Source organism: Pseudomonas sp. LBUM1664 (genome assembly GCF_059695895.1).
In genome coordinates this window covers 1,428,894-1,484,924 of record NZ_CP166791.1, presented here as the reverse complement: position 1 = coordinate 1,484,924, position 56,031 = coordinate 1,428,894, and the positions used below count along the sequence as shown (strand labels likewise).

The 56,031-nt window shown below is 59.8% G+C and carries 53 protein-coding genes, 2 tRNA genes and 6 pseudogenes (2 of these 61 running past the window's edge); 43 read left to right on the top strand and 18 right to left on the bottom strand.

Annotated elements, in window-relative coordinates; all coding sequences use genetic code 11:
• Positions 1-24, bottom strand: the start of a protein-coding gene (locus ACA047_RS07035; protein ID WP_497357902.1) for a DUF2288 domain-containing protein. Its footprint begins 282 nt before the window's first position; the window shows 24 of its 306 coding nt (coding positions 1-24); the start codon lies at positions 22-24; the stop codon falls past the left edge of the window.
• A 340-nt stretch (positions 25-364) separates the two neighbouring features.
• On the opposite strand from ACA047_RS07035, the gene ACA047_RS07030 reads away from it, so the two are divergent.
• From ACA047_RS07030 to ACA047_RS07010, 5 genes are all read left to right on the top strand, one after another.
• Complete coding sequence (locus ACA047_RS07030; RefSeq protein ID WP_497357900.1) at positions 365-1,492, top strand: branched-chain amino acid ABC transporter substrate-binding protein; 1,128 nt, start codon at positions 365-367, stop codon at positions 1,490-1,492.
• A 230-nt stretch (positions 1,493-1,722) separates the two neighbouring features.
• The gene (livH, locus tag ACA047_RS07025; protein WP_497357898.1) at positions 1,723-2,646 is read left to right on the top strand and encodes a high-affinity branched-chain amino acid ABC transporter permease LivH; all 924 of its coding nucleotides are present in this window, start codon (positions 1,723-1,725) and stop codon (positions 2,644-2,646) included.
• Positions 2,643-3,911, top strand: a complete 1,269-nt coding sequence (locus ACA047_RS07020) for a high-affinity branched-chain amino acid ABC transporter permease LivM (protein ID WP_497357896.1) — start codon at positions 2,643-2,645, stop codon at positions 3,909-3,911. Before livH ends, ACA047_RS07020 begins: the two co-directional genes overlap by 4 nt.
• On the top strand, positions 3,908-4,675 hold the full coding sequence (gene livG / locus ACA047_RS07015) for a high-affinity branched-chain amino acid ABC transporter ATP-binding protein LivG (RefSeq protein WP_497357894.1): 768 nt from the start codon (positions 3,908-3,910) through the stop codon (positions 4,673-4,675). Before ACA047_RS07020 ends, livG begins: the two co-directional genes overlap by 4 nt.
• The gene (locus tag ACA047_RS07010; RefSeq protein ID WP_063322663.1) at positions 4,676-5,377 is read left to right on the top strand and encodes an ABC transporter ATP-binding protein; all 702 of its coding nucleotides are present in this window, start codon (positions 4,676-4,678) and stop codon (positions 5,375-5,377) included. It begins immediately after the preceding gene.
• Positions 5,378-5,556: 179 nt separating this feature from the next.
• Here ACA047_RS07010 and ACA047_RS07005 read toward each other — a convergent pair whose 3' ends face one another.
• The gene (locus ACA047_RS07005; protein ID WP_497357892.1) at positions 5,557-6,471 is read right to left on the bottom strand and encodes a LysR family transcriptional regulator; all 915 of its coding nucleotides are present in this window, start codon (positions 6,469-6,471) and stop codon (positions 5,557-5,559) included.
• A gap of 103 nt (positions 6,472-6,574) precedes the next feature.
• Between ACA047_RS07005 and ACA047_RS07000 the strand changes: the two genes are divergently transcribed.
• The 3 genes from ACA047_RS07000 to ACA047_RS06990 all read left to right on the top strand — a co-directional run bounded on the left by ACA047_RS07000 (position 6,575) and on the right by ACA047_RS06990 (position 9,723).
• On the top strand, positions 6,575-7,174 hold the full coding sequence (locus tag ACA047_RS07000; RefSeq protein WP_497357890.1) for a short chain dehydrogenase: 600 nt from the start codon (positions 6,575-6,577) through the stop codon (positions 7,172-7,174).
• Between the two features lie 186 nt (positions 7,175-7,360).
• On the top strand, positions 7,361-8,035 hold the full coding sequence (locus ACA047_RS06995) for a COG3650 family protein (protein ID WP_497360252.1): 675 nt from the start codon (positions 7,361-7,363) through the stop codon (positions 8,033-8,035).
• A 74-nt stretch (positions 8,036-8,109) separates the two neighbouring features.
• Positions 8,110-9,723, top strand: coding sequence for an NAD(P)/FAD-dependent oxidoreductase (locus tag ACA047_RS06990; protein WP_497357888.1), 1,614 nt, complete (start codon positions 8,110-8,112; stop codon positions 9,721-9,723).
• 58 nt (positions 9,724-9,781) lie between these two features.
• On the opposite strand, the gene ACA047_RS06985 is transcribed toward ACA047_RS06990, so the two are convergent.
• A complete protein-coding gene (locus tag ACA047_RS06985) occupies positions 9,782-10,876 on the bottom strand; it encodes a PLP-dependent cysteine synthase family protein (protein WP_497357886.1) in 1,095 nt (364 codons plus the stop codon).
• A gap of 269 nt (positions 10,877-11,145) precedes the next feature.
• Between ACA047_RS06985 and nhaA the strand changes: the two genes are divergently transcribed.
• From nhaA to ACA047_RS06970, 3 genes and pseudogenes are all read left to right on the top strand, one after another.
• Positions 11,146-12,333, top strand: coding sequence for a Na+/H+ antiporter NhaA (nhaA, locus tag ACA047_RS06980; protein WP_497357884.1), 1,188 nt, complete (start codon positions 11,146-11,148; stop codon positions 12,331-12,333).
• 194 nt (positions 12,334-12,527) lie between these two features.
• A pseudogene (locus ACA047_RS06975) lies at positions 12,528-13,716 on the top strand (colicin E3/pyocin S6 family cytotoxin).
• Positions 13,713-13,943 carry a DUF7683 domain-containing protein gene (locus ACA047_RS06970; RefSeq protein WP_497357882.1) on the top strand — a complete coding sequence of 77 codons (231 nt, stop codon included), beginning with the start codon at positions 13,713-13,715 and terminating at the stop codon, positions 13,941-13,943. Before ACA047_RS06975 ends, ACA047_RS06970 begins: the two are co-directional and overlap by 4 nt.
• Positions 13,944-14,065: 122 nt before the next feature.
• Here ACA047_RS06970 and ACA047_RS06965 read toward each other — a convergent pair whose 3' ends face one another.
• Positions 14,066-14,530 (bottom strand): outer membrane lipoprotein, encoded by a 465-nt coding sequence (locus ACA047_RS06965; protein WP_497357880.1) that lies wholly within the window; start codon positions 14,528-14,530, stop codon positions 14,066-14,068.
• A gap of 166 nt (positions 14,531-14,696) precedes the next feature.
• Between ACA047_RS06965 and ACA047_RS06960 the strand changes: the two genes are divergently transcribed.
• Positions 14,697-14,981 carry a hypothetical protein gene (locus tag ACA047_RS06960; protein ID WP_497357878.1) on the top strand — a complete coding sequence of 95 codons (285 nt, stop codon included), beginning with the start codon at positions 14,697-14,699 and terminating at the stop codon, positions 14,979-14,981.
• Here the strand turns inward: ACA047_RS06960 and pdxH are convergent.
• The 4 genes from pdxH to dinG form a co-directional block, all read right to left on the bottom strand.
• Complete coding sequence (gene pdxH, locus ACA047_RS06955; protein WP_497357876.1) at positions 14,929-15,576, bottom strand: pyridoxamine 5'-phosphate oxidase; 648 nt, start codon at positions 15,574-15,576, stop codon at positions 14,929-14,931. The two genes, ACA047_RS06960 and pdxH, sit on opposite strands and share 53 nt — an antisense overlap.
• A gap of 24 nt (positions 15,577-15,600) precedes the next feature.
• Positions 15,601-16,719, bottom strand: coding sequence for an OmpA family protein (locus ACA047_RS06950; RefSeq protein ID WP_497357874.1), 1,119 nt, complete (start codon positions 16,717-16,719; stop codon positions 15,601-15,603).
• A 118-nt stretch (positions 16,720-16,837) separates the two neighbouring features.
• Positions 16,838-17,983, bottom strand: coding sequence for a serine hydrolase domain-containing protein (locus tag ACA047_RS06945; RefSeq protein ID WP_497357872.1), 1,146 nt, complete (start codon positions 17,981-17,983; stop codon positions 16,838-16,840).
• 163 nt (positions 17,984-18,146) lie between these two features.
• Positions 18,147-20,291, bottom strand: a complete 2,145-nt coding sequence (gene dinG / locus ACA047_RS06940; protein WP_497357870.1) for an ATP-dependent DNA helicase DinG — start codon at positions 20,289-20,291, stop codon at positions 18,147-18,149.
• Positions 20,292-20,390: 99 nt separating this feature from the next.
• On the opposite strand from dinG, the gene ACA047_RS06935 reads away from it, so the two are divergent.
• On the top strand, positions 20,391-20,855 hold the full coding sequence (locus ACA047_RS06935; protein ID WP_497357868.1) for a CopD family protein: 465 nt from the start codon (positions 20,391-20,393) through the stop codon (positions 20,853-20,855).
• 40 nt (positions 20,856-20,895) lie between these two features.
• Here ACA047_RS06935 and ACA047_RS06930 read toward each other — a convergent pair whose 3' ends face one another.
• From ACA047_RS06930 to ACA047_RS06920, 3 genes are all read right to left on the bottom strand, one after another.
• Positions 20,896-21,654: a collagen-like protein gene (locus ACA047_RS06930; RefSeq protein ID WP_497357866.1), complete on the bottom strand. Its 759-nt coding sequence runs from the start codon at positions 21,652-21,654 to the stop codon at positions 20,896-20,898.
• Positions 21,647-21,919, bottom strand: coding sequence for a DUF1145 domain-containing protein (locus ACA047_RS06925; RefSeq protein ID WP_497357864.1), 273 nt, complete (start codon positions 21,917-21,919; stop codon positions 21,647-21,649). The genes ACA047_RS06930 and ACA047_RS06925 overlap by 8 nt, the downstream gene beginning before the upstream one ends.
• A gap of 203 nt (positions 21,920-22,122) precedes the next feature.
• Entirely contained in the window at positions 22,123-22,818 is a 696-nt protein-coding gene (locus ACA047_RS06920) for a PA1041 family peptidoglycan-binding anchor lipoprotein (RefSeq protein ID WP_497357862.1), read from the bottom strand.
• Between the two features lie 192 nt (positions 22,819-23,010).
• Here ACA047_RS06920 and ACA047_RS06915 point away from each other — a divergent pair, with 192 nt between their 5' ends.
• The 4 genes from ACA047_RS06915 to ACA047_RS06900 all read left to right on the top strand — a co-directional run bounded on the left by ACA047_RS06915 (position 23,011) and on the right by ACA047_RS06900 (position 24,755).
• Positions 23,011-23,508 (top strand): DUF6231 family protein, encoded by a 498-nt coding sequence (locus tag ACA047_RS06915; RefSeq protein WP_497357860.1) that lies wholly within the window; start codon positions 23,011-23,013, stop codon positions 23,506-23,508.
• A 2-nt stretch (positions 23,509-23,510) separates the two neighbouring features.
• Positions 23,511-23,987: a YchJ family protein gene (locus tag ACA047_RS06910; RefSeq protein ID WP_497357858.1), complete on the top strand. Its 477-nt coding sequence runs from the start codon at positions 23,511-23,513 to the stop codon at positions 23,985-23,987.
• A gap of 67 nt (positions 23,988-24,054) precedes the next feature.
• The gene (locus ACA047_RS06905; RefSeq protein WP_497357856.1) at positions 24,055-24,540 is read left to right on the top strand and encodes an LEA/WHy family protein; all 486 of its coding nucleotides are present in this window, start codon (positions 24,055-24,057) and stop codon (positions 24,538-24,540) included.
• 5 nt (positions 24,541-24,545) lie between these two features.
• Positions 24,546-24,755: an SEC-C metal-binding domain-containing protein gene (locus ACA047_RS06900; protein ID WP_008083915.1), complete on the top strand. Its 210-nt coding sequence runs from the start codon at positions 24,546-24,548 to the stop codon at positions 24,753-24,755.
• A gap of 181 nt (positions 24,756-24,936) precedes the next feature.
• Here ACA047_RS06900 and ACA047_RS06895 read toward each other — a convergent pair whose 3' ends face one another.
• Entirely contained in the window at positions 24,937-25,494 is a 558-nt protein-coding gene (locus ACA047_RS06895) for a cysteine hydrolase family protein (protein ID WP_497357854.1), read from the bottom strand.
• Between the two features lie 140 nt (positions 25,495-25,634).
• Here ACA047_RS06895 and ACA047_RS06890 point away from each other — a divergent pair, with 140 nt between their 5' ends.
• Both ACA047_RS06890 and ACA047_RS06885 read left to right on the top strand, forming a co-directional pair.
• Positions 25,635-26,279 carry a glutathione binding-like protein gene (locus ACA047_RS06890; RefSeq protein WP_497357852.1) on the top strand — a complete coding sequence of 215 codons (645 nt, stop codon included), beginning with the start codon at positions 25,635-25,637 and terminating at the stop codon, positions 26,277-26,279.
• Positions 26,280-26,599: 320 nt separating this feature from the next.
• The gene (locus ACA047_RS06885) at positions 26,600-29,050 is read left to right on the top strand and encodes a penicillin acylase family protein (protein WP_497357850.1); all 2,451 of its coding nucleotides are present in this window, start codon (positions 26,600-26,602) and stop codon (positions 29,048-29,050) included.
• A 463-nt stretch (positions 29,051-29,513) separates the two neighbouring features.
• Here the strand turns inward: ACA047_RS06885 and ltrA are convergent, their stop codons facing one another.
• Positions 29,514-30,842 (bottom strand): group II intron reverse transcriptase/maturase, encoded by a 1,329-nt coding sequence (gene ltrA / locus ACA047_RS06880; protein ID WP_497357848.1) that lies wholly within the window; start codon positions 30,840-30,842, stop codon positions 29,514-29,516.
• A gap of 185 nt (positions 30,843-31,027) precedes the next feature.
• On the opposite strand from ltrA, the gene tnpA reads away from it, so the two are divergent.
• The 4 genes and pseudogenes from tnpA to ACA047_RS06860 form a co-directional block, all read left to right on the top strand.
• Positions 31,028-31,351 carry an IS66-like element accessory protein TnpA gene (gene tnpA / locus ACA047_RS06875; protein WP_497357846.1) on the top strand — a complete coding sequence of 108 codons (324 nt, stop codon included), beginning with the start codon at positions 31,028-31,030 and terminating at the stop codon, positions 31,349-31,351.
• Positions 31,348-31,683: an IS66 family insertion sequence element accessory protein TnpB gene (gene tnpB / locus ACA047_RS06870; protein ID WP_497357845.1), complete on the top strand. Its 336-nt coding sequence runs from the start codon at positions 31,348-31,350 to the stop codon at positions 31,681-31,683. The genes tnpA and tnpB overlap by 4 nt, the downstream gene beginning before the upstream one ends.
• Before the next feature lie 61 nt (positions 31,684-31,744).
• Positions 31,745-32,098: pseudogene (locus ACA047_RS06865) on the top strand (transposase domain-containing protein); the annotation flags it as partial.
• Positions 32,097-32,231, top strand: a pseudogene (locus tag ACA047_RS06860) (transposase domain-containing protein); the annotation flags it as partial. The pseudogenes ACA047_RS06865 and ACA047_RS06860, both read left to right, overlap by 2 nt.
• A gap of 127 nt (positions 32,232-32,358) precedes the next feature.
• Here ACA047_RS06860 and ACA047_RS06855 read toward each other — a convergent pair.
• Positions 32,359-33,255, bottom strand: coding sequence for a LysR family transcriptional regulator (locus tag ACA047_RS06855; protein WP_497357843.1), 897 nt, complete (start codon positions 33,253-33,255; stop codon positions 32,359-32,361).
• 128 nt (positions 33,256-33,383) lie between these two features.
• Between ACA047_RS06855 and ACA047_RS06850 the strand changes: the two genes are divergently transcribed.
• The 11 genes and pseudogenes from ACA047_RS06850 to pdeM all read left to right on the top strand — a co-directional run bounded on the left by ACA047_RS06850 (position 33,384) and on the right by pdeM (position 43,070).
• Complete coding sequence (locus ACA047_RS06850; protein WP_497357841.1) at positions 33,384-34,559, top strand: thioester reductase domain-containing protein; 1,176 nt, start codon at positions 33,384-33,386, stop codon at positions 34,557-34,559.
• A gap of 115 nt (positions 34,560-34,674) precedes the next feature.
• Positions 34,675-35,832: an MFS transporter gene (locus ACA047_RS06845; protein WP_497357839.1), complete on the top strand. Its 1,158-nt coding sequence runs from the start codon at positions 34,675-34,677 to the stop codon at positions 35,830-35,832.
• A 184-nt stretch (positions 35,833-36,016) separates the two neighbouring features.
• A pseudogene (locus ACA047_RS06840) lies at positions 36,017-37,114 on the top strand (ATP-dependent DNA ligase); the annotation flags it as partial.
• A gap of 267 nt (positions 37,115-37,381) precedes the next feature.
• Positions 37,382-38,164 (top strand): transporter substrate-binding domain-containing protein, encoded by a 783-nt coding sequence (locus ACA047_RS06835; protein ID WP_497357837.1) that lies wholly within the window; start codon positions 37,382-37,384, stop codon positions 38,162-38,164.
• A gap of 57 nt (positions 38,165-38,221) precedes the next feature.
• Positions 38,222-38,950 carry an ABC transporter permease gene (locus tag ACA047_RS06830; protein WP_497357835.1) on the top strand — a complete coding sequence of 243 codons (729 nt, stop codon included), beginning with the start codon at positions 38,222-38,224 and terminating at the stop codon, positions 38,948-38,950.
• Complete coding sequence (locus tag ACA047_RS06825) at positions 38,947-39,657, top strand: ABC transporter permease (RefSeq protein WP_497357833.1); 711 nt, start codon at positions 38,947-38,949, stop codon at positions 39,655-39,657. Before ACA047_RS06830 ends, ACA047_RS06825 begins: the two co-directional genes overlap by 4 nt.
• A 26-nt stretch (positions 39,658-39,683) precedes the next feature.
• The gene (locus ACA047_RS06820) at positions 39,684-40,802 is read left to right on the top strand and encodes a succinylglutamate desuccinylase/aspartoacylase family protein (RefSeq protein WP_497357831.1); all 1,119 of its coding nucleotides are present in this window, start codon (positions 39,684-39,686) and stop codon (positions 40,800-40,802) included.
• A 13-nt stretch (positions 40,803-40,815) separates the two neighbouring features.
• Positions 40,816-41,580, top strand: a complete 765-nt coding sequence (locus ACA047_RS06815; RefSeq protein WP_497357829.1) for an ABC transporter ATP-binding protein — start codon at positions 40,816-40,818, stop codon at positions 41,578-41,580.
• A 57-nt stretch (positions 41,581-41,637) separates the two neighbouring features.
• A pseudogene (locus ACA047_RS06810) lies at positions 41,638-42,153 on the top strand (DEAD/DEAH box helicase); the annotation flags it as partial.
• Positions 42,154-42,157: 4 nt separating this feature from the next.
• Entirely contained in the window at positions 42,158-42,400 is a 243-nt protein-coding gene (locus ACA047_RS06805; protein ID WP_497357828.1) for a hypothetical protein, read from the top strand.
• A pseudogene (pdeM, locus tag ACA047_RS06800) lies at positions 42,400-43,070 on the top strand (ligase-associated DNA damage response endonuclease PdeM). Before ACA047_RS06805 ends, pdeM begins: the two are co-directional and overlap by 1 nt.
• A 28-nt stretch (positions 43,071-43,098) precedes the next feature.
• Here pdeM and ACA047_RS06795 read toward each other — a convergent pair.
• Entirely contained in the window at positions 43,099-43,314 is a 216-nt protein-coding gene (locus ACA047_RS06795) for a hypothetical protein (protein ID WP_497357826.1), read from the bottom strand.
• Between the two features lie 99 nt (positions 43,315-43,413).
• Complete coding sequence (gene dcd / locus ACA047_RS06790) at positions 43,414-43,980, bottom strand: dCTP deaminase (RefSeq protein ID WP_017129950.1); 567 nt, start codon at positions 43,978-43,980, stop codon at positions 43,414-43,416.
• A gap of 354 nt (positions 43,981-44,334) precedes the next feature.
• On the opposite strand from dcd, the gene ACA047_RS06785 reads away from it, so the two are divergent.
• Positions 44,335-44,544: a cold-shock protein gene (locus ACA047_RS06785; protein ID WP_002554837.1), complete on the top strand. Its 210-nt coding sequence runs from the start codon at positions 44,335-44,337 to the stop codon at positions 44,542-44,544.
• Positions 44,545-44,729: 185 nt separating this feature from the next.
• On the opposite strand, the gene ACA047_RS06780 is transcribed toward ACA047_RS06785, so the two are convergent.
• Positions 44,730-45,737, bottom strand: a complete 1,008-nt coding sequence (locus ACA047_RS06780) for a DUF481 domain-containing protein (protein WP_497357824.1) — start codon at positions 45,735-45,737, stop codon at positions 44,730-44,732.
• Positions 45,738-45,874: 137 nt separating this feature from the next.
• Here ACA047_RS06780 and ACA047_RS06775 point away from each other — a divergent pair, with 137 nt between their 5' ends.
• The 4 genes from ACA047_RS06775 (at position 45,875) to ACA047_RS06760 (ending at position 50,672) form a co-directional block, all read left to right on the top strand.
• Entirely contained in the window at positions 45,875-46,252 is a 378-nt protein-coding gene (locus ACA047_RS06775; protein WP_497360250.1) for an MGMT family protein, read from the top strand.
• 44 nt (positions 46,253-46,296) lie between these two features.
• Positions 46,297-47,856, top strand: coding sequence for an AmpG family muropeptide MFS transporter (locus ACA047_RS06770; protein ID WP_497357822.1), 1,560 nt, complete (start codon positions 46,297-46,299; stop codon positions 47,854-47,856).
• A gap of 129 nt (positions 47,857-47,985) precedes the next feature.
• Positions 47,986-49,701 carry a proline--tRNA ligase gene (locus ACA047_RS06765; RefSeq protein WP_497357820.1) on the top strand — a complete coding sequence of 572 codons (1,716 nt, stop codon included), beginning with the start codon at positions 47,986-47,988 and terminating at the stop codon, positions 49,699-49,701.
• Between the two features lie 17 nt (positions 49,702-49,718).
• The gene (locus ACA047_RS06760; protein ID WP_497357818.1) at positions 49,719-50,672 is read left to right on the top strand and encodes a hypothetical protein; all 954 of its coding nucleotides are present in this window, start codon (positions 49,719-49,721) and stop codon (positions 50,670-50,672) included.
• A gap of 57 nt (positions 50,673-50,729) precedes the next feature.
• On the opposite strand, the gene dinB is transcribed toward ACA047_RS06760, so the two are convergent.
• On the bottom strand, positions 50,730-51,791 hold the full coding sequence (dinB, locus tag ACA047_RS06755) for a DNA polymerase IV (RefSeq protein ID WP_497357816.1): 1,062 nt from the start codon (positions 51,789-51,791) through the stop codon (positions 50,730-50,732).
• Between the two features lie 282 nt (positions 51,792-52,073).
• Between dinB and ACA047_RS06750 the strand changes: the two genes are divergently transcribed.
• From ACA047_RS06750 to ACA047_RS06735, 4 genes are all read left to right on the top strand, one after another.
• Positions 52,074-52,150 (top strand) — tRNA-Met (locus ACA047_RS06750).
• 233 nt (positions 52,151-52,383) lie between these two features.
• Positions 52,384-52,460 (top strand) — tRNA-Met (locus tag ACA047_RS06745).
• A 151-nt stretch (positions 52,461-52,611) separates the two neighbouring features.
• Entirely contained in the window at positions 52,612-55,254 is a 2,643-nt protein-coding gene (mprF, locus tag ACA047_RS06740) for a bifunctional lysylphosphatidylglycerol flippase/synthetase MprF (RefSeq protein WP_497357814.1), read from the top strand.
• A protein-coding gene (locus ACA047_RS06735) for a virulence factor family protein (protein WP_497357812.1) crosses the window boundary here: on the top strand, positions 55,254-56,031 show its 5' portion. It continues 512 nt past the right edge of the window; 778 of the gene's 1,290 nt are visible here — the first part of the coding sequence; the start codon lies at positions 55,254-55,256; its stop codon lies off the right edge, out of view. The genes mprF and ACA047_RS06735 overlap by 1 nt, the downstream gene beginning before the upstream one ends.

Sequence of the window (56,031 nt, the reverse complement as noted above, 5' to 3'; positions counted from 1 at the left end):
GAGGGTGCTAGGTTCTTGATTCATGGGACCTGTCCGGAAAAGAAAATCGGCGCGAATAATAACGTCGGTGGTCTGGCAGAAAAACCCAGTAGCAATTGAAGTACCGATTGAAAAGCGCAGGAAAGCCAAGGATTGCCGATATCACCGGACAACCTCCGCCGCCATTCTGACTTTTTCTTTCAATAAAGCGACACCCTCAGGTTTTGCCCCCAAGCGCCAGCTTCCCTTGCCAACAATCGGCGCTCTACACTGTACCGGTACAGTTGCCGGGGGCATTTTCCGCGAGGATATCCAAGATATCTGACCCGGTTCTGCTGCTACGGCGCCAGGACTATAAAAATTACAACAGCATGAGTGGAGCACTATGACTAAGGCTACTAAGCAGATTTCCAAACTGTTTGCCGCTATGGTTCTGGCTGGGGTTGCCAGCCATTCGTTCGCCGCCGACACCATCAAGATCGGCATCGCCGGCCCCAAGACCGGCCCTGTAGCCCAATACGGCGACATGCAGTTCAGCGGCGCCAAAATGGCCATTGAGCAAATCAACGCCAAGGGCGGCGTCGACGGCAAAAAGCTTGAAGCCGTTGAATACGATGACGCCTGTGATCCAAAACAAGCGGTCGCGGTCGCGAACAAGGTCGTCAACGACGGCGTCAAGTTCGTGGTCGGCCACCTGTGCTCCAGCTCCACCCAACCGGCTTCGGACATCTATGAAGACGAAGGCGTGGTCATGATCACTCCGGCTGCTACCAGCCCGGACATCACCGCTCGCGGCTACAAAATGATCTTCCGCACCATCGGCCTGGACAGCGCCCAAGGCCCTGCGGCCGGCAACTACATCGCCGACCACGTCAAGCCGAAAACCGTTGCGGTCCTGCACGACAAGCAGCAATACGGTGAAGGCATCGCCAGCGCCGTGAAGAAAACCCTCGAAGCCAAAGGCGTGAAAGTGGCCGTGTTCGAAGGCGTGAATGCCGGCGACAAGGACTTCTCCTCGATCATCGCCAAGCTCAAGCAGGCCAACGTCGACTTCGTCTACTACGGCGGCTACCACCCGGAACTGGGTCTGATCCTGCGTCAATCCCAGGAAAAAGGCCTGAAAGCCAAGTTCATGGGTCCGGAAGGCGTGGGTAACGACTCGATCTCCCAGATTGCCAAGGATGCTTCCGAAGGCCTGCTGGTGACCCTGCCGAAATCCTTCGACCAGGATCCGGCCAACATCGCCCTGGCTGACGCGTTCAAAGCCAAGAAAGAAGACCCGAGCGGTCCGTTCGTGTTCCCGTCCTACTCCGCTGTGGAAGTGATCGCCGAAGGCATCAAGGCCGCCAAGAGCGAAGACGCGGCCAAAGTGGCCGAAGCCATTCACGCCGGCACCTTCAAGACGCCGACCGGTGACCTGAGCTTCGACAAGAATGGCGACCTGAAAGACTTCAAGTTCGTGGTTTACGAATGGCATTTCGGCAAACCTAAAACCGAAGCTTCGCCTCAGTAAGGCCTGGCCTGACTGACTGCCAATAAAGCCCACGGCGTGCCGTGGGCTTTGTTTTAAATGTATTGGGCCGCGCTGGCGTGATCCGCCAGTCTCCCCACCTGAAAATCTCAAAACCGTCATCAGCGGTTCGCTGGCAAACCTGGTGTTCGAAGTGGATGCAGATCCACGGGGCCCAGGCGGGAAAATGACTCCACCAGTGAAATGCGTATCAGGTTTTTAGGAGCGCTGTAATGCCTGACCTCTATCACTTCTTCCAGCAGCTGGTTAACGGCCTGACCGTTGGCAGCACGTATGCCCTGATCGCCATCGGCTATACGATGGTTTACGGCATCATTGGAATGATCAACTTCGCCCACGGCGAGGTGTACATGATCGGCTCCTACGTGGCGTTCATCGCCATCGCCGGGCTGAGCATGATGGGACTCGACAGTGTCCCGCTATTGATGACCGCAGCGTTCATCGCGAGCATCGTGGTCACCAGTTCGTATGGCTACAGCATCGAACGGATCGCCTACCGCCCCCTGCGCGGCAGCAACCGTCTGATCCCGCTGATTTCGGCCATCGGTATGTCGATTTTCCTGCAAAACACGGTACTGCTTTCGCAAGACTCCAAGGACAAATCCATTCCCAACCTGATCCCGGGCAACTTTTCCATCGGGCCAGGCGGGGCACATGAAGTGATGATTTCCTACATGCAAATCGTGGTGTTCGTGGTGACCCTGGTCGCCATGCTCGGCCTCACACTGTTCATCTCTCGTTCCCGCCTGGGTCGCGCCTGCCGTGCCTGCGCCGAAGACATCAAGATGGCCAACCTGCTGGGCATCAACACCAACAACATCATCGCCCTGACCTTCGTCATCGGTGCGGCCCTGGCGGCCATCGCCGCGGTGCTGTTGAGCATGCAATACGGCGTGATCAACCCCAACGCCGGTTTCCTCGTGGGCCTCAAAGCCTTCACCGCCGCGGTATTGGGCGGCATCGGCAGCATCCCCGGAGCCATGCTCGGCGGGCTGGTGCTGGGCGTAGCGGAAGCCTTTGGCGCCGACATCTTCGGCGACCAGTACAAGGACGTCGTGGCATTCGGCTTGTTGGTTCTGGTTCTGTTATTCCGGCCGACCGGCATCCTGGGCCGCCCGGAGGTTGAGAAAGTATGACTAGGCATCTCAAATCGGCGCTCTTCAGCGCCCTGCTGGTCTGGGCCGTGGCCTATCCGGTACTCGGTCTTAAACTGACCATCGTCGGCATCAACCTCGAAGTGCACGGCACCAGCCCCGCCACCCTGGCGGCCATCGCCGTGTGTTCGGTACTGATGTTCCTGCGCGTGCTGTTCAGCACGCAGATCAGCGCAGTCTGGAAAGCTTCGCCCGGCCTGCCAGTGATCCCGGCCAAGGCCAGCAACTTCCTGACCCTGCCGACCACCCAGCGCTGGATCGTGCTGGCCCTGATCGTCGTGGCACTGGTGTGGCCGTTCTTCGGTTCTCGCGGTGCGGTGGACATCGCCACGCTGATCCTGATCTACGTGATGCTGGGCCTTGGCCTGAACATCGTGGTGGGCCTGGCCGGTCTGCTGGACCTGGGTTACGTCGGCTTCTACGCCGTCGGTGCCTACAGCTACGCGCTGCTGTCCCATTACTTCGGCCTGAGCTTCTGGATCTGCCTGCCGATCGCCGGGATGATGGCTGCAACCTTCGGCTTCCTGCTGGGCTTCCCGGTGCTGCGTTTGCGCGGCGACTACCTGGCAATCGTGACCCTGGGCTTTGGCGAAATCATCCGTTTGTTCCTGCGCAACCTGACCGACATCACCGGCGGCCCGAACGGCATCAGCAACATCGAGAAACCGACGTTCTTCGGCCTGACCTTCGAACGTAAAGCCGCTGAAGGCCTGCAGACCTTCCACGAGTACTTCGGCCTGGAATACAACTCGATCAACAAGGTGATTTTCCTCTACCTGGTTGCGCTGTTGCTGGCCCTGGCTGCGCTGTTCGTCATCAACCGCCTGCTGCGCATGCCTATTGGCCGCGCGTGGGAAGCACTGCGTGAGGACGAAATCGCCTGCCGTGCGCTGGGTCTCAATCCAACCATCATCAAGCTGTCGGCCTTCACCCTCGGTGCCGCGTTCGCTGGTTTTGCCGGCAGTTTCTTCGCTGCCCGTCAGGGTCTGGTAACGCCGGAATCGTTCACCTTCATCGAGTCGGCGATCATCCTTGCCATCGTGGTGCTGGGCGGGATGGGCTCGCAACTGGGTGTGATCCTGGCGGCGATCGTGATGATCCTGCTGCCGGAAATGATGCGTGAGTTCAGTGAATACCGCATGTTGATGTTCGGCGCCCTGATGGTGCTGATGATGATCTGGCGTCCTCAAGGTCTGCTGCCGATGCAACGCCCCGAACTTAAACTAAGAGCGGAGCTGCGCAAATGAGCCGCGAGATTCTCAAGGTTGAAAATTTAAGCATGCGCTTCGGCGGCTTGCTGGCGGTCAACGGCGTGGCCCTGACCGTAAAAGAGAAACAGGTGGTTGCATTGATCGGGCCGAACGGCGCGGGCAAGACCACCGTGTTCAACTGCCTGACCGGTTTCTATCAGCCCACTGGCGGCACCATCCTGCTGGACGGCGAGCCGATCCAGGGGCTGGCCGGCCATCACATCGCCCGCAAGGGTGTGGTGCGTACCTTCCAGAACGTGCGGCTGTTCAAGGACATGACGGCGGTCGAGAACCTGTTGATCGCCCAGCATCGTCACCTGAACACCAACTTCTTTGCCGGCCTGTTCAAGACCCCGGCGTTTCGCAAGAGCGAACGCGAGGCCATGGAGTACGCCGAGTACTGGCTGGAAAAGGTCAACCTCAAGGAGTTTGCCAACCGTACCGCCGGGACCCTGGCCTATGGTCAGCAGCGACGCCTGGAAATCGCCCGCTGCATGATGACCCGTCCACGGATCCTCATGCTCGACGAACCGGCCGCCGGCTTGAACCCGAAGGAAACCGAAGACCTGAAAGCCCTGATTGGCATGCTGCGTGAGGAGCACAACGTGACCGTGCTGCTGATCGAGCACGACATGAAACTGGTCATGAGCATTTCCGACCACATCGTCGTGATCAACCAGGGCACTCCCCTGGCCGACGGCTCGCCGGAACAGATCCGCGACAATCCTGAAGTGATCAAAGCCTACCTGGGGGAAGCGTAAATGCTGCAGTTCGAAAACGTTTCCACCTTCTACGGCAAGATCCAGGCCCTGCACAGCGTCAACGTCGAAGTCCGCCAGGGCGAAATCGTGACGCTGATCGGTGCCAACGGCGCCGGCAAATCCACCCTGCTGATGACCCTCTGCGGTTCGCCCCAGGCCCACAGCGGCAGCATCCGCTACATGGGTGAGGAACTGGTGGGGCAGGACTCGTCGCACATCATGCGCAAGAGCATCGCGGTGGTGCCGGAAGGCCGTCGGGTATTTGCCCGGCTGACCGTGGAGGAAAACCTCGCCATGGGCGGATTTTTCACCGACAAGGGCGACTATCAGGAACAGATGGATAAGGTGCTGCACCTTTTCCCACGCCTGAAGGAACGCTTTACCCAGCGCGGCGGCACCATGTCCGGCGGCGAACAGCAAATGCTTGCCATCGGCCGCGCGCTGATGAGCAAGCCCAAGCTGCTGCTGCTCGACGAGCCTTCCCTGGGCCTGGCGCCGATCATCATCCAGCAGATCTTCGACATCATCGAACAGCTGCGCAAGGATGGCGTGACGGTGTTCCTGGTGGAGCAGAACGCCAACCAGGCGCTGAAAATCGCTGACCGGGCGTACGTGCTGGAGAACGGTCGCGTGGTGATGCAAGGCACCGGTGAAGCGCTGCTGACCGATCCGAAAGTGCGCGAGGCGTATCTGGGCGGTTGAGTCTGTTGCAGTGAAAAAGAAACGGCCTTTGGGCCGTTTTTTTTGCCCTGATTTCAAGCGAACACATTTTGTGGCGAGGGAGCTTGCTCCCGCTCGGTTGCGCAGCGACCGTAAAGAAGTCGAGGGCCGCTACGCAGCCCAGCGGGAGCAAGCTCCCTCGCCACGGGTTTCGGTGTTGGTTATTGCTGGAGGCGATCCAGCGCCTCGCCGCTGCGCTTGAACCACGCGATCAAATAGTCAGCCAGCACCTGGGTGCGCTTGGGCAGGCCGCCCTGATACGGATGCACCAGGTACATCGGCATGCGACGGGTCTGGTAATCGCGCAGCAACCAGCGCAGGCGTCCGTCGGCCAATTCCTCGTTCAGCAAGTAAGACGGCAGTCGGGCGATTCCGGCGCCGGCCAATGCCGCTTTTTTCAACAGGCTGTAGTGGTTGCTGGCGAACGGCCCTGACACCCGGACCCGCAGCAGTTCATGTTGCTGGTGATAAAGCCATTCTTCCCGGCCGCTGTAATGGCTGTTGAGCAGGCAACGGTGCTCGGCCAGGGCCTGAGGGGTTTCAGGTGCGCCATAGCGTTCAAGGTAGGCCGGGCTGGCGCAGGTCATTTCGTGCCAGGCCAGCAGCGGCCGGGCCACCAATCGCTCATCGATGGCGGCGTCGGAGCGGATCGCCAGGTCGAAGCCATCGCGGGTCAGATCGCGGTAGCCGTTGTTGAGCTCCAGTTCGATCTGCACGTCGGGGTAAGTGCGCGCGAACTCCGTCAGCAGACCTTCAAAGAAGGTTTCACCCAACGATACCGGCACCGTCATACGCACCGGCCCGCAAATGTCGTCCTTCAACCGAGCCAACGCCTGACGCGCCCTTTCCACCTGCACCAGCAACGCCTGGGCCTGGGGCAACAACGCCGCCCCGGCCGTCGTAAGGCTCAGGCGCCGCGTGGTGCGTTGCAGCAACACCACGCCAAACCGGCTCTCCAACAGGCTGATGCGCTTGGACAACTGGCCCTTGCTGCACCCCAACTGCTGGGCCGCCAGGGTAAAACTGCCGGCCTCCATCAATACGGCAAACGCCGCCAGATCATCCATCTCACTCACTGGATTGTTTCCAAATGAAAACCAAAGGTTTCCTATTAGCACAATTATCAATGCAAAGAACCTCTCTAGACTGAAAACTCATTCACCCATTGAGGAACAGCCAATGAAAATCCTGTTGATCGGCGCCAACGGCACCGTCGGTTCGGCTATTGATAACGAACTGTCGCCCCGCCACGAAATCGTTCGGATCGGCCGCCACAGCGGTGAGTTGCAGGTGGATATCAGCGACAGCGCCTCGATCCGCGCCCTGTTCGAAAAGACCGGACGCTTCGATGCCCTGATCTGCGCGGCAGGCAATGTCACCTTTGCACCCCTGGGTGACATGACAGAAGAAAGCTTCGCCCTGGGCCTGAAAGACAAGCTGATGGGCCAGGTCAACCTGCTGCTGATCGGTCGTGAATTCGCCAACGACGGGGCGTCCTTCACCTTCACCACCGGCGTGCTCAGCCACGACCCGATCAAGAGTGGCGCGTCGGCAGCCCTGGTCAACGGGGCGCTGGACAGTTTCGTGCGCGCGGCGGCAATCGAGTTGCCACGGGGCCTGCGGGTCAACTCGGTGAGCCCGAACGTACTGCTGGAGGCCATGGACAAGTACGCCCCGTACTTCCGTGGTTTCAAACCGGTGCCGGCTGCCGATGTTGCATTGGCCTACGCCAAGAGCGTCGAAGGCCTGCAAACCGGTCAGACCTTTCACGTCGGTTAAACACCGTTTCGCTGCGTACTCTCCCTGTAGGAGCTGCCGAAGGCTGCGATCTTTTGATTTTGATCTTTCGCTCGCGACTCAATTGTCCGGGGCAAGATCGCAGCCTCGTTGCACTCGACAGCTCCTACGGGTTGTGGTGTGGGATCAGTCTGAGTAACGTGGCGGCACCTGTCTGGAGACTCAATGATGCGTGCCGCCCGCTCCCTGCTATTTATCGCCCTCCTGCCGCTCTTCGCCGGCTGCCAATTGCTCGACGCCCCGCGTCAGAGCGCTTCCCACGTCGGCCAGACGCGCATGCAGGGCGAGCTCACGGCGGCCGATGGCAAGCTGGTGTTCCAGCCGTGCCAGGAACAGCGCCGTTACATCGTCAACGACACCGGTGGTACCAGCGTGTTGCAGCAAGCCGCCACCCTGGCCGATGACCAGGGCAAGCTGTTTGCCGATGTCCGGGGCCGTATCGTCTCCAGCACAACGGCCGGTACCGATAGCCAATTGGACCTGGAACAGCTGTATCGCATGGAGCGCTCCGGCGCCGCGTGTAATGACAGTAATTTCAAACTGCTGGTTTTGCGCGCCGCCGGTCATGGCCCCGAGTGGAACCTCAAGGCCAGCGGCAAGGGCCTGGCGCTCGAACGCGAGGGCCAGCCGCCGCTGGCGGTGCCTTACGTTGAAGAGCAACTGGGCGACGGCCGCTTCAACCTCAGCACCGAAGCCAACGGCCAGGAGGTCGAGCTCTGGCTCGCCCCCCAGCGCTGCGTCGACACCGTTACCGGCAGCGTGCAGCACATGAGCGCCGAGCTGCGGGTCAATGGCCAGGTCCAGCGTGGCTGCGCTTACTTCGGTGGCGGGCGCAACGACTGATTCGACGTTTTTTGGCTTATAATCGCCGGTTCACGCCCTGGCGCAGTTGTGCGCCCCGCGAACCGGATCCCGTCATGTTACGAATCACCGAACTCAAGCTGCCGATCGACCATCCCGAAGAAGATCTGCGCCCTGCCATCGTGCAGCGCCTGGGCATCGCCAGCGATGACCTGCTCGACTTCACCTTGTTCAAGCGCAGCTACGACGCACGCAAAAAAACCTTTGAACTGTGTTTCATCTACACCGTCGACCTGACGGTGCGCGATGAAGCCAGCCTGCTGCGCAAGTTCGCCGATGACCGTAACGTCAACCAAGCACCGGATGTCAGCTACAAAGTGGTTGGCCAGGCGCCGGCTGACCTGGGCGAGCGGCCGATCGTGGTCGGCTTCGGCCCGTGCGGGATCTTCGCCGCGATGTTGCTGGCGCAGATGGGCTTCAAGCCAATCGTCCTTGAGCGCGGCCCGGAAGTGCGCCAGCGCACCAAGGACACCTGGGGCCTGTGGCGCAAAAGCGTGCTCAACCCCGAATCCAACGTGCAATTCGGCGAAGGCGGTGCAGGGACGTTTTCCGATGGCAAGCTCTACAGCCAGATCAAGGACCCGAAATTCCTTGGCCGCAAGGTGCTGCACGAGTTCGTCAAGGCCGGCGCGCCGGAAGAAATCCTCTACGTCAGCAAGCCACACATCGGTACGTTCCGTCTGACAGGCGTAGTGGAAAACATGCGTGAGCAGATTCGCGCGCTGGGCGGGGAAGTACGCTTCCAGCAGCGGGTCACGGATGTCCTGATAGAGGACGGCCAGCTGGTCGGCGTCGAGCTGGCCGGCGGCGAACGCATTCATTCGAAACATGTGATCCTGGCCCTGGGCCACAGCGCCCGGGACACATTCCGCATGCTCCACAGCCGCGGCGTGTACATGGAGGCCAAACCGTTCTCGGTGGGGTTTCGCATTGAACACCCGCAGTCACTGATCGACAGCGCACGGCTGGGCAAGTACGCCGGTCACCCGAAACTCGGCGCAGCCGACTACAAACTGGTGCACCACGCCAAGAATGGTCGCTCGGTGTACAGCTTCTGCATGTGCCCGGGCGGTACCGTAGTGGCGGCCACCTCCGAACCGAACCGCGTCGTGACCAACGGCATGAGCCAGTACTCGCGCAACGAGCGCAACGCTAACTCCGGCATCGTCGTCGGCATTACCCCGGAAGTGGATTACCCGGGCGGCCCACTGGCGGGGATCGAGCTGCAGGAGCGTCTGGAATCCCACGCCTTCGTGCTTGGCGGCAGTAACTACGAAGCCCCGGCGCAACTGGTCGGCGATTTCATCGCCGGCAAGCCGTCTACGGCATTGGGCAGCGTCGAACCGTCCTACAAGCCAGGGGTTTCGCTGGGCGACCTGGCCCTGGCCCTGCCGGACTTTGCCATCGAAGCCATCCGCGAAGCCCTGCCGGCGTTCGAGAAACAGATTCGTGGCTATTCGCTGCACGACGCCGTGCTCACCGGCATCGAAACCCGCACCTCGTCGCCGCTGCGCATTACCCGCAACGAATCGCTGCAGAGCCTGAACGTGAAGGGCCTCTTCCCGGCAGGCGAAGGTGCCGGTTACGCGGGCGGGATTCTGTCGGCGGGCGTGGACGGGATCCGGATTGCCGAGGCAGTGGCACGGGATATCCTCGGCCTCGAAGCCTGACACGCCCTCCAATGTGGGAGCAGGCTTGCTCCCACATTGGCCCCGGTGCTTCAAGTTTTCAGATATTGGCCCGCAGAACACTTTCCGGCAGCGCCTCACCGCGCTCGACACTCGCCGCTACGGCGTCCATCAGCCCACTCAACTCATACCCTTGGCCCTTGAGCCACGCCGGATCGTAATAGGTCGTGGCATAGCGCTCTCCGCCATCACACAAAATCGCCACGATCGACCCCGACTCCCCCGCTTCTACCATCTGCCGGGCCGCCATGAGTGCGCCGATCAGGTTGGTACCGCTGGAGCCGCCGACCCGTCGCCCCAAGCGCTGAGCCAGGTAGTGCATGGCCGCCAGCGACAAGGCGTCCGGCACCTTGACCATCGCGTCGATGACCTTGGGTAAAAACGATGCCTCGACCCGGGGCCGGCCGATGCCTTCGATTCGCGAACCGCAATCCAGGCGCAGGCTCGCATCGCCGCTGCGGTAGTAGTCGAAGAACACCGAACGCTCGGCATCGGCGCACAACACGCGGGTGCCGTGCTGGCGATAGCGTACGTAACGCCCCAGGGTGGCGGTGGTGCCGCCAGTGCCGGGGCTGGAAATCAACCAGCTTGGCTCCGGATGCCGCTCGAAGCGCATCTGCTGGAAGATCGACTCGGCAATGTTGTTATTGGCCCGCCAGTCCGTGGCGCGCTCGGCGTAGGTGAACTGGTCGATGAAATGCCCGTCATGCTCACGGGCCAGGCGTTCGGATTCGGCGTAGATCTGCGTAGGATCGTCCACCAGATGGCTCTGGCCACCGTAGAAGGCGATCTGTGCGATTTTTTCCCTGGAAGTGGTCGCCGGCATCACTGCAATAAATGGCAGGCCCAACAACCTTGCAAAGTAAGCCTCGGAAATCGCCGTCGAGCCGCTGGAGGCCTCGATCACCGGTGCACCGGGCTTGAGCCAGCCGTTACACAATGCGTAAAGGAACAGCGAGCGAGCCAGTCGATGCTTGAGGCTGCCGGTGGGGTGGCTGGACTCATCCTTGAAGTACAGCTCAATCCCCGACAAGCCCGGCAGTGGCAACGGAATCAGGTGGGTATCGGCGCTGCGCTGGAAGTCAGCCTCGATGATGCGGATCGCTTCACGCGCCCACTGGCGGTGGTCGTTCATGGTGTTTTCTCACTGGATCGGTTCGACGCGGGGGAAACCTGGCGGTCATGCAGGCACGACCTGGTATCGGAAAAGCCAGGCACAAGCTTAGGAAAAAACCGACATCGCGCACAGGTACAGCTAAGGTCCAATATGCCTGGTAACTGCCTGACCGCGCAGCGAAGGCGTTGTAACGTCATATAACAAAAAAGAATATAACTTTTGTTTTAACAACTAACAGTACGGGTTAGGGTGTGCCATCTTTTTGATTCGATGAATGGAGAGCGATCTTGCCTCTACGTAATTCTTTGACATGTTTTTTTCAGCTGGAAGCGGCCAGTGGCCTACTGCTGATCGCCGCCGCTGTGCTGGCGCTGGTCATCAATAACTCGTCGCTCTCCTGGCTGTACAACGGTTTGCTGGACACACCGGTGGTGGCCCAGGTCGGGGCGCTGAAAATCGCCAAGCCCTTGCTGTTGTGGATCAACGACGGCCTGATGGCGATGTTCTTTCTACTCATCGGCCTCGAAGTCAAACGTGAGGTGCTCGACGGGCAGTTGTCGAAACCCTCGCAAATCGTCTTGCCGGGTGCGGCAGCGATTGGCGGCATGGTGGTGCCGGCACTGGTCTACTGGTTCCTCAACCGCGACAATCCACCGGCCCTCGCCGGCTGGGCGATTCCGACGGCCACCGACATCGCGTTCGCCCTCGGCGTACTGGCCTTGCTGGGCAAGCGGGTGCCGGTGTCGCTCAAGCTGTTCCTGATGACCCTGGCAATCATCGACGACCTGGGCGCCATTATCATCATTGCCATCTTCTACTCTGGCGCCCTGTCCACCTTGTCATTGATGCTCGCAGCGGCCTGCATCGCCGTGCTGGTGGCCATGAACCGGATGGGTGTGGTCAAGCTCGGGCCCTACATGGTGGTCGGCCTGATTCTCTGGGTCTGTGTGCTCAAGAGCGGCGTCCATGCCACCCTGGCCGGGGTGACCCTGGCGTTCTGCATTCCACTGCGTACGAAAAACGCCGAAAGCTCGCCGCTGCTGACCCTGGAACATGCCCTGCATCCCTGGGTGGCCTACGGCATCCTGCCGCTGTTCGCGTTCGCCAATGCCGGCCTGTCCCTGAGCGGTGTCACCGTCGAGAGCTTCACCCATCCCGTACCGATGGGGATCGCGATCGGCCTGTTGCTGGGCAAGACCGTCGGCGTATTCGGCCTGACCTGGCTGGCCGTGAAAATCGGCATCGCCAGCCTGCCCGCTGGCGCCAATTGGGGTCAGGTACTGGGGGTGGCGATCCTGTGTGGCATCGGTTTCACCATGAGCCTGTTCGTCGGCTCCCTGGCCTTCGAGCCCGGCGTCAGCGACTACGCCGGCATGGACCGGATGGGAATTCTCACGGGTTCGATACTCGCAGCGCTGTTGGGCTACGCAGTGACAGCGGCAGCCAGTCGCAAGCGTGCTGCTTTGCCTTCCTGATTGCTGCCTGCAAGAAAGATCGCTACATCCCCGGGGTGCAGCGATCTTTCTTTAAATCGCTCTGCGCCCTCAATATCCGACCCTACAGGTATTGAGGAAAACGGAACGACCACATCAAGAAACCTCCTACACCCTAGCCATCTGTCCCTGCGTTAGCGTCTGTCCTGAATTTACTGGACGAGAATCGCTACTTCGTGACACGCACAAAAGACATTCCCAAGCTCCGAAACCCGCCTGGCGGTGACGGGCATCACGTCACCTATCGGGACATGACGCCCAGCGAACTGGCCGAGCGCGAAGCCCGGCAGCAGGCTCATGAAGCCACGCTCGCCCGGCAGGCAGCCTATGAAAAGGAGCGCTGGGCCACGGTCGATAAAAAGCCGCTGTCCGTGACCGGGAGTGTGTTCGCCAAAAGCTGCAAACTGCCCAACGCCATCATCGATTACAACAACCCCAACGGCTACGTACCGGCAGAGTTGGTCAAGCAGTACGGCGACCTGGTATGGCTTGGCGGCAGAAGCCTAGATGAGTCGGGGACGGTTCCCCTCAAGCGGATAGGCGCCAGTGCGATACCCGTCGCAGTGGGCGGACTCGCCCTAGGCGGTGCCGCGCTTGAGACGACCGGGGCCGCCGTCGGCAGCACGGTCGCTGCTGGCCTGTTGACCGGCCTGGTGGCACTGTTCTGGCCCTCCAGCCTGGGCGACAGTGCCCTCTACTCCGAAGAGCAATTGCGCAACCTGAAACAGGCCCGCAGCCGCATGCGCCTGAGCGTCGAGCAACAGGCCGACGGCAGCCTCAAGGGTTATGGTTTCTACACCGGCCAGAACCGCGACTGGGAAATGGTCGACGTCGTCCACCTCACCCCTCGCGCCGACCACTACATCGCCGACCTGGGCGACGGCATCGAACTGATCTGGACCCCGGCTACCAACCCATCCGACACCCTCGGCATCCCCGCCCTGGAAGCCGCGCCCCAGGCACCGCACATCTGGATCTACCCGCCGACGACTGTGGCCGACAGCATCATTGTCGACCCGATTTATCCGCCGCAGTACAAGGATTTCATTCTGGTGTTTCCGGCGGATTCAGGGGTTCGGCCGGTTTATGTGGTTCTGAGTTCCGGGGGATCATAAGTACCACAAGCCTCCGTCGCTGCTTCCAGCCTTTCCAGAGGCTAAGACTGCTCCATCCAAAACGTTCGTACGTGGCGGTGGCATTAAACGTCGACGATGGAAGGATCCCGCTGGGAGAATCTATGAATGGGACTCACAACACGGTGCTATCGAGCTATATACAAAACAAGGGAAACATCTTGGCGAATACAACCCAATAACTGGCGAACAAACTAAACCCGCCGACCCGACAAGGAAGGTAGAAAAATGAAGCCCATCGTTGAAATTTTTGACATGACGACCGAAGAATTATTACAGACTGTAGAAGTCCCCAGCGCTTATATGGACCAGTTGACCGCGCTTATGGGCTGGACAACACCTGAAGACTTTTGCTTTGTCTACGACCTGTTACCACAGCAGATAAAAACAATAGAAGAGTGGACCCATACGACCTTGAATGGTGATAACCGCATCATTCAAATCGTCTGCCTCGACTAAATAGGGATAGTCTCGTCATTTAGCCGACGGCCCCTCATCTGATCTACTATTAAACTCAGATAAACGACCAAAAAAAACCCCAACCAGTCACCTGATCGGGGTTCTCTTCTACCCATTCCCGCTTAGTGGGCTACGCGGCTCGTACCATCCACGGTGGCGATGCGAACCCGCTCGCCCACACGGAACACTTCGTTTTCCTGAACCTCTTGCACGTAGGCGCGCATGCTGCCGTCGTCTTCGCGCACGGTGATTTCCACGCCCTGGGTGCGGGTCAGGCCTTCTTCGGTGGCGGAGCCGATCAGGCCGCCGGCCACGGCGCCGATCACAGCGGCGACGACGCTGCCACGGCCACCACCGATGGCGCTGCCGCCTACACCACCCACCACCGCACCGGCCACACCGCCGATTGGGGTCTTGGTGCCTTCGATCTTGACCGGACGCAGGGCTTCGATGGTCCCCATGCGAATCGTCTGCACGCGACGCGCTTCGTCACGGGAGTAGGAATCACCGGTCAGGCTCGACTGACAGCCGGTTAGCAACATCGCCATCGTGGAAAAGGAAGCAACCAGCAAAACAGACTTACGCATAGCATCAACTCCAAAAGACAGGTATTCATTAAACTCCCCAGCTTGACGCCTGTCACGGCCTCGCCGGGATTAAATTGGTTTCATGTGGGATACAGTCGCGCTCGAAAAATTCATCTCAACAGTAGCGCCAATTTCCGATATCCGCGTCACGACCCAAGGATTTTCCATGGATTATTTCATCATAGCCGCGACCACCGTGGCCGGTTTGTACTTCCACTGGTGGCTGTACGCGCGCATCAAACGTTGGGTGGACCGCGACTTGGCGCTGTCATTGGCGGGGCAGGACGAGCAGAAAAAAAGCTACATGCTGCAACAATTGATCTGCGCCCGGGAGCAAGGCATCAAGCGCCGAGACCTGCCGCAATGGCTCCAGGCCGCTGCGGCAGGTTATCCCGACGCTAAGGCGCCAGACGTTCGCGAGTCCAGTCCGCCCCTTGCAGACGGTAATTGAGGCGATCATGCAGACGGCTCGGGCGACCCTGCCAGAATTCAATTCGCTCGGGCAGCAGACGATAGCCGCCCCAGTGCTCAGGACAATGAGGTTGGCTGTCGCTGAAGCGTTGCTCGGTAGCCTTGAGCAAGTCTTCCAGCTCACCGCGACCCGCAATAACCCGGCTCTGGGGTGAAGCCCAGGCGCCAAGGCGGCTGCCCAGCGGCCGCACTTGGTAATAGGCGTCCGACTCCTGCGCCGTCACCTTCACCACTTTGCCCTCGATGCGCACTTGGCGCTCCAGGGTCGGCCAGAAAAACGTCATGGCGGCGAACGGATTCGCTACCAGTTGCTGACCCTTGGCGCTGTCGTAGTTGGTGAAGAACGTGAAGCCCTGGGCATCCAGTCCCTTGAGCAACAGGATCCGGCAATGAGGGCGCCCGTCTGCATCTACCGTCGCCAGGGTCATGGCGTTGGCCTCCACCGGGGCCTGTTCGGTTTTCACCGCATCGGCGAACCATTGGTGGAATAGCGCGAACGGCTCGGCCGGGGCTTGCGCCTCGGTCAGGCCATCGCGGGTGTAGTCGCGGCGCATATCTGCCAGCGCTTGGGTCATGGCGCGTTCCTTGTGGTTAGCCCATCACTGCTTGGAGGTATCGGTAGCCGCGACTTTCTTGTCATCGGTAACGGCATTGGCCGGCTTGGATTTCGCCGCCGCAGTGGCTTTCTTGGCCGGGGCTTTCTTCGCAGGAGCCTTCGCAGGCGCCTTCGCTGCAGCTTTTTTGGCCGGGGCTTTTTTGACAGCAGGGGTCGTTGCTTTTTTAGCCGCAGGCGCTGAAGCCGGGGTCACAGGCTTCACGTCCTGGGCCGCCACCAGTGTCACCGGTGCCGGGGCCGGCATGTTGTATTTGCTCAGCAGCGCAACCATGGTGTTTTGCGGCGTGACCAGCAATTCCACACGACGGTTCAAGGCGCGACCTTCAACGCTGTCGTTGGCTGCACGAGGTGCCACCGCGCCCATACCGCGCAGCATCAGGCGATCACGTTGCAAGCCGCTGAGACGGAAAATCGCCGCCACGGACTGGGCACGTTCCTGGCTGAGTTTCAGGTTGGCCGGTGCAGCGCCCGAGGTGTCGGCGTGGCCGAGAATCAGAACGGCGGTTTTCGGGTCGGCTTCAAGCACTTTCGCCACGCGAGTGAACGGGCCGAGGGTCACTGGCAGCAGCATCGCAGGACGGTCCGGGTTGAAGGAACTGTCTACCGGCGCGGTGACCACCAGTACGTTGTCGCGGCGTTCCAGTTCGAGTTTGCTGTCCTTGATGGCCGTGCGCAATTTCGGCTCGTAGTCGTCAAGCCACGCCTGGGTGACTTTCGGGTCAGGCATCGGCACTACCTTGGCGGTTTCCTGTTCCTTGCCGCCGAACGGCCACCACCATTTGCCGTTGCTTTCGGCTTCGGCCTTGGCAACGGTAGCCGGTGTCTTGGCTTCAGGCTTAGCCTCAGCTTTTTTGGCGACGTCCGAAGCGGCATCGTCCGAAGAGAACGGCCACCACCAGTGAGTGGCGCTTTCGGCCTTGGCTTGCGGCGCGACGGCAGCCGGTTTCAGGGGAGCCGCTGGCGCCGCTTCTTTGGCCGCCACGTTGTTGGAAGAGCCGAACGGCCACCAGCCACTGCCGCCCTCGGCATCATTTTGTGGAGTTTGAGCGCAACCGGTGATAGCGAAGCACAGCGCCAGAGCGAGGGTTTTATTCGATGACATTGGATATCCACAAAATGATGTAAATGAAAAAACAAAGGCCAGGTTCAGGCCGCATAAACAGACGCTTGGAAACTGAAGAGGGCGCTAGGTTCCTGTGCCTGGCGCCTTCGATGACGTTTTATAGACAAGTGGCAAGCACCTTCACGAGGTTCTGCGCGCGCGGGTCCATCAAAACGTAAGGCCCGAGTGTGTTGGTCACGAAGCCAAACGCCACGTCATGCTCCGGGTCAGCAAAACCGATGGAGCCCCCTGCCCCCGGATGGCCGAATGCCCGTGGGCCGAGGCCGTAGGTCGCGTTCGGTACATCCGGCTGGTCGAGCATGCAACCCAGGCCGAAACGGGTCTGGGTCAATAAAGTCTTGTCCTCGCCGATGCTGTGCTGGCGAGTCAGCTCGTCGAGCATTTCGCTTTCCAGCAGGCTGCCGTCCAGCAGACCGGCGTAGAACCCGGCGAGGCTGCGCGCATTGCCGTGGCCGTTGGCCGCCGGCTGTTGCATGCGCCGCCACTCTGGTTTGTTGGTGCTGGTCATGATCGACGGCGGGTTGGTGAAGGCCCGGGTGGTCATGGCCGTAGGTTCGCGCATCGTCACTTGCAGCAGACGCTGGGCCGCTGCGTCGCCCACATTGCCTTTGCCGCGGGCGATGTGGGCCACGCGATAAAATTCCTCATCGTCCAGGCCGACATGGAAATCCAGGCCCAACGGCTTGGCAACCCGCGCCACGATGGACTCTCCTGGCCCACGACCGTCGGCCCTGCGCAGCAGCTCGCCAATCAGCCAGCCGTAGGTCATCGCGGCGTAACCATGGCCCTCGCCTGGCGTCCACCAAGGTGTTTCTGCGGCCAGGGCATCGACCATGGTTTGCCAGTTGTACAGCGCTTCGGGCGGAAGCAGTTCACGCAACGCCGGCAGACCGGCCTGATGGCAGAGCAATTGACGCAGGGTAATGGATTGCTTGTCGGCTGCGGCAAACTCAGGCCAGTAGCGGGCTACCGGAGCGTCCAATTGCAGTTTGCCTTCGGCCACCAGTTGCAGGGCAGTGACGGCGGCGAACGTCTTGGTGCAGGAGAACAGATTGGCGATGGTGTCGCTGTGCCAGGCTTCACTGCCATCCTTGTCGGCAGTGCCGGCCCACACATCGATCACGGTCCGGCCACCGACTTGGATGCACAACGCTGCGCCGCGCTCCTGAGGATCATCGAACAGCGCCGCGAACGCTTCACGCACCGCCTCGAATTGAAGCTCGTAATGGCCTTGAACTTGCACCCGCAACTCCTTTGAAACAAAGACTTTTTGAAGTGGCTTGTATTGTTTCAGCCATTAGGGCTTTTGGGAACCGCCACAAGACGGCTGGCTAGACTCGGCCCTTGTGGCGAGGGGATTTATCCCCTCGCCACAGAAAAGCTCCTCAATCACAAATCACGAGAGCCTAGGAAATCTCCCGCCGAAACGGTGGCAACGCGTTGAGAATCGCCTTGCCATAGCGCTGGGTCACCAGCCGGCGGTCGAGCAAGGTGATGGTGCCGCGGTCTTCTTCGGTACGCAGCAACCGACCGCAGGCCTGGACCAGTTTCAGCGAGGCATCCGGCACGGAGATTTCCATGAAGGGGTTGCCGCCGCGGGCTTCGATCCACTCGGCCAGCGCGGCTTCCACCGGGTCGTCCGGGACCGAGAACGGGATCTTGGCGATCACCACATGCTCACAATAGGCACCGGGCAAGTCGACGCCTTCGGCAAAACTCGCCAGGCCGAACAGCACGCTGGAATCGCCGCCATCGACCCGGGCCTTGTGCTTGTTCAGGGTTTCCTGTTTCGACAGGTTGCCCTGGATGAACACCTGCTTGCGCCAGTCGCGGTCCAGGCCATCGAACACGTCCTGCATCTGTTTGCGCGAGGAAAACAGCACCAGGGTGCCCCGCGATCCTTCTACCAGTTCGGGCAGGTCGCGGATGATCGCCGCAGTGTGGGCGGCGGCGTCCCGTGGATCGGCCTTGAGGTCCGGCACCCGCAGCACGCCGGCGTCGGCGTGATGGAATGGGCTCGGGACCACGGCGGTCACGGCTTTTTTCGGCAGGCCGGCGCGCATGCGGAAGCGGTCGAACGTGCCCAGGGCGGTCAGCGTGGCGGACGTCACCAGCGCGCCGTAGGCCACGTTCCACAAGTTGCGACGCAGCATTTCCGCCGCCAGGATCGGGCTGGCATTGACCTCGATGTCAAACAGCGAACCGCTTTCGGCCAGGGTCAGCCACCGCGCCATCGGCGGGTTGTCTTCCGGGTCTTCGGCGGTAAATGCCGTCCACAGTTCCCAGTTGCCCTGGGAGCGCGACAACAAGCTGCCAAACAGCGGGTACCACTCCTCGGCCTGGTTGCTGGCGATACCGATATTGACCTCACCATCCATGCCTTCCTTGAGCAGGTCGGTCAGGCGGGTAAACAGGTCGGTCAGGCGCGCGAAACCTTTCTTGAGCTCGACACCCATTTCACGCATGTGCTCAGGGATCATCCCGCCGACAAAACGATGGCGTGGCCGCTCGCGGCCTTCAACGTCTTCGCTGGGCTTGAAGTCGGCCACCTGTTCACAAGCGGTGAACATGAACTGCTGGTTCGTCTTGATCTCCCGCGCCAGCTCAGGCACCTGCTCGATGAACTTGCCCAGATCACCCGGCAACGGATGTTGGGCCAACAGTTTGGTGAGGTTCTTGGCGGTGGTTTCCAACCAGTCGGCGGTGGAGCGCAGACGGGTGTAATGGGCGAAATGGCCGATGGCCTTGTCCGGCAAGTGATGGCCTTCGTCGAACACGTAGATCGTGTCTCGCGGGTCCGGCAGCACCGCACCACCGCCCAGGGCCAGGTCGGCCAGGACCATGTCGTGGTTGGTGACGATCACGTCGACCTTACCCATGCCTTCGCGGGCCTTGTAGAAGGCGCACTGGCCGAAGTTCGGGCAATGGCGGTTGGTGCACTGGCTGTGATCGGTGGTCAGGCGGGACCAGTCGGCGTCTTCCAGGGCCGTGGACCAGCTGTCGCGGTCGCCGTCCCACTTATTGCCGGCCAGCTTCTCGATCATGCTGGTGAACAGCTTCTGGCTGGCCTCATCGACTTCGATCTTGAAGCCTTCTTCTTCGAACAGCTGGGCCGTGGCGGTCTGCGCCTGGCCTTCCTGGAGCAACATGTCGAGCTTGGACAGGCACATGTAGCGCCCACGGCCCTTGGCCAGGGCGAAGGTAAAACTCAGCCCGCTGTTACGCATCAGGTCGGGCAGGTCCTTGTAGACGATCTGCTCCTGCAGGGCGACCGTGGCCGTGGCAATCACCAGGCGTTTGCCGGCAGCCTTGGCGGTGGGGATCGCCGCCAGGCTGTAGGCCACGGTCTTGCCCGTACCGGTGCCGGCCTCCACCGCCACGATGGCGGGCTCGCCACTGCGCCGGCCTTCGTCGTCGGTGTCGATGTCACCCAGGACTTTTGCCACTTCGGCAATCATCAGGCGCTGGCCATATCGCGGCTTGAGGCTCTTGGCTTCGAGAAAACGCGAATAGGCGCCCTGGATCGTGGTTTTGAGTTCGGTGCTGATCATGAATGGTCGGGCGCTAAAAACGCTGGATAAATTTTCAGTGGTTCGGATCGGCGGCTATCATACCCCGCTAATGAATCCTGCGCAGAACGGAGTAACTCAATGACACCCTTTGCCCTCGTCTACACCCTGCATTTACTGGCGGCCCTGGTCTGGGTCGGCGGCATGTTCTTCGCCTGGATGATCCTGAGACCCGCCGCAATGACGGCCCTTGAGGGCCCTGCCAGGCTGACGTTGTGGGTAGAAGTGTTTCAACGTTTTTTCGTTTGGGTCTGGGTGGCGGTGGTGCTTTTGCCGATCAGCGGCGTAGGCCTGATCCACGTGCGCTTCGCCGGTTTCGAAACCGCGCCGCGTTATGTGCAGATCATGATGGGGTTGTATGTGGTGATGACCGCACTATTTATCCGCATTCAGGGATTGCAGTTACCGTCGTTGCGCAGTGCCGTAGCGGCGAAAAACTGGCCGCAGGGTGCGGCGGTGCTGGGGAAGATCCGGCGGTTGGTGGGGATCAACCTGTTGATCGGGTTGCTGGTGGTGGCGATTGGTGCCGCCCGGCCGATGTTCTAAAGATCGGCAGTTGTACCCATCCCCACAGTTCGTCACATACTTAAAACCGCTGCACCGTCACCGCCCCCGCCGCTCCGGCAGGTCCTGGCTGACCCTCGGCACCGGGGCGGCCGCTTTTGCCACCGTCGGTGGTATAGACGAAGCAGCCCTTGGCCTTGCCGCCAGCGCCGGGTTTGCCACCAGGCCCCGCTGCACCACCGGCTCCGCCGTCGACCGTCACGTTGATCTGCTGCGCTGGGTAGTCGCGGGGCAGCTCAAGGCGCACCAGCGCACCGGCCGCACCCGGCTGGCCATCGCTGCCATTGCTGCCATCGGCACCGCGACCGGCCGAACCCCACGTGCAACCCGGCGCCTGGCCGTTGGCGCCGTCGAGGCCCACGTAACCTGGCGCACCGGCGCCACCACGGGCATCCACCGACAACAACGGCGCGTTCAGTGTGTTGAAGCGCAGGTTGAGATTGCGCCCCGGCCGGGCCGCCTTCGTATAGGTGCCCGGCGCGCCACGGGAAGTGATCTGGCTGCCGTCGGCCAACTCAGCCCGGGCGACCTTCATCTCCAGCGCCTGTTGCGCAGGCACAATGGCGATCCGCGCTTCGCGACCCAGGTGCAGTTGGCCGATGGACAATTCAGTGACGTTGGAAGGCACCAGCAACGTGCCGTAATCGGCCACGTCCAGCCGTTCCAGGGTCAGGGTACTGGTGGTATTGGGCAGGCGCATCAACGAGTGGCTTTCTACCTGGACCACTTGGGCACAAGCCCATGGGCATACGAATGCGGCGAGCAGACACAATTTACGCATGGGAAGCCTCTGACGCAGTCGGGATGGTTTGCAGGTGGAAGATGCCGAACAGCAGCACTCTGAGGCGGTCGCGCCCAGGAGAGGGACGGCCACGAAAGCTGGCTCTGAACAGCAAAAGCTCCACCCCATGGAGCGCCAGCAACAGGCCCCCGGCGAGGTTGACCAGCAGATGCAGCGGATGGACGAACGGCATGATCAGGTTGACCAGCACCACCAGCCAGAACAGCAGGGTCAGCAAGCGCCCCAGCCCCCAAAACACCTTCATACGCCCCCCGATCAGAATTATTCTTTGGGCGCACAGTAACGGCTTGCGCGCAGGATAAGCCAGAGGGCGGGGCAAATTTAATTTAGCGCCGGCCTGTTATCGCTGGAGCGTTCTTGGTGAGTGCTCCTGTGTCACCGGCCATACCGGTCACACAGGAGCAAAGCCCCCATCCGCAACGCTACAAGCCACGGACGGCAAGGGGTTCAGCGGTTTATCTTGATTTCCGTGCGGCGGTTCATGGCACGTCCGTCGGCGGTTTTGTTGTCGGCCACCGGCTGACTTTCACCGGCACCGGCGACCGAGACGAAACTGGCGCGAGGTACGCCGCTTTCGACCAGGTATTGCACCACCGAATTAGCCCGTTTATCGGACAGTTTCTGGTTATAGGCATCACTGCCGACGCTGTCGGTGTGGCCGGTGACCCGCAGTTGCGCGGTGGACGCTTCCTGTTTGAGTCGGGTCGCAACGGTACTCAGCACCTCTTTATCGGCCGGGGTCAGCGTGGCTTTGTTGAATTCGAAATGCACATCACGGACCACAATGGTTTCTTCCCTGACGACCACCACCTCTTCAACCACCGGCACCGGGGCGGGTGGCGAGCAGCCGTCGGCATCAACCTGCACGCCTTTCGGCGTACCCGGGCACTTGTCGCGGCTGTCCGGTACACCGTCGCCATCTTCGTCGCCGTCGCCATGCACCCAGCAATAAGCCGCCGCCATGGAGCCGACCAGCAGCGCACCGCCGCCGGCCCAGGAGGTGCTTTCAGTGGCGCCCAATCCCGCGCCAACCACGCCGCCGACGGCCGCACAGGTCGGCCAGTCGGTTTTTTGCAAACCTGCGCAACCAGTCAACACACTGGTTAGCAGAACCAGGGGTAACGCTGTCCGAACTATGCTCATCGAGTTTTCTCCTTGAGGGATCGGCTAGGCGCCGATTCAGGGGAGTAAAGACCCGAGTTCGGATCTGCGCCAGCATCACGCTATCGCGGGTTTCGCCCCGTGATTGCGGCAGTTCGACACGTTTAAGCACAAACCCCTCTAGGCCATGATGTCCGCGCAGGCTATCGTGGTGGTTCTGACTGAGGAACTTCGATGACCGTTGCCATTTCTTCGCGTACGCCCCAGCAAGCCCTGGCCGCTGTGCTTGACCGTTATGCCCCGCAAAAACTGCTGTTGATCGGTGCCAGCAGTTTTCCCGCACTCGAGGCGTTCCAGCAGGCGCATCCCGATACCGAGGTGGTCCAGGCCGCCCCCGGCCCGCTGCCCGTGGATGTGGCGAAACAACGCTTTGATCTGGCCCTGGCGCTCGACTGCCTGGAGCACTTGCCCAAGCGCGACGGTCTGAACCTGTTAGGCGGCATCCGTAACCTCAACGCCAGCCGTATCGCTGTACTGGCGGACCTCAACGTCTGCGGCTGGCAAGAGACGGACTTCTTTTCCCTGGCCCTGCAAGCCAGCGAGCGATTCCAGCGCGACGAGCAGGTGCTGACCCTGTTTACCTACGATCTGCTTGAATACAAACAAGTCCCCGACTGGCTCAACTCGCGCTTTTGGGCCAACCCGGAAAATTTTGGAAAATATTGGTGGTAACCATGCACACAACCATTTGCCCCTGCGGCAGTGGCAACCCTCTGGACGCCTGCTGCGGCCATTACCACGACGGTCACCCGGCGCCTTGCGCCGAAGCCTTGATGCGCTCGCGTTATAGCGCCTATGTGCTGGGGCTGGTGGATTACCTGGTGAGCACCACCCTTCCCGCCCAACAGGCCGGCCTCGATCGCCAATCCATCAGCGAGTGGAGCGCCAAAAGCACCTGGCTGGGGCTGGAGGTGGAAAGCAGCGAAGTGTTCGGTGGCCAACCGGAACACGCCTTTGTCACCTTCACGGCACGCTGGCACGACGGCCAAGGGGAACATAGCCACCGTGAACAGTCATCGTTCGTACAGAATGGCGGACGCTGGTACTTCATCGACCCGACCGTACCGGTCAAGACCGGGCGCAACGACAGTTGCCCGTGCGGCAGCGGGCACAAATTCAAAAAGTGCTGTGCAGGCTACTTCACTCGCTGATATCCGAATCGTCCGACGCTCGTCCGCGCACCAGCAGGCTAGACTGGGATAAACCAGAGGCACGGACATGACTCACTTATCACGCTTGCTACGCATCATTTGCCTGCTGCTATTCGTTGGGCTCGGCAGCTGTGCGTCCTGGCGAGGTGATGAGGCCCCTGAGCCGCAGGTGCACTTGGTCAAGATCGAGGTGGTGCGGGCCCGGCTGCTGGAACAAAGGTTCATGTTGCACTTTCGCGTCGATAACCCCGGCAACAGCGACCTGACTGTGCGCGGCCTGACCTATCGCATCCATCTGGGTGACCTGCTGCTGACCGAAGGTGAGCATGAACACTGGTTCACGGTACGCCCCAAGCACAGCGCCTACTTCAAGGTACCGATTCGCACCAACCTATGGCCGCAAGTGCGGGAGGTGGTGAAATTGCTCGAGAAACCCCGGGAACAGATCCCCTATCGTCTGGAAGGTGAGCTGGAAACCGGATTATTCATCGCCCACTACGTGCACCTGGAACGCAATGGCGTGATAATCGCCGCCGATTTTATTGCGGAGTAACCCTGATGACCCAGCAACCCCACGTTCATGGCCCTGATTGCAACCACGATCATGATCATGACCATCACCACGATCATGATCACGGCCATGTCCACGGCCCGAACTGCGGCCACGCCCACCAGGAACCGGTGCGCAACGCCCTCAAGGACGTCGGCCGCAACGACCCTTGCCCATGCGGCAATGGCAAGAAATTCAAGAAGTGCCACGGGGCTTGATGGGCCAGGCGAAGATTCTCTTCGCCTGTTAGGCCGTCATCGCGAGCAGGCTCGCTCCCACAAGGGGTCGGCGGCGATCACTCAATATCGCCTCACCGCAAAATCCACTGTGGGAGCAACTGTCTTGGATGGTTTATTTAGCCATCCCTCTTCGCGAACAAACCCGCTCCCACAGCGGTAATCAGCCCGCCTCAAGAATCTGCCCCGCACTGACCACCGTCGCATACTCGCCATGCAAGTTGCCCAGCGACATGGCATGCACCTCTTCAGCCGAATGGGCATTGCCGAAATAATCGGCCTTGTCGAAGGTAAAGCAGGCGTCCTCGGCCACCCAGGTATCGAATCCAAGATTACCGGCCGTACGCGCCGTGGACTCCACCGAGTTGTTCGTCGCCACGCCGACGATCAGCAACTGCCCGATCCCGGCCCTGCGCAGGTCCTCCTCCAGGCGGGTGCCACTGAACGCATCCGGCACTTGCTTTTGAATCAGCCTTTCCCCGGCCACCGGTTCGAACCGCTGTTGAACCTCCACACCCGACTGCCCCGGCCAGAACACCGAGTCCGGCGAGCGGGACAGGTGGTGAACATGGATCACCGGCCGCGCCGAATGCCGCCAAAAGGCGAGCAGTTCCAACATGCGCAGCTCCGCCTCGGGGTTATTGCGAGGGCCGAGCCTGGGGTGAAGAATGCCTTTTTGTTGATCGATGAGGATCAGCGCTGCATTTTCTTGTAACTCCATGCCGGTTTCCTCTCGCTCAGTCATTGAATTTTCCACACTTGAGCATCACCTCCTCCTACAGGCAAGCCTTCGGGCAAAACAGGAAGACCTCCTGTCGTCGCTTGTTGTCCATCATCACGCTGTCTTATCTGGAGCCTTCCATGATCGACCTGTATTACTGGACCACCCCCAACGGCCACAAAATCTCATTGTTCTTTGAAGAAGCCGGGCTGCCTTATAAGGTGCACCCGATCAATATCGGCCAGGGCGAGCAGTTCAAACCCGACTTCCTGAAGATTGCCCCCAACAACCGCATCCCGGCCATCGTTGACCATACACCTGCCGACGGCGGCGAACCGATCTCGCTGTTCGAGTCGGGCGCGATCCTGCTGTACCTGGCGGAAAAAACCGGCCAGTTCATTCCCAAGGACTTGCGCGGTCGACAGGAAGTTTTGCAATGGCTGTTCTGGCAAATGGGCGGCCTGGGGCCCATGGCCGGGCAAAACCATCACTTCAGTCGGTTCGCGCCGGAAAAAATCCCCTACGCGATCAAGCGCTATGTCGATGAAACCGCTCGCCTGTATGGCGTGCTGGACCGACGCCTGGCGGACCGCGATTTTGTGGCGGGCAGCGAATACAGCATTGCCGACATGGCGATCTACCCCTGGACGGTGTCCCACCAATGGCAAAGCCAGCGGCTGGAAGACTTCCCCAACCTGCAGCGCTGGTTCAATCGCATCAAGGAACGCTCGGCGACGGTGAAGGCCTATGCACTGGTGGACAAGATCAACCCGCCCAAGACCTGATTCCCGCGAATAGCTAAATGCCCCACAAAACCCTGTGTGGGAGTTGATCCATGCTGTGTGGGAGCAAAGCTTGCTCGCGAAACAGGCACCTCGATCTCTGAAAGACCGCATCGCCTTCATCGCGGGCAAGCCTTGCTCCCACAGCGAGGCGGTGTGACGTTTCGCTAAATCCCCTCGCCACAAAAAGCACAATGCCTCGCCGGGGCCAGGGGTTTTATCGCCAAATCAACAAATAACCCTCGCCCCCGCTTGCGCGCCCCCCTCCTGCTCACTAACGTAGCGCCTTTATTGGTGCCACCCCCTCCCGCAGGAGCTTTGCCATGGCCTCGCCAGCCTCTATGTTTTCCCTCCCCCGGCTCGGTGTCGCCGCCGCAGCGGCCAGTGTGCTTGGTTTGAGCGGTTGCCAGACCTGGAATACCCAGGACACTGTCACACCCACGTCCGGTGTGCAGCCACTCAAGGGGCTGGCGCAGAGCGTATCGGTTCGGCGCAATGCCATGGGCATGCCGCTGATCGAGAGCAATAGCTTCCATGACGCCCTGTTCACCCTCGGCTACGTCCACGCCAGTGACCGCATCACCCAGATGGTGACCATGCGCCTGCTGGCCCAGGGCCGGTTGGCGGAAATGTCCGGCGCCGAGCGGTTGGATGTCGACCGCTATATGCGCGCGATCAATCTGAAGAAAAGCGCCGACGAGCTGTACAAGGCGTCTTCGCCGCGGCTTAAGCGCTTCTTCGAAGTCTATGCCCGCGGCGTCAACGCGTACCTGTTCCGCTACCGCGACAAGTTGCCGTCAGACCTGGCCGCCACCGGTTACAAACCCGAATACTGGAAACCGGAAGATTCAGCACTGATGTTCTGCCTGCTGAACTTCAGCCAGTCGGCCAACCTGCCGGAAGAAATCGCTGCGCTGGTGCTGGCCCAGACGGTCACCAATGACAAACTTGCCTGGCTGAACCCGTCCTATCCGGATGAACAACTGCCCATGGCCGAGGCCGACAAACTCCAAGGCGTCCGGCTCAATGGCCAGGTCCCGGGCCTGAACGAAATCAGTAAGGCCACCGCCCAAGTGGCCGAACTGGACCTGTTGAAGGTTGCCTCCTCGAACAACTGGGCCATCGCCCCACAACGCAGCCGCAGCGGCAAGAGCCTGCTGGCCAGCGACAGCCATGGGCCGCTGAGCGTACCGTCGCTGTGGCTCCCTGTGCAGATCCGTGCGCCCAAGTACCAGGCGGCTGGGGTTTCCGTGGCGGGCATTCCCATGATTCTGGCGGGCTTCAACGGCAAAGTAGCCTGGAGCATGACCAGCGTGCTGGGTGACAACCAGGACCTGTTCCTGGAAAAAATCCGACGCCAGGGCAATGGTTTGTCCTACGAGGTCAACGGCAAATGGCAGCCGGCGATGGTGCGTAACGAAACCTACTTCATCAAAGGTCAGCGGCCGCTTCGCGAAGCGGTGTACGAAACACGCCACGGCCCGTTGCTCAACAGCGCCCAGGGGCCGGCGATGGCCAACGGCTTTGGCCTGGCCTTGCAGACACCGAGCTTCACCGACGACAAAACCCTGGACGCGTTCTTCGACCTGTCTCGGGCGCAGAACGTCGAGAAAGCCTCCGACGCCAGCCGGGAAATCCGCGCCATGGCCGTGAACATGGTCTTCGCCGACGCCAGTAATATTGGCTGGCAAGTCACCGGTCGCTATCCGAACCGCCGCGAAGGCGAAGGCCTGTTGCCATCGCCGGGTTGGGAAGGTCGCTACGATTGGGACGGTTACGCTGACCCGATGCTGCATCCCTACGACCAGGACCCGGGCCAGGGCTGGCTCGGCACCGCCAACCAGCGAGTCATTCCCCACGGCTACGGCATGCAACTGTCTAACTCCTGGGCCGCCCCGGAGCGTGGCGAGCGCATGGCCGAGTTGGCCGGTGCAGGCAAGCACGACACCCGCAGCCTGACCGCCATGCAATATGACCAGACCACAACGTTCGCGGCCAAGCTCAAGAAAGTCTTCGAAGCCCCGGGCATGTCCCAGCCGCTCAAGCAGGCGATTGAAGCCCTGCCAGTGGCTGACCGGGCCAAGGCTCGCGAGGCCTATACCCGCCTGATGGCCTTCGATGGTCGGCTCAGTCCGACCTCCGCCGACGCGGCGATTTATGAGCTGTTTCTGCAGGAAAGCATGAAGCAGATTTTCCTCGACGAACTGGGCCCGGAAGGCAGCCCGGCGTGGAAAGCGCTGATCGCCAACGGTCAACTGTCCTACTCGGCCCAGGCCGATCACCTGCTCGGTCGCGAAGACAGCCCGTTCTGGGACGACGTGCGCACGCCGCAGAAGGAAGACAAGGCCGTTATCCTGGCCCGCAGCCTGGCAGCCACCATCAGTGCCGGTGACAGCCAGTTGGGCGGCGACCACAAGGCTTGGCAGTGGGGCAACTTGCATCGCTACGCATGGAAGAACAGCAGCGGTCAAACCGTACGCGGGCCGCTACCGGCCGGCGGCGACGCCACCACGCTCAACACCTCGGCGTTCGCCTGGGGCCAGGACTTCAACACCACCCTGGCGCCAGACATGCGTTTTATCGTCGACTTCAGCCAGCCTGAGCCATTGATGGTCCAGGGCGGCGCCGGTCAGTCCGGCAACCCGGCCAGCCCGAACTACCTCAACGGCATCGATCCGTGGATCAAGGGGCAGTATCAGAACCTGCCGCTGCAGCCGCAGAACTTTGATCGGGCGTATGGCAAGGCACGGTTGACGTTGGTGCCCGGCAAGTAGGAGCTGGCAAAGCCTGCGATCTTTTGATCTTTCACTTGGGACTCAAGTGTCAGGGGAAAGATCGCAGTCTCGCTTCGCTCGACAGCTCCTACGGGAGTGTGCAGGTCGGTCGCGGTAGGGACGGCAGTTACCTGCCGCCCCCCGCACAGATCCGTACGTGCGGAACTACCGCATACGGCTCCTGCCTCGGGTATGTGACGCGAAGCGATCCTCAGGGTAAGGATGTGCATTTCTGGGTCTAGATATGTAGAAGTCAGCAAGGCGTCCATAGCGTGACCATTGAAGCCGATTACGCTGGCTACGACGTTTGAGGGCTTGCCGCCATAGACGGCAGACCGCCGAACGAAAACCACCCAGACGTATCAGGTTTCCCGGCACCGCGTGGTAATTGAAGTAACCCCTCACCACCCGAGTGAGCCATTGCCCTTGAACCCGGATGGGTTCATGACGTCGACGTTTCAGCTCAATCCCGAATGGCCAGCAGCGTCGCACGCATTCGCTTCTTGACCGTCAGTCGCAGTATTTGAAAGCCACCGCTTCTGTTGGTACTACAACAGTGTGTGAAGCCCAGGAAGTCAAAGGCCTGCGGTTTACTTAAACCTCGCTTCCTACGATTTCTCGCAGCAAAACGACCGAACTCAATCAGTCGTGTTTTCGAGGCGTTGAGCGATAAACCGAACTTGGCCAACCGTTCCTGCAACTGCACCAGAAACTGCTGAGCCTGCACTTTCGTCCTGAAACCCACCACGCTGTCGTCCGCGTAACGCACAATAATTACATCACCACGGGCATGCCGCTGGCGCCACTGCCTTGCCCACAGATCCAACACGTAGTGAAGATAGATATTCGCCAGCAATGGCGATATCACTGCGCCTTGGGGCGTCCCCTTGGTCGCAGCCACCCTACGGCCATCTTCCATAACACCCGTCTGAAGCCATTTGCAGATAAGCCTGAGCAGGCGCCGGTCTGCAATCCGGTGTCCCAGAAACATCAGCATCCATTCATGGTCGATCTCATCAAAGAACGACGTGATATCCGCATCCAATATCCAGTTCACCTTCTGACCCTTCAACGCGACCGTCAACGCATCCAGCGCATCGTGCTGGCTACGTCCCGGCCGAAACCCGTACGAGAATCCCAGAAAGTCCTCTTCATAGATCGCATTCAGAACGGTAACGACTGCCTGCTGTACGATCTTGTCCTCCAGAGAGGCAATGCCCAACGGGCGTTGCCTGCCATCGGCTTTGGGAATGTAGACCCGCCGCGATGGCGTTGCTCGATAGGCTCCACCGTGGAGCCTTGCGTGCAAATCGGTTACCCGCTGGAGAAGACCTTCCTCGTATTCCCGCCACGACATGCCGTCCACCCCTACCGCTGCATCGCGGCGCAGGGCATAGAAACTCTGCGCCAATAACTGCGGTGTGATGTGGTGCAGCAAAACCGTGAACTGCATGCCCTTGTTCCTTCGGGCTGCTTCACGTACACCTTCAAGTCCCATCGACGCGCAACTGATCCGGCTCAGTGTCCGGGGCGCGGGAGGCTTGTTGGTGTTTCCCTTGGCTACGTCCCTTTCCTCCACTATCTCCGTAGGGCCAAACCCTTTGTTCGATGGCTTCTCAGGTACTACGGACGTATCCGACTTCTCGGCGGCGTAGACAGCAGGGTTACGGCTTTTGGCCTTTCCTGCTCCGCTTAACAGCATCGGCATCCCGAATTCCTGATTACGCGGCTCAATGGCTGGCCCATCGGTCTCCCCTGTCAACGCTTCACCCTGCACCTCACGGTGCAACATGCATGACTCGGGGCCTGGTTGATTCGCCATTTCTTACCAGTATCGAACTTTCATCGACTATCCTCCGCCAGCTTTAACTGGCGCACTAAGCGGCCGGTGAAGTCACTTACCTGATCCCAGCCATAAGGGCGATGTTCTCCACTTAAAAATACGTGGACACCATCGTCCTTATCGTTAGGATTGCCATGCGCCAACGAAGCTCTTATTCCAAATCTTTTAAAACCCAGGTCGTTCAGGAATGCCTGCAACCTGGCATCTCGATCGCCAGCATAGCCTTGCGGCACGGCATCAACGCCAACCTGGTTCGCAAATGGATACCTGTTTATCGGGATCATCCGGTACCGGCTTTACCCGCTTTCGTTCCGTTGAAGCTGGAGCCCGGCATCCAACCCAATCAGCAAATGCCTGTCAGCATTGAAGTCCCTTTTGGCCAGCAGACGCTCACAGTAAAGTGGCCATCCTCAAATCCCGAAGGGTGCGCCCGATTCATCCGTGGGCTCACTCGATGATCCGCATCGACTCCATCTGGCTCGCCACCGAACCCATGGACATGCGTGCCGGCACCGAGACTGCGCTGGCCCGGGTGATCGCGGTGTTCGGTGCGGCGAAGCCGCACTGCGCTTATCTGTTTGCCAATCGCCGCGCCACTCGAATGAAAGCGCTGGTGCATGATGGGTTTGGCATCTGGCTGGCGGCTCGCCGATTGAACCAAGGCAAGTTTCACTGGCCAGGCATTCGCCAAGGCCCTGAACTCGAGTTGGACGCCGAGCAACTTCAGGCCTTGGTGTTGGGTTTACCCTGGCAACGCATGGGCAGTGGCGGTGCGATCACGCTGCTTTAACGGCTGCCATTCGCCTATCGGTCTATCGCCGCGAACTGCCTGCTCTGGCAAAATCCAAGGCATGACTTTTTCTCCCGATCTCGACCAAATGTCCTCCGACCAACTGCGCGCCCTCGCGGCGCAGTTGCTGTCGCAAGTCGAGACCATGGGCAAGAAGATCAACCGCGACCAAACGGTTATCGAGAAGCTGACCCACGAGATCGCGCAGCTCAAGCATTTCAAGTTTGCCAAGCGCAGCGAGCAGCTGAATCCAGAGCAGGCCAGCCTGCTTGATGACCTGATCGATACCGATATCGCCGCGATTGAAGCTGAGCTTCAAGCCTTGCAAACGGCTCCAACGCAGCCTGAGAAAAAGCAAAAGCCTAAACGCGCGGCATTGCCGGCAGAGTTTCCACGCACGTTGATCCATCACGATTCAGTCGGCCAAACTCAACGGGCATGACCCATATGCTTACTTGAAAGACGTTCTGGCGCGACTGCCAACGCAGCGAGCAAGTGAGATCGCTGAGTTGTTGCCGCATAACTGGATGCCGTTGCGCAACCTTTGATCCCCGTTCGTTTACGCTGCGGTATCAGAACTTGTCTTTTCTTTTTCCTCGAGGACACTCAGCCCCGGTCGTATTCACTCTTTAGCCGCCCGAGTGGCAAATCGCCCTACGCTCGCGCTGGGGTGGATCAAAAGCTGCGGACTTCTATCATTCCTTTCAGCGCTTCGACGAAAACCCGAAGCTTTGCAGGCATTTTTGGAAAAGCTCGCAATAAATGGATGTCCATTTTCTGCTCGGATGGATCTTCGAAAAGAATTACTAGACGCCCCCTCACGATATCGTTGGCTACAACCCAGTTGGGTAGAAAAGCAATGCCTATACCACCGACTGCTGCTTCCCGTAGCGCCTCATAGTCGTCACAACGAAAAACAGTCTTCTCGAAACAGGTTGATTGCGGTGGGAGAATCTTCCGCCAACCTATCCCATTTGGATCGCGTCGTTTATCGAGCAAAAGATGTCCTTCCAGGTCGACCATCGAGCCGGGTCGGTCACGACCATCAAGATAGCTGGGGCTGGCGCAAACCAGCCAGCGCTGAGTGCCTAGACGTGTTGCGATCAGGGAGCTGTCCTTCAACTCGCCCATTCGTATCGCTGCGTCTAGCCGCTCGACAGTTGGATCGGTTGCCCGCTCGGTCAAGTCCAATTCAACCTGCACATCAGGATAGTTACGCATGAAAGCCGGCAGCAACGGCAATATGTACAGTCGGCCGAATGTAGGAAGACAACTAACACGCAACAGGCCACGAGGTGTCTGTACCAGGTTCGCTAATTCCGCCCGGGTATCGATCAGTGCATTAACGATGGCCAACGACCGCTCATAAAACATATCTCCGGCATCGGTAAGCCTGAGCCCCCGCGTAGAGCGTACGAAAAGTCGGACGTCGAGGCTCTGTTCAAGGGCATCGATCTGCCGTACGACCGAAGAAGGCACGACACCTCGCTGCCTCGCGACCGCCGAAAAGCTTTTGGCGCGGACCACCTCGACGAAAATTGCCAAGTGCTCTGAGTATTGGATGCTATTCATCTTTGCATTTTATGCAAAACGCTTTGGCGTGGCCACTGATTTCCAAAACATTTAGTTACATATTAAATTCCCCCTTCACTTCCACCATAAAAAGGAGGTCGCCATTTCAAGAATAAAAAAAGCGATTTATGGAAGAGCACAGCACCAAAGAAAAAGGAACTCTAGGAATGGCACGTTCACAATCGCAGAAAAAAATATTAATTACAGGCGCCACCGGATTCGTCGGAATCCATCTTCTTACTGACTTGATTGAAACACCGGAGGTGACAGCAATCTATGTACTGACACGTGCGCCTTCCGGGGATGATGAGTATGTCCCTTTACGTGACGCACTGCGTAAATTTGCGCTTGATCGTCCATTGTCTTCAGAGAAATTACGTATGGTCGGTGGTGATATCTGCCAGCCGCGACTCGGAATCAATGCCATGAATTATGAGGAAATCTGTGCGGAGGTGGATGTAATTTATCATGTCGCCGCGCGGGTCAACCACATCAGAAGCTACGATGCCTTGAAACCTGCGAACGTCGACAGTGTTAGTGAAATTCTAACTATCGCCTCGCGGATGAAGCCAAAAGTTGTCAATTTTGTTTCAACGCTCGGTTCGGCTGTTCGCAAAGATTCGCACGGGCGCTATGTAGAGGACTTTCCAGATGAGACAGAACTGAACTCCGACATGGGTTATCTGCTCTCTAAGTGGGAAGGTGAACGATTGATGGGGGATTTTGATCGCGCCGGGCGTCACGCTAATATTTTTCGCCTTGGCTACATTTCTGGCCACAGCAAAACTGGCGCGGCGCTCTGTCACGATAACCAGCTCATGTTGTTCATCAAAAGCTGCATCCAGATGGGCTTCGCCCCAACGCTGAATCGATTGGTCAACCTGACGCCCATTGACCTGACCACACAAGTAATGAATCTCCCACAGTTCCGTGAACAGGGCGGGCAAGTGATCAACCTTGTGAACTGCTCGGAATATATCTCCTGGAATGAGCTTGTCGAATGGCTGAATGTTCAAGGTCACCCCATCAAAATGATCAGCTTTCCCGAATGGCAACGCAAGCTCATCGCCGACGGTGAGGGCAACCCACTGTACCGTTTTCTTCCATTATATGGACAACCTGACGCTTATGAAAAAATACTGCGATTCGGTAAAGAGATACATAATTTCCGCACCGAAAAAATGGAAGAGCTCGACGCCAAGGGCCTCATTAAATTGCCCCCATTGAAATACTCCTTACTCGAATGCTATTTTGCCTACCTTTATACCGTCAACTTTATATCGCATCCCCAACTGGCAGTATAATCAGCCAAAATCGTCGTCGAGCGTGTCGCTACTCGGCGCGCTCAACGCTTCCGATTTTAATATCGTAAAAGGCCCTACCATGGCGACTGTTAGCCTTATCCACGAAACGCCCGTTATGTCCCGCCCATTCGTCTTCATACTAGCGACTCTTTGCGCCTTGGCGGTTGCTAATATTTACTATGCTCAGCCGCTACTGTTTCTAATCAACAATTCTTTACCTGGTAGTGCAGGCGACACCAGTCTGATATCGACTGTTGTACAGCTTGCCTATGCCGCTGGGTTAGTATTTTTCGTACCTGTTGGTGATCTAATGAATCGCCGAAAACTGTTAATTTTCCTCCTTGGGTGTAATGCGCTGGGTTCCGCGTGGGCGGCTTATGCCGGAAATTTCACTCTACTGATCGGGGCCAATGTTTTAATTGGACTGACTGCGGTCAGCGCCCAGATCATATTGCCTGCGGCTTCAACCTGGAGCTCAGAAGCCGATCGTGGCCGGACAATGGGCACTCTATTGAGCGGGCTTTTCGCAGGAGTGCTTTTCGGCCGAGCGCTGGCGGGCTTCGTGGGCGATCACTGGGGATGGCGAGCCATGTATAGCTTGGCTGCGTTGATCGATGTCAGCCTGCTGGCTGTTGTCTTCACTTACTTTCCTAATAATCGCCCAAATGCACAGTTGTCCTACGGTCGCTTACTTACATCACTTTGGGATCTACTTGTCAGTCAACCCGTACTGCGGAAGGCCTGTGTGGCTGGAGCGCTCATGTTTGGGGCTTTCAGCGCCCTATGGGGAGCACTGGCCAGTCTGTTGGCACAACAACCCTTTGGTTACAGCAGCGAGATCGTTGGCCTATTTGGTTTTACGGGGCTGGCGGGAATGTTCGCTTCACCCAAAATCGGCATGCTGGCAGATCGGATCGGTGCAACCCGCGTAGTCGGGTTGGGAGCGCTTGCCATTTCGCTTGGCTTTGGTCTGATAGCTCTGGCCGGGCATGGCCTTTGGTTGCTTATTCCGGGAATGTTATTGCTGGACATTGGTAGCCGGTCTGGCCTTCTGGGCAACCAACTGCGCATCTATACCCTAGCTCCCGCGATGAGAAGCCGTTTAAATACCGCATTTATGTGCGCGTATTTCTTGGGGGGGGCCGTAGGTACAAGGTTGGGCGGAATCATTGCACTAGATGCAGGATGGACGAGCTTAGCAGCTCTGGGGGCAAGCCTCGCAGTGATAGCCGGACTTTCGACTCTCGGTAGCCAAAAACATCAGAGTTCATAAGGGAAGATCCCTCGCGCAGGGCGCTCTCATTTGAGATAAATCGAGCCACTCGGTTCCCTTAAGGGGATGCGGGATAAAACGCTATTGGCTGCGCGATGATCAATGGGAGCGTCCAGGACCTCCATCTGCATGATTTTGAAATTGCCGATGAGAATTACGGCACTCCCGACCCTGATGGCTGGGGGCCGCCGGTGAACATGCCCAACGCGGCGGTCAGCCTTATCCGTTTTTCCTGGCCCATGCCTTGTCGCAACCGGTGGAGCAATTCGATGCTCTGCTGGGGCCGGCCAGCGATTGGCAAGTGGAGTGGAAGTGGGACGGGATCCGGTCCCAAGTGATCAAGCGCGACGGCCATTTGTGGGTCTGGTCCCGAGGCGAGGAATTGGTCACCGAACGTTTTCCCGAATTGCACTCGCTGGCGCAGGCATTGCCCGACGGCACGGTGATCGATGGCGAAATCGTGGTCTGGAAAACCTCGCGTCCGGTCACCGAGGACGCCTTCGATCCGGATACGCCGCTGCAACCAGCGGTGCAACCCTTTGCCCTGTTGCAGCAGCGCATCGGTCGCAAGACCTTGGGCAAGAAAATCCTCAAGGACGCCCCCGTCGTGGTGATGGCCTACGACCTGCTGGAATGGCAAGGCGAGGACTGGCGCAGCCGCCCCCAGGCCGAGCGCCGCGAGCAACTGGAAGCACTGATTGGCCGTACCCACAGCCCAGTGCTGTTACCGTCGCCGATTGTCACCGGCCAGGACTGGTTCGACCTCGCCCGGCAGCGCGAAGCGTCCCGCAGTCTCGGCGTCGAAGGCATGATGCTCAAGGCCCGCGATGCGCTGTACGGCGTCGGTCGCACCAAGGACATGGGCGTGTGGTGGAAATGGAAGATCGATCCGTTCAGTGTCGACGCGGTGCTGATCTACGCCCAACGCGGTCACGGCCGACGCGCCAGCCTGTATAGCGACTACACCTTCGCCGTGTGGGACAACCCGCCGGGCAGTCGCGAACGCAGCCTGGTGCCGTTCGCCAAGGCGTATTCCGGGCTGACCGATGAAGAAATGCGCCAGGTCGACAGCATCGTGCGCAAGACCACCGTGGAAAAATTCGGCCCGGTGAGCAGTGTCACGCCCTCACTGGTGTTTGAGTTGGGCTTCGAAGGCATCGCCCTGTCCAAGCGTCACAAGAGCGGGATCGCGGTGCGGTTTGCGCGAATGTTGCGCTGGCGCAAGGATAAAAGCGTCGACGAGGCTGACACGCTGGCAACACTTCAGGACCTGTTGAAATAAACCCGCAGTCATTGCTTGGTCATTCCCACGCGGAGCGATCATCTACCTACGCGACATACAAGTCTCGCTCCATCCTGGTGCGCCTTTTAATGTACGCTGCGCCCCGCGCACCATCGCATTCCACCGCCTGCCGCAGAAGCTTTTAAAACACCTGTTCGGCACTCTGGTTCGGAAATTGCTACCTTTATGACGTCATACCGTTCTCACCTTCACCGGTAACAATACTTACGCGCCACAAGCGCTCATATTGGTTTTAGGGATTGAATAATGAAAAAAGCACTGCTGACCCTTTCCGCACTGGCGTTGTGCATGGCCGCTGGCGTCGCCACAGCCAAGGAATACAAGGAACTGCGTTTTGGTGTCGACCCGTCCTATGCCCCGTTTGAATCCAAGGCCGCCGACGGCAGCCTGGTAGGTTTCGATATCGACCTGGGCAATGCGATCTGCGAAGAGCTGAAGGTCAAATGCAAATGGGTCGAAAGCGATTTCGACGGCATGATCCCGGGCCTCAAGGCCAATAAATTCGACGGTGTGATCTCCTCCATGACCGTTACTCCAGCCCGGGAAAAAGTCATCGACTTCTCCAACGAGCTGTTCTCCGGCCCGACGTCGTTTGTGTTCAAGAAGGGTTCGGGCCTGAGCGAAGACACCGCTTCGCTCAAAGGCAAAACCGTCGGCTACGAGCAAGGCACCATCCAGGAAGCCTACGCCAAAGCCGTGCTGGACAAGGCCGGCGTCAAGACCCAGGCCTATCAGAACCAGGACCAGGTCTACTCCGACCTGACCTCCGGCCGCCTCGACGCGTCGATCCAGGACATGCTGCAGGCCGAACTGGGCTTCCTGAAAACGCCACAAGGCGCTGACTATGAAGTTAGCAAGCCAGTGGACAGCCCGCTGCTGCCCGCCAAGACCGCCATCGGTATCAGCAAAGGTAACAAAGAGCTGAAGGCATTTTTGGATAAAGGTATCAAAGCGTTACACGACGACGGCAAGTACGCCGAGATCCAGAAAAAACACTTTGGCGATCTGAATCTGTACAGCGGCAAATAATGCGCTGCGCCCATCCGTCCTCGGATGGGCGCTTTTTTCCCGCCAAAGGCATCTTTCATGTTCGAACAACTCCTACAAAATCTGGGGCTCGCCGCCTTCAGCCTGAAGGGCTTTGGCCCGCTGCTGATGCAGGGCACCTGGATGACCATCAAACTGTCGGTCCTGTCTTTGTTGTTGAGCGTCTTGCTCGGCCTGCTGGGCGCCAGCGCCAAACTGTCCAGCGTCAAACTGCTGCGAATTCCAGCCCAGCTCTACACCACGCTGATTCGCGGCGTGCCAGACCTGGTGCTCATGCTGCTGATCTTCTACAGCCTGCAGACCTGGCTGACCTCCTTTACCGATTTCATGGAATGGGAATACATCGAGATCAACCCGTTCGGCGCCGGGGTGATCACCCTGGGCTTCATTTATGGCGCGTACTTCACCGAAACCTTTCGCGGCGCGATCCTCGCGGTGCCCCGGGGGCAGGTCGAAGCCGCTACGGCCTATGGCCTAAAACGTGGTCAACGTTTCCGCTTCGTGGTGTTTCCGCAAATGATGCGATTTGCCCTGCCGGGAATCGGCAACAACTGGATGGTGATGCTCAAGGCCACCGCCCTGGTGTCGATCATCGGCCTGGCCGACCTGGTCAAGGCTGCCCAGGATGCGGGTAAGAGCACCTATCAACTGTTTTACTTTCTGGTATTGGCGGCGCTGATTTATCTGCTGATCACCAGCGCGTCCAATTTCATCCTGCGCAGGCTCGAACGCCGCTACGCCGCCGGAGCCCGGGAGGCCGTGCGATGATCGAACTTCTGCAGGAATACTGGCGGCCGTTCCTTTACAGCGACGGCAACAACATCACTGGCCTGGCAATGACCCTGTGGCTGCTCAGCGCCTCGCTGCTGATCGGTTTTCTGGTGTCGATCCCGCTGTCCATCGCCCGGGTTTCGCCCAAGTTCTACGTACGCTGGCCGGTGCAGTTCTACACCTATCTGTTCCGCGGTACGCCGCTCTATATCCAGTTGCTGATCTGCTACACCGGCATCTACAGCATCGCGGCGGTGCGTGCCCAGCCACTGCTCGACAGTTTCTTTCGCGATGCGATGAACTGCACGATCCTGGCCTTCGCCCTGAACACCTGCGCCTACACCACGGAAATTTTCGCCGGGGCGATTCGCAGCATGAACCATGGTGAAGTCGAAGCGGCCAAGGCCTACGGCCTGACCGGCTGGAAGTTGTACACCTATGTGATCATGCCTTCAGCGTTGCGTCGCTCGCTGCCGTACTACAGCAATGAAGTGATTTTGATGCTGCACTCGACGACCGTGGCGTTCACCGCTACCGTTCCAGACGTGCTGAAAGTCGCCCGGGACGCCAACTCGGCCACCTTCCTGACGTTCCAGTCGTTCGGGATTGCCGCGTTGATCTACCTGACCGTCACCTTTGCACTGGTGGGCCTCTTCCGTCTCGCCGAACGCCGTTGGCTGGCCTTTCTCGGGCCGACTCACTAGGGCTTACGTTCAGGACACACAAGCAAATGCGCCACCAGATTCATGACCTGCTGGCCCCACTGCCGGGGACCGCACGCAAGATCCACAGCTTCCACTTCGGCCCGGAAAAAGCCGTCGGCAAAATCTATATCCAGTCGTCCCTGCACGCTGATGAGCTGCCCGGCATGCTGGTGGCCTGGCACCTCAAGCAGCGCCTGGCCGAGCTCGAAGCGTCCGGCCACCTGCGGTACGAGATCGTCCTGGTGCCCGTCGCCAACCCCATCGGCCTTGAACAAGTGCTGATGGACGTACCGCTGGGCCGCTACGAACTGGAGAGCGGGCAGAACTTCAATCGCCGGTTCGTCGACCTGAGCGCAGAGATCGGCAACGATATCGAAAACCTGCTCACCGACAATCCGCAGCACAACCTGATGCTAATCCGCGACAGCCTGCGCGATGCCCTCGCCCGGCAGACCGCCAGCACGCAATTGCAATCCCAGCGCCTGGTCCTGCAACGGCTGGCCTGCGACGCCGACATGGTGCTGGACCTGCATTGCGACTTCGAAGCCGTGGCCCACCTTTACACCACGCCCGAAGCCTGGCCGCAGGTCGAGCCGCTGGCACGCTACATCGGCGCCGAGGCCAGCCTGCTGGCCACCGATTCGGGCGGCCAGTCGTTCGATGAATGCTTCACTCTGCTCTGGTGGCAACTCAAGGAACGCTTTGGCGAACAGTTCGAGATTCCCTTGGGCAGCTTCTCGGTCACCGTGGAATTGCGCGGCCAGGGCGACGTCAACCACGGCCTGGCGAGCCTCGACTGCCAGGCCCTGATCCAATACCTGATTCGCTTCGGCGCTATCGACGGCGAACCGATGCCCTTGCCCGACCTGCCCTACCCGGCCACGCCGCTGGCCGGCGTGGAGCCGGTGGCGACGCCGGTCGGTGGCCTGCTGGTCTACAGCGCCCTGCCCGGTGAATACCTGGAGGCGGGCCAACTGGTGGCGCAAATCATCGACCCGGTCAACGACACCGTCACCCCCATTCATTGCCGTAATGCCGGGCTGCTGTACGCCCGCTCGCTGCGTCGCATGGCCACTGCCGGCATGGTGATCGCCCATGTCGCCGGCGCCGAAGCCTACCGCAGCGGCTACCTACTTTCGCCTTGAGGATGCATGTTCCATGTACAAACTGACCATCGAAGGCCTGCATAAAAGCTATGGCGAACATCAGGTGCTCAAAGGCGTTTCGCTCAAGGCCAAGACGGGCGACGTCATCAGCCTGATCGGCGCCAGCGGCTCGGGCAAAAGTACCTTTTTGCGCTGCATCAACTTTCTGGAACAACCCAACGACGGCGCCATGAGCCTGGATGGCCAGCAGATCCGCATGGTCAACGACCACCGCGGCATGCGCGTGGCCGACGAAGATGAACTGCAACGCATCCGCACGCGCCTGGCGATGGTGTTCCAGCACTTCAACCTGTGGAGCCACATGACCGTGCTGGAAAACATCACCATGGCACCGCGCCGGGTGTTGGGTATCAGCAAGAAGGAAGCCGATGACCGCGCCCGCCGCTACCTCGATAAGGTCGGCTTGCCGGCACGGGTCGCCGAGCAATACCCGGCGTTCCTCTCCGGCGGTCAGCAACAACGCGTGGCCATTGCCCGCGCCCTGGCGATGGAGCCGGAGGTCATGCTGTTCGACGAACCCACCTCGGCCCTGGACCCGGAGCTGGTGGGGGAAGTCTTGAAAGTGATCCAGGGCCTGGCGGAAGAAGGCCGGACCATGATCATGGTGACCCACGAAATGAGCTTCGCCCGCAAAGTCTCGAACCAAGTGCTCTTTCTGCATCAGGGCCTGGTGGAAGAAGAAGGCGCGCCGGAAGACGTGCTGGGCAACCCCAAGAGCGAGCGGCTCAAGCAGTTCCTTAGTGGCAATCTGAAATAACCTTTCATCTATCGCGGTGGTCACTGAAAGAGGACTTTCAGGGCGCACGCGGCAGGTATGGCGACATCCAACAACTTCGCAAATCAGTGGTTCAGCGCCTGCGGCTGGAAGCCGTTCGCCTTTCAGAAGCAGGTATGGGCCGCGGTCAAGCGTGGGGAGTCCGGGCTGTTGCATGCCAGCACCGGTGCCGGCAAGACCTACGCCGTGTGGTTCGCGGCCCTCAACCGTTTCGCCCGTTCGGTACCACCGCCGGATAAACCTCATAAACGCAAACCATCTGCCGAACCGCTGAGCGTCCTGTGGATCACGCCGATGCGAGCACTGGCCGCCGACACCGGCAAAGCCCTGGAAGCGCCGCTGGTGGATCTGCAAATCCCTTGGAGCGTCGGCCTGCGCACTGGCGATACCAGCGCCAGCGAACGTGCCCGCCAGGGCAGACGGCTGCCCACGGCCCTGATCACCACGCCCGAAAGCCTGACCCTGATGCTGGCCCGTGCCGATGCGCAAACAGCCACTTCGACATTGCGCATGGTGGTAGTGGATGAATGGCACGAGTTGATCGGCAACAAACGACCTTTTGCTGGCCCAGGCCGCAGAAGAAGTCCTGCGTGAAGAATTGGATATTCGTCGACTGGAGCAGACCTTGGAACGCCTCAATATCTTGACGCTGGACCTGCATGCGATCAAACGTCCCACCCCGCTCGGTTTCCCGTTGCTGGTGGAACGTTTCCGGGAAAGCATGAGTTCGGAAAAACTTGCCGATCGCATCCGGCGAATGGTCAGCGAACTGGAAAAAACCGCCGATCGCGGGGACGCCTGATGTCGGCGCCCTATCCCGTCAACCTGGCCGGCGAAGAACTCTGGCTGCTACCGGAAAAAGCCGTGTATTGGTCCGCCCAGGAAACCCTGCTGGTGGCCGATGTACATTTCGGCAAGGCCGCCGCTTACCGCAGCCTCGGCCAACCGGTGCCCCACGGCACGACCACCAGTAACATCGCCGTGCTGGATGCGTTACTGGCAAGCCTGCCGTGTCGACAGCTGATCTTTCTCGGGGACTTTCTCCACGGCCCCGGCGCCCACGCACCTGGCACCTGGCACCTTGGAGGCCCTTTGCGACTGGCGTGAACGCCATCGGCACCTGGCCATGACCCTGATTCGCGGTAACCACGACAAACGACAAACGCGCCGGCGACCCACCGCCAGCGCTGAACATTCGCGTCGTGCCAGAACCGTTGCTGCTGGGCCCGTACGCCGTGCAACACGAGCCCGACCCACACCCCAGCCGCCACGTGCTGGCCGGTCATGTACACCCGGTCTATCACCTGCGCGGCAAGGGCCGGCAACGCCTGCACCTGGCCTGCTTCCGGCTCGGCAGCGAGATCAGCCTGCTGCCGGCCTTCGGTGCGTTCACGGGCGGTTATCGGGTCGAGCAGGACAATGACTGCAGGATCTTTGTCTTCGGCGATAACGAAATATGGCCCGTTAGCTGAAGCAATCAGCTAACGGGCCATATTTCGATCAGGCAACAGGCGCAGGAGGCGGCTCGTCCGGCAGGGTCGGGACACCGGGTTCAGTGGGTTCGTTGGGCTGTTCGTTGGGGGTATCGGGATCGGGCTGACCGGGGATGCCGCCCGCTGCTTCGGCAGGCTGGGCCAGCAATGACCAGGCCATGACGCCAACCTGATTCGGCTCAAGCCTCGCCAGTTCGGCACTGATTCGCGGATCGATCTTCATAGAGCAACTCCTGAGCGAAGCCCGTTGCGCTGACGCAAAAACGGGCAGTACACGCAATAGAGTGTCCGCCCGCTCAGGAATTCCAACAGTTCGTCAGAATCAGGTACGCGGCAGCGTTACGCCGCGCTGGCCCTGGTATTTACCGCCACGGTCTTTGTAGGACACTTCGCATTCTTCATCGGATTCAAGGAAGAGCATCTGCGCCACACCCTCGTTGGCGTAGATTTTCGCCGGCAACGTCGTGGTGTTGGAGAATTCCAGGGTCACGTGGCCTTCCCACTCCGGTTCCAGCGGCGTGACGTTGACGATAATGCCGCAACGGGCGTAGGTGCTTTTACCCAGGCAAATGGTCAGTACGTTACGCGGGATGCGGAAGTACTCGACGGTGCGCGCCAGGGCGAAGGAGTTCGGCGGGATGATGCAAACGTCGCTCTTAATGTCGACGAAGCTCTTCTCGTCAAAATTTTTCGGGTCGACAGTGGCCGAGTTGATGTTGGTGAATACCTTGAATTCGTCGGCGCAGCGCACGTCGTAGCCGTAGCTGGAAACGCCGAAGGAGATCACCCGATCGGCGCCCTCGCCACGCATCTGGCGTTCTACGAAGGGCTCGATCATGCCGTGCTCTTGCGCCATGCGGCGAATCCACTTGTCCGATTTGATGCTCATGGCGGGTTTCCTGAATAGCGAGGTGGAAAAAATACGTCCGGCATCTTACCGGGGCGCGAGGCCGGGTTCAAAGCGCGGGACGCAAATCTCGCCGATACGCCTTGATTTCCTGCTCCTGACGGCAATACCGCACGCCGCCAGTCACCAAAATCGAGAAACCTTCGCAAAGACCATTGGCACATTCCGCAAAAAGGGTTAAGGTGACGTCACTGTGTTGCTTGTGTCACTGAGAATCTCTACACGATATGTTGAATTTCGATCCAACCATCTACAAGAATTTTTCCTGCTCTTTGCACTCAGTCTCGGCCAGGGTTCTTCCTGTGTCGCAGTTATCTTTGTTCAAGGAGTTACACCATGTCTAATCGCCAAACTGGTACCGTTAAGTGGTTCAACGATGAAAAAGGCTTCGGCTTCATCACCCCACAATCCGGTGACGACCTGTTTGTTCACTTCAAAGCTATCCAATCCGACGGCTTCAAAAGCCTGAAAGAAGGCCAACAGGTTTCTTTCATCGCTACCCGCGGTCAGAAAGGCATGCAAGCTGAAGAAGTTCAAGTTATCTAACTTGTCCTTGCTTTAGCAAAAGGCCCCGCCGTCAAAAGCGGGGCTTTTTTGTGCCTGTCTGTTTTTGAAAAGGCACAAAAAACTGTGGGAGCGAGCCTGCTCGCGATGGCGATGAGTCATGATGTAACTGATCCACCGCTATCGCGAGCAGGCTCGCTCCCACAGGAGTTTTCGGTAGCCTGGGATTACCAGGTCACGCCAAAACCAGCCGTGTAGCGCGTCTTGCTCAAGTCGCTGCCGTCGGTACCGTCGATGACGTCCTTCTCGGCCTTGAGGTTGAGCGACGCCCAGTCGGTGACCTTGTAGCGCAATCCAATCTCGGCGTCGTAGGTGTAATTCGCAACATCAGTCAGCGGCTTGCCTATTTCGCCATTGGTGAAGAACTCGACGCGCTTGCCAACCAGGAAGCGGTTGTAGTCCCACTTCACCGCCACGGAATAGAAATTGTCCTTGCCGCCGTCGCGATATTCAAAATCGTTGCGGTCGAGCAGCGAGCCCAGCGAGAAAGCACCCAGCTCATTATCCCAGAACTGATAACCCGGACCGGTACCCACCACGCGCTGGCGGGACAGATCCTCGACCTTGTCGCGCTTGTAATTCAGGCGGCCTTGCCAGAACCATTTGTCGGTAAAGAAGCGGTCCAGGGAATACTCCAACCGCCAGTTATCGGTCGAAACCACGTCATCCTGGAACTCACGGTTGTATTCACCTTCGGCGGTATGCCGCCATCTGCCGTGACGCGCCGTGGTTTTGAAGTCGACGTCGTAATCGTCGGTATCGTTTTCTGCGCGCTGATAATCCAGGGCGGCATCGATATTGCCCTTCCACACCAGATCCTCGACCACAGGCTTAGGCTTGAGGATTTGCTGGATACTGGCCAATTCGACGGTCTTGGGCGCCTCACCATTGGTCAGGGTCACCTTGCCATCCTCGGCCGCGTGCAGCGCCTTGGCTTTCTCGCCGGTATAGGCATCCTGCTTGACCAGCAGCTGCTGCTCACTCTCAAGGGTCTTGACCTGTTTCCAGTCGACGGAAACCGCGCCAGCGTAATCGGTCTGGATCAGCAACTTGCCGCCATCGAAAACGGTAATCTTACCGCTGAGCTTGTCGCCGTTCTTCAACCAGACGGTATCGGCGAGCAAGGGCATGGAGGCACTGGTAACAGCTAGGCATAGCAGGGTTCTAGACAACATAAGCGTATAAAGAGCTCAAGTTTGCAGTTAAAAGGCGGCATTATCCCCCGGGACGACACCTTAGCAAGGACTGACCGAAGTATTTGTAATCAGTTCACTTCTTAACCAGCCTTTACAAGAATTAACCTTCAACAAACATAACCCCCTCAGGACGCCTGAACGTGACTGACGCCCCAGCGGACACCGAGAACGCCGCCCAAATACGCCGCACCACCCTTTACCTGACCCTGGCGCAAGTGCCGGCCGGCAAGGTAGTCACTTATGGCCAGCTCGCCGAAATGGCCGGCCTGGGCCGCGCAGCACGCTGGGTGGGGCGCACCCTCAGCCAACTGCCGAACGATACGAAGCTGCCTTGGCATCGGGTATTGGGTGCCGGCGGTCGGATCAGTCTCCCGGCGGGCAGCGTCTCAGGGGATGAACAGCGCGCACGGCTGCGCATGGAAGGGATCGGAGTCCTGAATAATCGTGTTGATATTCAGCGTCATGGCTGGCGCCCGGTAGAGCACAGCGGTTAGAGTGCGCGCTTTGTTTTCGCAATTTTTGAGGCAGACTCCAGCCCATGCCCCGTAAAACCTGGCGCGCCGCCCTCGCCGCCTATGCCAGTCCCTCGACGCTCGTGCTGTTGCTGCTTGGCTTCGCCGCCGGCTTGCCGTACATGCTGGTGTTTTCCACACTATCGGTCTGGTTGCGCGAGGCCGGCGTGGCCCGCGAAACCATCGGTTACGCGAGCCTGATCGGCCTGGCGTATGCCTTCAAATGGGTCTGGTCGCCACTGCTCGACCAATGGCGCCTGCCGCTGCTGGGTAAACTCGGACGTCGGCGCTCATGGCTGGTGCTCTCCCAGGGTTTGGTGATCCTGGGCCTGATCGGCATGGGCTTCTGCGACCCACAAAAACACCTGTCATGGTTGATCGCCATCGCCGTGATCGTGGCCTTCGCCTCGGCCACCCAGGACATTGCGGTCGATGCCTATCGCCTGGAGATCGCCGACGACACCCGCCAGGCGGCTCTCGCCGCCAGTTACATGTCCGGTTACCGCATTGCCGCGCTACTGGCGACCGCTGGCGCCCTGTTCTTCGCCGAAGGTTTCGGCTCCACCGGCTTCAGCTACAAACACTCGGCCTGGGCAGGTACATACCTGCTGTTCGGTGTGCTGATGGTCCCAGCGCTGCTCACCTCGCTGTTCATGCGCGAACCGCCGGTGCCGCTGCGCACTCAGTTGCAGGCCGGGCGCTACACGTTCGCCCACCAACTGGCGTCGGTGTTTGTGCTGATCGTGCTGCTGGTGTCGGTCCCGGCGATGTTCACCCAGCTCTATAACACCGACTTCGCCAGCGTGCTGTTCGAAGGCGTGAGCCTGCTCGACCTGCTGCTCGAAGACCGCGCCTTCCTGCGGGCCATCCTCTATATCATCCTCACGGCCATGTGCCTGTCGGCCATGGGCCGCCGCGGGCTGGCGCCAGTACTGACACCCATCAACGATTTCATTCTGCGCTACCGCTGGCAGGCCCTGCTGCTGCTCGGCTTGATTGCGACGTACCGGATGTCCGATACGGTCATGGGCGTGATGGCCAACGTGTTCTACATCGACCAAGGCTTCACCAAGGATCAGATCGCCAGCGTCAGCAAGATTTTCGGGCTGATCATGACCCTCGTCGGCGCCGGTATGGGCGGCCTGTTGATCGTGCGTTTCGGCATCCTGCCGATTCTGTTCATCGGCGGCGTCTCCTCGGCCGCCACCAACATCCTCTTCCTGATGCTCACCGACATGGGCGCCGATCTGAAGATGCTGATTGTCACCATCTCCCTGGACAACTTCAGCTCCGGCCTGGCCACCTCGGCGTTCGTTGCGTACCTGTCGAGCCTGACCAACCTGAAATTCTCCGCCACCCAATACGCCCTGCTCAGCTCGATCATGCTGTTGCTACCACGCCTGATCGGCGGCTATTCAGGGGTGATGGTGGAGAAATTCGGCTACCACAACTTCTTCCTGATCACCGCACTGCTTGGCGTTCCGACCCTGATTCTGATCGCCGTGCACTGGTTCCAGGAGAACCGCCGCCAAGGCTCGGCCCCTACTCCGGAATCGACGCCAACCCGGCCAGCGGAAGAGTCGTAGGAAACTTCAGCAGACGCCAATGAAACAGGCGTCTGCATCCGGCAACAGGCCACGCGCCTGTACGCCAGGGCATCTCGCCCGTACAATGCTCCGTCACTTCTAGTCATTAGCAACCGACAACGGCCAACCATGCGCACCAGTCAATTTTTGCTCGCCACACAGAAAGAAACGCCTTCCGATGCCGTCGTGATCAGCCATCAGCTGATGCTGCGTGCCGGCATGATCCGCAAACTTGCCTCGGGCCTGTACACCTGGCTACCGATGGGTTTGCGGGTAATGCGCAAGGTGGAGGCCATCGTTCGCGAAGAGATGAACGCCGCCGGCTCTCTGGAAGTGTTGATGCCGAGCACCCAACCGGCCGAGCTGTGGCAGGAATCGGGGCGCTGGGAAGAATACGGCCCTGAGCTGCTGCGCATCAAAGACCGTCACGGTCGTGACTTCTGCGCCGGCCCGACTCACGAAGAAGTGATCACTGATCTGATGCGCAACGAGTTGAGCAGCTATAAACAGCTGCCCATCAACCTGTACCAGATCCAAACCAAATTCCGCGATGAAATCCGTCCACGCTTCGGCCTGATGCGCGGTCGCGAATTCATCATGAAGGACGCCTACTCGTTCCACGCCGACCAGGCTTCGCTGCAGGTCACCTACGACCGCATGCACCAGGCGTACTGCAACGTGTTCACGCGCCTGGGCCTGAAGTTCCGCCCGGTTGAGGCCGACAACGGCTCCATCGGCGGTGCCGGCTCCCACGAATTCCACGTCCTGGCCGAGTCCGGCGAAGATGACATCGTCTTCAGCAACGGCTCCGACTACGCCGCCAACATCGAGAAAGCCGAAGCCGTGCCACGGGAAACCTCCCGCGCTGCTCCGGCCGAAGAGTTGCGCCTGGTCGATACGCCAAACGCCAAGACCATCGCTCAGTTGGTGGAAGGCTACAACCTGCCGATAGAGCGCACCATCAAGACCCTGATCGTGCGCGCGGAAGAAGAAGGCAAGCTGATTGCCCTGATCATCCGTGGCGATCATGAGCTGAACGAAATCAAGGCTGCCAACCAGCCTGGCGTCGCCAGCCCACTGGTCATGGCCTCCGACGCCGAACTGCGCGACGCCATCGGCGCCGGCGCCGGCTCCCTTGGCCCGCTGAACCTGCCGCTACCGATCATCATCGACCGTTCGGTGGAATTGATGAGCGACTTCGCCATCGGCGCCAACATCGATGACAAGCACTATTTCGGCGTGAACTGGGAGCGCGACCTGCCGGTTCCAACCGTCGCAGACTTGCGCAACGTCGTGGCCGGCGATCCGAGCCCGGACGGCAAAGGCACCCTGGAAATCAAGCGCGGCATCGAAGTCGGCCACATTTTCCAGCTGGGCAACAAGTACAGCAAGGCGATGAAGTGCGAAGTGCTGGGTGAGAACGGCAAGCCGGTGACCCTGGAAATGGGCTGCTACGGTATTGGCGTGTCCCGCGTAGTGGCGGCAGCCATCGAGCAGAACAACGACGAGAAAGGGATCATCTGGAGCGACACACTGGCGCCGTTCCAAGTGGCCCTGGTACCGCTGCGCTACGAGACCGACCTGGTTCGCGAAGCGACCGACAAACTCTATGCCGAACTGACGGCCGCCGGCTTCGAAGTGCTGCTGGATGACCGCGACAAGAAAACCAGCCCCGGCATCAAGTTCGCGGACATGGAACTGGTCGGCATCCCGCACCGGGTCGTGATCAGCGACCGCGGCCTGGCCGAAGGTAACCTGGAATACAAGAGCCGCACCGAGGCCGAGCCGCAAGCGCTGCCGGTCGCCGACGTGCTGTCCTTCCTCCAGGCTCGTATCCGCCGCTGACACCAGATAGAGACGTCATGTTCAAGCGAAACACCTTAGGCCTCGGTGGTGCCGCCCTGTGCGGCACCCTGCTGGTCAGCGGCTGTGCCAACCAAATGTCGCAACGCAGCGAGCACGAGGAGCGGGTCGAGCGCAAACTGCTCGACCACAGCCTGCAAATTGATGTGGGCGAACCCAAGGTGCTCGACCTGCCGCAGCGTCGGGTACGGATCAATGAGCAGAAGACCTTCGAAGTCACCGAGTTCGAGGTGACCCGTCATTACGATCGCTACACGCCTTACCAGCCCTGGCGGGAGATTTACGAGATCCCGCTGGGTGCGGTGGCAGTGGTGGCCGGCGTCGGCGCGAACGTGGTCAATGTGTTCGCCCTGGGCAACCTGCCGGACACCGTGACCCGCGACTGGATAAGCTACGGTTTCGCCGGACTCAACCCGTTCATGAACGTGCCGTCCCATGGCCGGGCCCAGCAGAACCTGGCGGGCATTGAAGAAGTCCAGCGCGACAAGCGCACGGAACACTCGAGCCTGCCTTGGAGCGAACGCCCGGTGGAGATCAAGGCCGCTCGGCAGACCTTCGAACTGAGCACCGACCGCAACGGAGTGCTGCGCTTGAACCTGCTGGAAAGCCCGTTCGCCGAGCAGGACCTGAGCCAATTCGGCAAGTTGCAGATCAGCGTGACGGATGCCCAGGACGAGGTGCACACCGACTCATCCTTGAGCATCAGCAGCTCCTTGCGCAGCAAGCTGGTGGAAGCCCATGCGTTGATTTACGACGACCTGGAAGACGACGAAGTGAGCCAGTGGGTTCACCGGGTCAAGCGCCTGTCGGAGCTAGGGCTTGAAGAAGAGGCCAGTGAGCTGGAACAGAGCCTGATCGAACTGACCCGCAACGATCCAGAGTTGCAGACCGAGTTTCTGAAAGCACTGACCAAGGATGGCGGACGGTTGGTGGCAGATCCGGGCGCGCATTGAAATACCCCCCTGTGGCGAGGGGATTTATCCCCTCGCCACAGGGACCGCGTCGCGCACTCATCGCTCAAACAACTCCAACTGCTCAAACCCGCCCCGCAAATCCTCCAGCCGTACCCCTATCCCCAACAATCGCACCGGCTTGCCGCCACGGTTGAACGCCTGGGTCAATAACAACTGGTAACTGCCCAGGTCTCGCCCTGCCCCGGCCTGCTCCAGGGTGGTCTGGGTGAAGTCGTGGAATTTCACTTTGACGAACGGCTTGCCCGGGCGATAACTGCTGTCAATCCGCGCCATGCGCTCGCTCAGGGTTCGCATCAGTTCCGGCAGTTTGTCGAGGCAACTCACCAGGTCAGGCAGGTCGACATCGTAGGTGTTTTCCACACTGATGGACTGCCGTCGACTGTCGTTGTGCACCAGACGCTCATCGATCCCACGAGCCAGGCTCCAGAGTCGCTCACCAAAACTGCCAAATTCGCGCACCAGCGCCAGCTTGTCCCATTGCCGCAACTGCAGGCAATCAATGATGCCGAGCCTGTTCAGCTTGTCGGCGGTGACCTTGCCGACGCCGTGGAGCTTGCTCACCGGCAGGGCCGAGACGAAGTCCTCGACCTGGTCTGGAGTGATGACGAACAGGCCGTTGGGCTTTTTCCAGTCGCTGGCGATCTTGGCCAGAAACTTGTTCGGCGCGACACCGGCGGACACCGTGATGTGTAACTGATTGGAAACGCGCCGGCGAATATCCTGGGCGATACGGGTGGCGCTGCCACCAAAGTGCGCGCTGGCAGAGACATCCAGATAGGCCTCGTCCAGGGACAGCGGCTCGATCAGGTCAGTGTAATCGCTGAAAATCGTATGAATTTCCTTCGACGCCTCCCGGTAGGCGTCCATCCGTGGCTTGACGATGGTCAGGTCCGGACAGAGCTTCAAGGCATGGCCGGATGACATGGCCGAGCGCACACCGTAGGCCCGCGCCTCATAATTACAGGTCGCGATTACTCCGCGTCGATCCGCCGAGCCGCCGACCGCCAGGGGTTTGCCGGCCAGCCGCGGGTCATCGCGCATCTCGATAGCGGCATAGAAACAGTCACAGTCGACGTGGATGATTTTGCGTTGCGTCATAGAGAAGCAGAATGTGCGGCGAATCGGGTCGCCAGTATCGCACTGGCACCTGTATATAGCACCAGTAGTTTAAAAGATCCTTCTTTGAGGCCAGAAAAAGCCTACATGAATTTATTTCTTCAATCGCAGCGACCCACCCGATAGAGCGCCAGCCCTTGCCAGGCTTGCGTCACAGCCCAGTCACAATGCCTGTGAGCGAGGCTAAGCGCTTGAAGCGGAACAGATTTTTATACCACCAGGGTTGACACCAGCTCGATCCTCTGTAGAATGCCGCCACACAGACGCGGGATGGAGCAGTCTGGTAGCTCGTCGGGCTCATAACCCGAAGGTCGTCGGTTCAAATCCGGCTCCCGCAACCAAATATCAAAAAAGGCTACTCGAAAGAGTGGCCTTTTTTGTGCGCGTCTGTTTTTGCTAAATGGCGACGGTATCGCAGCCTGCGTGTGCCCCCCTACAAGCCAGAAGCTGTAGGACAATTCCTTTAAATTTCGTGTATTTAGCAAACGCTGGAGCCGATTGGCCGTTTATTTGACCCTGCGACCTTTTAACGGTTGACACTCTGGCGTTCGCCTGTAGAATGCCGCCACACAGACGCGGGATGGAGCAGTCTGGTAGCTCGTCGGGCTCATAACCCGAAGGTCGTCGGTTCAAATCCGGCTCCCGCAACCAAATACCAAGAAAGGCTACTCGAAAGAGTGGCCTTTTTTGTATGTGTCGAAAAAAACTACATTACAAAGATTTTGTAATTATTTTCATCCGCAGGGATTGGTAACTTGGCTGGATACCCCCATCCTGTCGCGCATAGCTCAAGAGGTGATTGATGCGCGCCCACTCGTCTGAACCGCAAGACCCTGTTACTGCGACACAACCGATCAAGGCTGAGCGATTGCGCTGGCTGGACCGGATCAGTCAGTACCGGCAGCCTATCGGCCTCGCCGTCACGCTGTTGCTGTTTGCGATTGCACTGATTGCCTGCCGCCACCTTCTGAGCGAACTCGATCTTTACGCCCTGCACGATTCTATTTTGGAAGTGCCGCGGCCTGCCCTGCTCGGTGCGATAGCGGCTACAGTGATCGGCTTCATCGTCCTGTTGGGCTATGAATGGTCCGCCAGCCGTTATGCCGGCGTGACGCTGCCGCCGCAGACCATGGTCCTGGGCGGGTTCACCGCGTTTGCCATCGGCAATGCCATCGGCCTGTCGCTGCTGTCGGGCGGTTCGGTTCGCTATCGCCTGTACGCCCGCCATGGCCTGGGGGCGTCGGATGTCGCCCACATGACGTTGTTCGCCAGCCTGTCCCTGGGCTGCGCGCTGCCGCCCCTGGCGGCCCTGGCAACACTCAGCAATTTGCCGGCCGCGTCTGCCGCGTTGCACCTGTCTGCCACCTTGTTGGGGACGATCTCCGTGGCGGTACTGCTGCTCACCAGCATGCTGGCCATCGGCATTTATCGTCGGCGTTTGCCGGAGCAGCCCTATCGGGACAGCCTTCTGGTCAAGGCCGGGCGGCGCACGCTGCGCATGCCGGGCCGCCGCTTGACCTTCCTGCAACTGGTCATCACCGCGCTGGATGTCGCGGCGGCTGCCACGGTGCTGTATCTGTTGCTGCCCGAAGCGCCACCGTTCGGCGCATTCCTTCTGGTGTACCTGCTGGCGCTGGCCGCGGGTGTGCTCAGTCATGTGCCGGGCGGGGTCGGGGTATTCGAAGCGGTCCTGCTGGCCGCGTTTGCCGACAAGCTGGGAGCCGCGCCACTTGCCGCCGCCCTGCTGCTGTATCGCTTGATCTACGTGCTACTGCCAATGCTGGTGGCCTGTGTGCTACTGCTGATCAATGAGGCGCAACGGCTGTTCCAGACCCGCCAGACCTTACGGGTGGCGTCGGGTTTCGCCGCGCCGATCCTGGCAGTGCTGGTGTTCCTGTCTGGCGTGGTGCTGCTGTTTTCCGGCGTGACACCGGAGATCGATACTCGCCTGGAACACATCGGTTTCCTGATCCCCCATCGACTGGTGGACGCATCGCACTTCGGCGCCAGCCTGGTGGGCGTGCTCTGCCTGTTGCTCGCCCAAGGCCTGCGCCGTCGCCTGTCCGCTGCCTGGATGCTGACCACCGTTTTGCTGCTGGTGGGCTCCCTGCTCTCGCTGCTCAAGGGTTTCGACTGGGAGGAAGCCACGCTGCTGACATTGACGGCCGCCCTGTTGGCGGTATTCCGGCGCTCCTTTTATCGTCCGAGTCGCCTGACTGAACTGCCCTTTTCCCCGCTGTTCCTGATCGCCAGCCTGTGCGTGCTCGGTGCCTCGATCTGGCTGCTGCTGTTTGCTTACCAGGATGTGCCCTACAGCCATCAACTGTGGTGGCAGTTCACCCTTGATGCCGACGCCCCTCGGGGCCTGCGCTCGCTGCTGGGCGCTGCGGTGCTGCTGGTGGTGGTGTCCCTGACCTGGCTGCTGCGCACCGCGCGACCGGTGATCCACTTGCCGGTGGCAGAAGAACTGGAGCGGGCCAAGGCCATTCTCATGGCGTCTTCGCAACCCGACGGCGGCCTGGCCCTGACCGGTGACAAGGCGTTGCTGTTTCACCCCAAAGACGAAGCGTTCCTGATGTACGCCCGCCGTGGCCGCAGCCTGGTGGCCTTGTACGACCCGATCGGCCCCACCCAGCAACGCGCCGAAATGATCTGGCAGTTCCGCGACCTGTGCGACATCTACCATGCCCGTCCGGTGTTCTATCAGGTGCGCGCCGAGAACCTGCCGTACTACATGGACATCGGCCTGACGGCGATCAAGCTGGGTGAAGAAGCGCGGGTCGACCTCAAGCGTTTCGATCTCGAGGCCAAAGGCAAAGAGATGAAGGATTTGCGCTACACCTGGAACCGCGGCACCCGCGATGGCCTGTCGCTGGAGATCCACGAACCGGGCCAGGCGCCGATGGATGAGCTCAAAGTCATTTCCGATGCCTGGCTGACCGGCAAGAACGTGCGCGAGAAAGGTTTTTCCCTGGGCCGCTTCAGCGATGATTACCTCAAGCATTTTCGCATCGCGGTGATTCGTTTCGAGGGCCGCCCGGTGGCGTTCGCCAATCTGCTGGAGACCCACAGCCATGAGCTGGCCAGCCTCGACCTGATGCGCGCCCACCCCGACGCCCCGAAACTGACCATGGAATTCATGATGGTCGGCCTGATCCAACATTACAAAAACCATGACTACGCCCGCTTCAGCCTCGGCATGGTCCCGTTGTCGGGCCTGCAACCACGACGCGGTGCGCCATTGACCCAACGCCTGGGCTCGATGGTGTTCCGTCGTGGCGAGCAGCTCTACAATTTCCAGGGGCTGCGCCGCTTCAAAGATAAATTCCAGCCTGACTGGGAACCTCGTTACATGGCCGTGCCCGCCGGACTTGATCCGCTGGTGGCACTGGCCGATACCGCCGCCCTGATTGCAGGCGGCCTGACTGGATTGGTGAAACGCTGATGATGCAACGCTCCTGGCGATACATAGTGGCCACCCTGCTGGTGCTGGCGGTGATTCTCGGTGGCGGTTACTGGTATTGGAACCGCCCGGCCCCACAACCGATCCTTGAACAACTGACGCCCACCGACGGCGCGTCGATGACCCGGGTCACCCCCGGCACCAAGCCTCGCGCCCAAGTGCTGGTGGCGGTCAATGAAGACCAGAAGCTCAACGACACTCAGTTGCAGACCCTCAGCCGCAGCGGTTCGGCGCTGATCGTCCAGGTGATCCTGCCCAAGGACTGCATGCTGCAAGGTCGCGCCCTGCAGGCCGGCCTCAGGCAGCTCCAGGGGCCGGCCACGCTGGTCAGCGGCATCGGCCCAGGCGCCGTGCTGGCCTGGCGTTGGCTGGCCGAGCAAAAGGACGACAAGGCCCAGGCCGTTTCGGTGGACCTGGCCCTGGAAAAACCCGGCTGCACGCACCTGCTGCCCAAAAGCGCGGCCCACGGCCACTGGCTCGTGGCCTGGAACGATAACCCCGACGACACCAGCGCCGGTTTCGTACGGGATCAGCCGAATGCCGAAACCAGCATCAGCGACTACGACATCAATCTGCCGCAAGTCCTGAACAACGAATTGCGCAAAATTCTGGTGGGTGCCGACAAAGGCAAGGGCGGCCTGAGCATTCCGGTAGTGGAAGTGCCGTCCAGCCAAGCCAAGGATACTGTGACCCTGTTCCTCTCGGGAGACGGCGGCTGGCGTGACCTGGACCGCGACGTGGCCGATGAAATGGTCAAGA

Bases quoted from the DNA above. Each gene is read 5' to 3' on its own strand.
- ACA047_RS07030 (WP_497357900.1), top strand. From the start codon at position 365: ATGACTAAGGCTACTAAGCAGATTTCCAAACTGTTTGCCGCTATGGTT.
- livH (WP_497357898.1), top strand. From the start codon at position 1,723: ATGCCTGACCTCTATCACTTCTTCCAGCAGCTGGTTAACGGCCTGACC.
- ACA047_RS07020 (WP_497357896.1), top strand. From the start codon at position 2,643: ATGACTAGGCATCTCAAATCGGCGCTCTTCAGCGCCCTGCTGGTCTGG.
- livG (WP_497357894.1), top strand. From the start codon at position 3,908: ATGAGCCGCGAGATTCTCAAGGTTGAAAATTTAAGCATGCGCTTCGGC.
- ACA047_RS07010 (WP_063322663.1), top strand. From the start codon at position 4,676: ATGCTGCAGTTCGAAAACGTTTCCACCTTCTACGGCAAGATCCAGGCC.
- ACA047_RS07000 (WP_497357890.1), top strand. From the start codon at position 6,575: ATGAAAATCCTGTTGATCGGCGCCAACGGCACCGTCGGTTCGGCTATT.
- ACA047_RS06995 (WP_497360252.1), top strand. From the start codon at position 7,361: ATGCGTGCCGCCCGCTCCCTGCTATTTATCGCCCTCCTGCCGCTCTTC.
- ACA047_RS06990 (WP_497357888.1), top strand. From the start codon at position 8,110: ATGTTACGAATCACCGAACTCAAGCTGCCGATCGACCATCCCGAAGAA.
- ACA047_RS06985 (WP_497357886.1), bottom strand. From the start codon at position 10,876: ATGAACGACCACCGCCAGTGGGCGCGTGAAGCGATCCGCATCATCGAG.
- ACA047_RS06970 (WP_497357882.1), top strand. From the start codon at position 13,713: ATGAAGCCCATCGTTGAAATTTTTGACATGACGACCGAAGAATTATTA.
- ACA047_RS06965 (WP_497357880.1), bottom strand. From the start codon at position 14,530: ATGCGTAAGTCTGTTTTGCTGGTTGCTTCCTTTTCCACGATGGCGATG.
- ACA047_RS06960 (WP_497357878.1), top strand. From the start codon at position 14,697: ATGGATTATTTCATCATAGCCGCGACCACCGTGGCCGGTTTGTACTTC.
- pdxH (WP_497357876.1), bottom strand. From the start codon at position 15,576: ATGACCCAAGCGCTGGCAGATATGCGCCGCGACTACACCCGCGATGGC.
- ACA047_RS06950 (WP_497357874.1), bottom strand. From the start codon at position 16,719: ATGTCATCGAATAAAACCCTCGCTCTGGCGCTGTGCTTCGCTATCACC.
- dinG (WP_497357870.1), bottom strand. From the start codon at position 20,291: ATGATCAGCACCGAACTCAAAACCACGATCCAGGGCGCCTATTCGCGT.
- ACA047_RS06935 (WP_497357868.1), top strand. From the start codon at position 20,391: ATGACACCCTTTGCCCTCGTCTACACCCTGCATTTACTGGCGGCCCTG.
- ACA047_RS06930 (WP_497357866.1), bottom strand. From the start codon at position 21,654: ATGCGTAAATTGTGTCTGCTCGCCGCATTCGTATGCCCATGGGCTTGT.
- ACA047_RS06925 (WP_497357864.1), bottom strand. From the start codon at position 21,919: ATGAAGGTGTTTTGGGGGCTGGGGCGCTTGCTGACCCTGCTGTTCTGG.
- ACA047_RS06920 (WP_497357862.1), bottom strand. From the start codon at position 22,818: ATGAGCATAGTTCGGACAGCGTTACCCCTGGTTCTGCTAACCAGTGTG.
- ACA047_RS06915 (WP_497357860.1), top strand. From the start codon at position 23,011: ATGACCGTTGCCATTTCTTCGCGTACGCCCCAGCAAGCCCTGGCCGCT.
- ACA047_RS06910 (WP_497357858.1), top strand. From the start codon at position 23,511: ATGCACACAACCATTTGCCCCTGCGGCAGTGGCAACCCTCTGGACGCC.
- ACA047_RS06905 (WP_497357856.1), top strand. From the start codon at position 24,055: ATGACTCACTTATCACGCTTGCTACGCATCATTTGCCTGCTGCTATTC.
- ACA047_RS06900 (WP_008083915.1), top strand. From the start codon at position 24,546: ATGACCCAGCAACCCCACGTTCATGGCCCTGATTGCAACCACGATCAT.
- ACA047_RS06895 (WP_497357854.1), bottom strand. From the start codon at position 25,494: ATGGAGTTACAAGAAAATGCAGCGCTGATCCTCATCGATCAACAAAAA.
- ACA047_RS06890 (WP_497357852.1), top strand. From the start codon at position 25,635: ATGATCGACCTGTATTACTGGACCACCCCCAACGGCCACAAAATCTCA.
- ACA047_RS06885 (WP_497357850.1), top strand. From the start codon at position 26,600: ATGGCCTCGCCAGCCTCTATGTTTTCCCTCCCCCGGCTCGGTGTCGCC.
- ltrA (WP_497357848.1), bottom strand. From the start codon at position 30,842: ATGTTGCACCGTGAGGTGCAGGGTGAAGCGTTGACAGGGGAGACCGAT.
- tnpA (WP_497357846.1), top strand. From the start codon at position 31,028: ATGCGCCAACGAAGCTCTTATTCCAAATCTTTTAAAACCCAGGTCGTT.
- tnpB (WP_497357845.1), top strand. From the start codon at position 31,348: ATGATCCGCATCGACTCCATCTGGCTCGCCACCGAACCCATGGACATG.
- ACA047_RS06855 (WP_497357843.1), bottom strand. From the start codon at position 33,255: ATGAATAGCATCCAATACTCAGAGCACTTGGCAATTTTCGTCGAGGTG.
- ACA047_RS06850 (WP_497357841.1), top strand. From the start codon at position 33,384: ATGGAAGAGCACAGCACCAAAGAAAAAGGAACTCTAGGAATGGCACGT.
- ACA047_RS06845 (WP_497357839.1), top strand. From the start codon at position 34,675: ATGTCCCGCCCATTCGTCTTCATACTAGCGACTCTTTGCGCCTTGGCG.
- ACA047_RS06835 (WP_497357837.1), top strand. From the start codon at position 37,382: ATGAAAAAAGCACTGCTGACCCTTTCCGCACTGGCGTTGTGCATGGCC.
- ACA047_RS06830 (WP_497357835.1), top strand. From the start codon at position 38,222: ATGTTCGAACAACTCCTACAAAATCTGGGGCTCGCCGCCTTCAGCCTG.
- ACA047_RS06825 (WP_497357833.1), top strand. From the start codon at position 38,947: ATGATCGAACTTCTGCAGGAATACTGGCGGCCGTTCCTTTACAGCGAC.
- ACA047_RS06820 (WP_497357831.1), top strand. From the start codon at position 39,684: ATGCGCCACCAGATTCATGACCTGCTGGCCCCACTGCCGGGGACCGCA.
- ACA047_RS06815 (WP_497357829.1), top strand. From the start codon at position 40,816: ATGTACAAACTGACCATCGAAGGCCTGCATAAAAGCTATGGCGAACAT.
- ACA047_RS06795 (WP_497357826.1), bottom strand. From the start codon at position 43,314: ATGAAGATCGATCCGCGAATCAGTGCCGAACTGGCGAGGCTTGAGCCG.
- dcd (WP_017129950.1), bottom strand. From the start codon at position 43,980: ATGAGCATCAAATCGGACAAGTGGATTCGCCGCATGGCGCAAGAGCAC.
- ACA047_RS06785 (WP_002554837.1), top strand. From the start codon at position 44,335: ATGTCTAATCGCCAAACTGGTACCGTTAAGTGGTTCAACGATGAAAAA.
- ACA047_RS06780 (WP_497357824.1), bottom strand. From the start codon at position 45,737: ATGTTGTCTAGAACCCTGCTATGCCTAGCTGTTACCAGTGCCTCCATG.
- ACA047_RS06770 (WP_497357822.1), top strand. From the start codon at position 46,297: ATGCCCCGTAAAACCTGGCGCGCCGCCCTCGCCGCCTATGCCAGTCCC.
- ACA047_RS06765 (WP_497357820.1), top strand. From the start codon at position 47,986: ATGCGCACCAGTCAATTTTTGCTCGCCACACAGAAAGAAACGCCTTCC.
- ACA047_RS06760 (WP_497357818.1), top strand. From the start codon at position 49,719: ATGTTCAAGCGAAACACCTTAGGCCTCGGTGGTGCCGCCCTGTGCGGC.
- dinB (WP_497357816.1), bottom strand. From the start codon at position 51,791: ATGACGCAACGCAAAATCATCCACGTCGACTGTGACTGTTTCTATGCC.
- mprF (WP_497357814.1), top strand. From the start codon at position 52,612: ATGCGCGCCCACTCGTCTGAACCGCAAGACCCTGTTACTGCGACACAA.